The 57,671-nt window shown below is 49.3% G+C and carries 59 protein-coding genes and 1 riboswitch (1 of these 60 running past the window's edge); of the genes, 57 read left to right on the top strand and 2 right to left on the bottom strand.

Features of this window, described 5'->3' with window-relative positions:
* The 8 genes from tmk to rsmI form a co-directional block, all read left to right on the top strand.
* Window positions 1-421, top strand: partial view of a dTMP kinase gene (gene tmk / locus AC0MA3_RS24815; protein ID WP_379164070.1) — the 3' portion only. 221 nt of this gene lie to the left of the window's left edge; the window shows 421 of its 642 coding nt (coding positions 222-642); its start codon lies beyond the left edge, outside the window; its stop codon occupies window positions 419-421.
* A 116-nt stretch (window positions 422-537) separates the two neighbouring features.
* Window positions 538-867 (top strand): cyclic-di-AMP receptor, encoded by a 330-nt coding sequence (locus AC0MA3_RS24810; protein ID WP_020427905.1) that lies wholly within the window; start codon window positions 538-540, stop codon window positions 865-867.
* A 41-nt stretch (window positions 868-908) separates the two neighbouring features.
* On the top strand, window positions 909-1,349 hold the full coding sequence (locus AC0MA3_RS24805) for a YaaR family protein (protein ID WP_379164067.1): 441 nt from the start codon (window positions 909-911) through the stop codon (window positions 1,347-1,349).
* A gap of 17 nt (window positions 1,350-1,366) precedes the next feature.
* Window positions 1,367-2,341, top strand: a complete 975-nt coding sequence (gene holB / locus AC0MA3_RS24800) for a DNA polymerase III subunit delta' (protein WP_379164064.1) — start codon at window positions 1,367-1,369, stop codon at window positions 2,339-2,341.
* Window positions 2,342-2,481: 140 nt separating this feature from the next.
* Window positions 2,482-3,282, top strand: coding sequence for a PSP1 domain-containing protein (locus AC0MA3_RS24795; RefSeq protein ID WP_379164061.1), 801 nt, complete (start codon window positions 2,482-2,484; stop codon window positions 3,280-3,282).
* A 30-nt stretch (window positions 3,283-3,312) separates the two neighbouring features.
* A complete protein-coding gene (locus AC0MA3_RS24790; protein ID WP_379164058.1) occupies window positions 3,313-3,678 on the top strand; it encodes an initiation-control protein YabA in 366 nt (121 codons plus the stop codon).
* A gap of 98 nt (window positions 3,679-3,776) precedes the next feature.
* Window positions 3,777-4,550: a tRNA1(Val) (adenine(37)-N6)-methyltransferase gene (locus AC0MA3_RS24785; protein WP_474658153.1), complete on the top strand. Its 774-nt coding sequence runs from the start codon at window positions 3,777-3,779 to the stop codon at window positions 4,548-4,550.
* Window positions 4,547-5,449 carry a 16S rRNA (cytidine(1402)-2'-O)-methyltransferase gene (rsmI, locus tag AC0MA3_RS24780; protein WP_474658152.1) on the top strand — a complete coding sequence of 301 codons (903 nt, stop codon included), beginning with the start codon at window positions 4,547-4,549 and terminating at the stop codon, window positions 5,447-5,449. Before AC0MA3_RS24785 ends, rsmI begins: the two co-directional genes overlap by 4 nt.
* A gap of 364 nt (window positions 5,450-5,813) precedes the next feature.
* Here rsmI and AC0MA3_RS24775 read toward each other — a convergent pair whose 3' ends face one another.
* Entirely contained in the window at window positions 5,814-6,068 is a 255-nt protein-coding gene (locus AC0MA3_RS24775; protein ID WP_019914502.1) for an AbrB/MazE/SpoVT family DNA-binding domain-containing protein, read from the bottom strand.
* A gap of 306 nt (window positions 6,069-6,374) precedes the next feature.
* Here AC0MA3_RS24775 and AC0MA3_RS24770 point away from each other — a divergent pair, with 306 nt between their 5' ends.
* From AC0MA3_RS24770 to AC0MA3_RS24710, 13 genes are all read left to right on the top strand, one after another.
* Window positions 6,375-7,658: an HD domain-containing protein gene (locus tag AC0MA3_RS24770; protein WP_474658151.1), complete on the top strand. Its 1,284-nt coding sequence runs from the start codon at window positions 6,375-6,377 to the stop codon at window positions 7,656-7,658.
* Window positions 7,659-7,712: 54 nt separating this feature from the next.
* Window positions 7,713-8,483: a TatD family hydrolase gene (locus AC0MA3_RS24765; RefSeq protein ID WP_379164046.1), complete on the top strand. Its 771-nt coding sequence runs from the start codon at window positions 7,713-7,715 to the stop codon at window positions 8,481-8,483.
* Window positions 8,484-8,681: 198 nt separating this feature from the next.
* Window positions 8,682-8,910, top strand: a riboswitch (cyclic di-AMP (ydaO/yuaA leader).
* Window positions 8,911-9,201: 291 nt separating this feature from the next.
* On the top strand, window positions 9,202-10,362 hold the full coding sequence (locus AC0MA3_RS24760) for a ubiquitin-like domain-containing protein (RefSeq protein WP_379164043.1): 1,161 nt from the start codon (window positions 9,202-9,204) through the stop codon (window positions 10,360-10,362).
* Between the two features lie 165 nt (window positions 10,363-10,527).
* Entirely contained in the window at window positions 10,528-11,079 is a 552-nt protein-coding gene (gene rnmV, locus AC0MA3_RS24755) for a ribonuclease M5 (protein ID WP_474658150.1), read from the top strand.
* Window positions 11,076-11,960: a 16S rRNA (adenine(1518)-N(6)/adenine(1519)-N(6))-dimethyltransferase RsmA gene (gene rsmA / locus AC0MA3_RS24750; RefSeq protein WP_379164037.1), complete on the top strand. Its 885-nt coding sequence runs from the start codon at window positions 11,076-11,078 to the stop codon at window positions 11,958-11,960. Before rnmV ends, rsmA begins: the two co-directional genes overlap by 4 nt.
* A gap of 102 nt (window positions 11,961-12,062) precedes the next feature.
* Window positions 12,063-12,965, top strand: a complete 903-nt coding sequence (gene yabG / locus AC0MA3_RS24745; protein ID WP_379164034.1) for a sporulation peptidase YabG — start codon at window positions 12,063-12,065, stop codon at window positions 12,963-12,965.
* 247 nt (window positions 12,966-13,212) lie between these two features.
* Window positions 13,213-13,488, top strand: a complete 276-nt coding sequence (gene veg, locus AC0MA3_RS24740) for a biofilm formation stimulator Veg (protein WP_019914493.1) — start codon at window positions 13,213-13,215, stop codon at window positions 13,486-13,488.
* A gap of 126 nt (window positions 13,489-13,614) precedes the next feature.
* Window positions 13,615-13,791: a small, acid-soluble spore protein, alpha/beta type gene (locus AC0MA3_RS24735; protein WP_379164031.1), complete on the top strand. Its 177-nt coding sequence runs from the start codon at window positions 13,615-13,617 to the stop codon at window positions 13,789-13,791.
* Window positions 13,792-14,047: 256 nt separating this feature from the next.
* Complete coding sequence (ispE, locus tag AC0MA3_RS24730; RefSeq protein ID WP_379164027.1) at window positions 14,048-14,902, top strand: 4-(cytidine 5'-diphospho)-2-C-methyl-D-erythritol kinase; 855 nt, start codon at window positions 14,048-14,050, stop codon at window positions 14,900-14,902.
* 103 nt (window positions 14,903-15,005) lie between these two features.
* Window positions 15,006-15,833, top strand: coding sequence for a pur operon repressor (purR, locus tag AC0MA3_RS24725; protein ID WP_474658149.1), 828 nt, complete (start codon window positions 15,006-15,008; stop codon window positions 15,831-15,833).
* Between the two features lie 185 nt (window positions 15,834-16,018).
* Window positions 16,019-16,306: a septation regulator SpoVG gene (gene spoVG, locus AC0MA3_RS24720; protein ID WP_020425826.1), complete on the top strand. Its 288-nt coding sequence runs from the start codon at window positions 16,019-16,021 to the stop codon at window positions 16,304-16,306.
* Window positions 16,307-16,478: 172 nt separating this feature from the next.
* The gene (gene glmU, locus AC0MA3_RS24715) at window positions 16,479-17,882 is read left to right on the top strand and encodes a bifunctional UDP-N-acetylglucosamine diphosphorylase/glucosamine-1-phosphate N-acetyltransferase GlmU (protein ID WP_474658148.1); all 1,404 of its coding nucleotides are present in this window, start codon (window positions 16,479-16,481) and stop codon (window positions 17,880-17,882) included.
* 89 nt (window positions 17,883-17,971) lie between these two features.
* On the top strand, window positions 17,972-18,925 hold the full coding sequence (locus AC0MA3_RS24710; RefSeq protein ID WP_019914487.1) for a ribose-phosphate diphosphokinase: 954 nt from the start codon (window positions 17,972-17,974) through the stop codon (window positions 18,923-18,925).
* A 79-nt stretch (window positions 18,926-19,004) separates the two neighbouring features.
* Here AC0MA3_RS24710 and AC0MA3_RS24705 read toward each other — a convergent pair whose 3' ends face one another.
* Window positions 19,005-19,205, bottom strand: a complete 201-nt coding sequence (locus tag AC0MA3_RS24705; RefSeq protein WP_440837992.1) for a hypothetical protein — start codon at window positions 19,203-19,205, stop codon at window positions 19,005-19,007.
* 92 nt (window positions 19,206-19,297) lie between these two features.
* On the opposite strand from AC0MA3_RS24705, the gene pth reads away from it, so the two are divergent.
* The 36 genes from pth (at window position 19,298) to lysS (ending at window position 57,485) form a co-directional block, all read left to right on the top strand.
* Window positions 19,298-19,858 carry an aminoacyl-tRNA hydrolase gene (pth, locus tag AC0MA3_RS24700; protein WP_474658147.1) on the top strand — a complete coding sequence of 187 codons (561 nt, stop codon included), beginning with the start codon at window positions 19,298-19,300 and terminating at the stop codon, window positions 19,856-19,858.
* Window positions 19,859-19,947: 89 nt separating this feature from the next.
* The gene (locus AC0MA3_RS24695; protein WP_379164013.1) at window positions 19,948-20,178 is read left to right on the top strand and encodes an anti-sigma-F factor Fin; all 231 of its coding nucleotides are present in this window, start codon (window positions 19,948-19,950) and stop codon (window positions 20,176-20,178) included.
* 133 nt (window positions 20,179-20,311) lie between these two features.
* A complete protein-coding gene (gene mfd, locus AC0MA3_RS24690; protein WP_474658146.1) occupies window positions 20,312-23,836 on the top strand; it encodes a transcription-repair coupling factor in 3,525 nt (1,174 codons plus the stop codon).
* Entirely contained in the window at window positions 23,823-24,887 is a 1,065-nt protein-coding gene (locus AC0MA3_RS24685; protein ID WP_379164007.1) for a peptidylprolyl isomerase, read from the top strand. Before mfd ends, AC0MA3_RS24685 begins: the two co-directional genes overlap by 14 nt.
* A 205-nt stretch (window positions 24,888-25,092) precedes the next feature.
* Window positions 25,093-25,635 carry a stage V sporulation protein T gene (gene spoVT, locus AC0MA3_RS24680; protein WP_379164004.1) on the top strand — a complete coding sequence of 181 codons (543 nt, stop codon included), beginning with the start codon at window positions 25,093-25,095 and terminating at the stop codon, window positions 25,633-25,635.
* Window positions 25,636-25,780: 145 nt separating this feature from the next.
* On the top strand, window positions 25,781-27,454 hold the full coding sequence (locus tag AC0MA3_RS24675; RefSeq protein WP_474658145.1) for a putative polysaccharide biosynthesis protein: 1,674 nt from the start codon (window positions 25,781-25,783) through the stop codon (window positions 27,452-27,454).
* A 118-nt stretch (window positions 27,455-27,572) separates the two neighbouring features.
* Entirely contained in the window at window positions 27,573-29,072 is a 1,500-nt protein-coding gene (gene yabN, locus AC0MA3_RS24670) for a bifunctional methyltransferase/pyrophosphohydrolase YabN (protein ID WP_474658144.1), read from the top strand.
* Between the two features lie 341 nt (window positions 29,073-29,413).
* The gene (locus AC0MA3_RS24665; protein ID WP_379163995.1) at window positions 29,414-29,686 is read left to right on the top strand and encodes an HU family DNA-binding protein; all 273 of its coding nucleotides are present in this window, start codon (window positions 29,414-29,416) and stop codon (window positions 29,684-29,686) included.
* Complete coding sequence (locus AC0MA3_RS24660) at window positions 29,686-29,964, top strand: RNA-binding S4 domain-containing protein (RefSeq protein ID WP_038584395.1); 279 nt, start codon at window positions 29,686-29,688, stop codon at window positions 29,962-29,964. The genes AC0MA3_RS24665 and AC0MA3_RS24660 overlap by 1 nt, the downstream gene beginning before the upstream one ends.
* A 186-nt stretch (window positions 29,965-30,150) precedes the next feature.
* The gene (gene yabP, locus AC0MA3_RS24655; protein WP_379163992.1) at window positions 30,151-30,435 is read left to right on the top strand and encodes a sporulation protein YabP; all 285 of its coding nucleotides are present in this window, start codon (window positions 30,151-30,153) and stop codon (window positions 30,433-30,435) included.
* On the top strand, window positions 30,432-30,995 hold the full coding sequence (yabQ, locus tag AC0MA3_RS24650) for a spore cortex biosynthesis protein YabQ (RefSeq protein ID WP_474658143.1): 564 nt from the start codon (window positions 30,432-30,434) through the stop codon (window positions 30,993-30,995). Before yabP ends, yabQ begins: the two co-directional genes overlap by 4 nt.
* Window positions 30,996-31,017: 22 nt before the next feature.
* Window positions 31,018-31,353, top strand: coding sequence for an FtsB family cell division protein (locus AC0MA3_RS24645; protein ID WP_474658142.1), 336 nt, complete (start codon window positions 31,018-31,020; stop codon window positions 31,351-31,353).
* 124 nt (window positions 31,354-31,477) lie between these two features.
* Complete coding sequence (locus AC0MA3_RS24640) at window positions 31,478-31,981, top strand: S1 domain-containing RNA-binding protein (RefSeq protein ID WP_042132690.1); 504 nt, start codon at window positions 31,478-31,480, stop codon at window positions 31,979-31,981.
* Between the two features lie 421 nt (window positions 31,982-32,402).
* A complete protein-coding gene (gene spoIIE, locus AC0MA3_RS24635) occupies window positions 32,403-34,910 on the top strand; it encodes a stage II sporulation protein E (RefSeq protein ID WP_474658141.1) in 2,508 nt (835 codons plus the stop codon).
* A 128-nt stretch (window positions 34,911-35,038) separates the two neighbouring features.
* Window positions 35,039-35,785: a vWA domain-containing protein gene (locus tag AC0MA3_RS24630; RefSeq protein ID WP_379163980.1), complete on the top strand. Its 747-nt coding sequence runs from the start codon at window positions 35,039-35,041 to the stop codon at window positions 35,783-35,785.
* The gene (locus AC0MA3_RS24625) at window positions 35,775-36,713 is read left to right on the top strand and encodes a serine/threonine protein kinase (RefSeq protein WP_379163977.1); all 939 of its coding nucleotides are present in this window, start codon (window positions 35,775-35,777) and stop codon (window positions 36,711-36,713) included. Before AC0MA3_RS24630 ends, AC0MA3_RS24625 begins: the two co-directional genes overlap by 11 nt.
* Before the next feature lie 70 nt (window positions 36,714-36,783).
* Window positions 36,784-38,226 carry a tRNA lysidine(34) synthetase TilS gene (gene tilS / locus AC0MA3_RS24620; RefSeq protein WP_474658140.1) on the top strand — a complete coding sequence of 481 codons (1,443 nt, stop codon included), beginning with the start codon at window positions 36,784-36,786 and terminating at the stop codon, window positions 38,224-38,226.
* A 45-nt stretch (window positions 38,227-38,271) separates the two neighbouring features.
* The gene (gene hpt, locus AC0MA3_RS24615; protein WP_379163972.1) at window positions 38,272-38,811 is read left to right on the top strand and encodes a hypoxanthine phosphoribosyltransferase; all 540 of its coding nucleotides are present in this window, start codon (window positions 38,272-38,274) and stop codon (window positions 38,809-38,811) included.
* Window positions 38,812-38,918: 107 nt separating this feature from the next.
* On the top strand, window positions 38,919-40,973 hold the full coding sequence (gene ftsH / locus AC0MA3_RS24610) for an ATP-dependent zinc metalloprotease FtsH (protein WP_379163969.1): 2,055 nt from the start codon (window positions 38,919-38,921) through the stop codon (window positions 40,971-40,973).
* Between the two features lie 273 nt (window positions 40,974-41,246).
* The gene (gene nadA / locus AC0MA3_RS24605) at window positions 41,247-42,185 is read left to right on the top strand and encodes a quinolinate synthase NadA (protein WP_379163966.1); all 939 of its coding nucleotides are present in this window, start codon (window positions 41,247-41,249) and stop codon (window positions 42,183-42,185) included.
* Window positions 42,186-42,224: 39 nt separating this feature from the next.
* Window positions 42,225-43,841, top strand: a complete 1,617-nt coding sequence (nadB, locus tag AC0MA3_RS24600) for an L-aspartate oxidase (protein ID WP_474658139.1) — start codon at window positions 42,225-42,227, stop codon at window positions 43,839-43,841.
* Window positions 43,831-44,706, top strand: coding sequence for a carboxylating nicotinate-nucleotide diphosphorylase (nadC, locus tag AC0MA3_RS24595; protein ID WP_379164087.1), 876 nt, complete (start codon window positions 43,831-43,833; stop codon window positions 44,704-44,706). The genes nadB and nadC overlap by 11 nt, the downstream gene beginning before the upstream one ends.
* Complete coding sequence (locus AC0MA3_RS24590; protein WP_379163960.1) at window positions 44,703-45,470, top strand: type III pantothenate kinase; 768 nt, start codon at window positions 44,703-44,705, stop codon at window positions 45,468-45,470. Before nadC ends, AC0MA3_RS24590 begins: the two co-directional genes overlap by 4 nt.
* Window positions 45,471-45,517: 47 nt before the next feature.
* A complete protein-coding gene (gene hslO / locus AC0MA3_RS24585) occupies window positions 45,518-46,402 on the top strand; it encodes an Hsp33 family molecular chaperone HslO (protein ID WP_474658138.1) in 885 nt (294 codons plus the stop codon).
* Between the two features lie 9 nt (window positions 46,403-46,411).
* Window positions 46,412-47,356 carry a peptidylprolyl isomerase gene (locus AC0MA3_RS24580; RefSeq protein WP_379163954.1) on the top strand — a complete coding sequence of 315 codons (945 nt, stop codon included), beginning with the start codon at window positions 46,412-46,414 and terminating at the stop codon, window positions 47,354-47,356.
* A gap of 217 nt (window positions 47,357-47,573) precedes the next feature.
* Complete coding sequence (gene cysK / locus AC0MA3_RS24575; RefSeq protein ID WP_379163952.1) at window positions 47,574-48,512, top strand: cysteine synthase A; 939 nt, start codon at window positions 47,574-47,576, stop codon at window positions 48,510-48,512.
* Between the two features lie 361 nt (window positions 48,513-48,873).
* Window positions 48,874-50,502, top strand: coding sequence for an anthranilate synthase component I family protein (locus AC0MA3_RS24570; protein ID WP_474658137.1), 1,629 nt, complete (start codon window positions 48,874-48,876; stop codon window positions 50,500-50,502).
* Window positions 50,499-51,080 carry an aminodeoxychorismate/anthranilate synthase component II gene (gene pabA, locus AC0MA3_RS24565; RefSeq protein ID WP_379163946.1) on the top strand — a complete coding sequence of 194 codons (582 nt, stop codon included), beginning with the start codon at window positions 50,499-50,501 and terminating at the stop codon, window positions 51,078-51,080. Before AC0MA3_RS24570 ends, pabA begins: the two co-directional genes overlap by 4 nt.
* Window positions 51,077-51,958, top strand: coding sequence for an aminotransferase class IV (locus tag AC0MA3_RS24560; protein WP_474658136.1), 882 nt, complete (start codon window positions 51,077-51,079; stop codon window positions 51,956-51,958). The genes pabA and AC0MA3_RS24560 overlap by 4 nt, the downstream gene beginning before the upstream one ends.
* Window positions 51,955-52,812 (top strand): dihydropteroate synthase, encoded by an 858-nt coding sequence (gene folP, locus AC0MA3_RS24555; protein ID WP_474658135.1) that lies wholly within the window; start codon window positions 51,955-51,957, stop codon window positions 52,810-52,812. Before AC0MA3_RS24560 ends, folP begins: the two co-directional genes overlap by 4 nt.
* A gap of 56 nt (window positions 52,813-52,868) precedes the next feature.
* Window positions 52,869-53,231, top strand: coding sequence for a dihydroneopterin aldolase (gene folB, locus AC0MA3_RS24550; protein WP_379163938.1), 363 nt, complete (start codon window positions 52,869-52,871; stop codon window positions 53,229-53,231).
* A gap of 10 nt (window positions 53,232-53,241) precedes the next feature.
* A complete protein-coding gene (gene folK, locus AC0MA3_RS24545; RefSeq protein ID WP_474658134.1) occupies window positions 53,242-53,793 on the top strand; it encodes a 2-amino-4-hydroxy-6-hydroxymethyldihydropteridine diphosphokinase in 552 nt (183 codons plus the stop codon).
* Window positions 53,760-53,954, top strand: a complete 195-nt coding sequence (locus AC0MA3_RS24540; protein WP_379164085.1) for a helix-turn-helix domain-containing protein — start codon at window positions 53,760-53,762, stop codon at window positions 53,952-53,954. The genes folK and AC0MA3_RS24540 overlap by 34 nt, the downstream gene beginning before the upstream one ends.
* Window positions 53,955-54,003: 49 nt before the next feature.
* On the top strand, window positions 54,004-55,020 hold the full coding sequence (gene dusB / locus AC0MA3_RS24535) for a tRNA dihydrouridine synthase DusB (RefSeq protein WP_474658133.1): 1,017 nt from the start codon (window positions 54,004-54,006) through the stop codon (window positions 55,018-55,020).
* 255 nt (window positions 55,021-55,275) lie between these two features.
* Entirely contained in the window at window positions 55,276-55,755 is a 480-nt protein-coding gene (gene greA, locus AC0MA3_RS24530) for a transcription elongation factor GreA (RefSeq protein WP_074086951.1), read from the top strand.
* Window positions 55,756-55,964: 209 nt separating this feature from the next.
* Window positions 55,965-57,485 carry a lysine--tRNA ligase gene (gene lysS / locus AC0MA3_RS24525; RefSeq protein WP_474658132.1) on the top strand — a complete coding sequence of 507 codons (1,521 nt, stop codon included), beginning with the start codon at window positions 55,965-55,967 and terminating at the stop codon, window positions 57,483-57,485.
* Window positions 57,486-57,671: the final 186 nt, after the last annotated feature.

Raw genomic sequence — 57,671 nt, 5'->3', positions numbered from 1 at the left:
ATCCCGAAGCCAGCATTTGGCAGAGGTGGTTGAGCCCGCGCTCAAAGAAGGACTTACCGTGTTATGCGACCGTTTTGTCGACAGCAGCCTGGTTTATCAGGGCTATGCTAGAGGACTGGGTATCGAAGAGGTAAGGAAAATCAATCAGTTTGCTACCAGCGGACGAACCCCCGATCTTACATTTTATCTGGATGTGGACCCGGAAGTAGGGTTATCACGGATTGCCGCCAATGAGGAACGGGAAGTGAACCGTCTCGACTTGGAGAGCCTGGCTTTTCACCAAAAGGTTAGAGAGGGTTACCGCCAGGTCATAATGTCTGACCCGGAGCGGATTGTGGTGCTTGATGCCAACCGTCCTATTCACATGGTGGAGCAGGATATAGTCCGTATACTGAAAGAACGTATATTAAAGGATTTTTAGAACGTTTTGTCTAATTAAACTAAGTGTACAAGATTAAATGCACGTTTTTGAAGAATGTCTTGTACAAAGGGAATATATGAAGTGAACTCACAAAACTTTTAGGAGGGAAAGCGAAGATGAATCTGATCATTGCAATTATCCAGGATAAAGACAGCAACCGATTGTCGAGTGAACTAGTCAAAGCAAACTTTCGTGCAACCAAACTAGCCAGTACAGGCGGATTTCTACGGGCAGGTAACACTACATTTATGATTGGTGTTGACGACTCTCAGGTGGAAGCTGTATTAACTGTCATTCGCAACAGTTGCAAGGTACGTGAGCAGCTTGTCACCCCGGTGACTCCAATGAGCGGTACGACGGATTCCTATTTACCGCTTCCCGTAGAGGTTCAAGTAGGCGGAGCGACCGTATTTGTGCTTCCTGTCGATCGTTTTGAGCATTATTGAGTATAATATAGATAAATTCTCACTAAAGGGCGGTGGAACCTTTGAAAATCAATCCCGGCTACAGGCCATTGAAAAGTGAGCTGCCGACTGCAGGAGCGGGAAGGCCCGTTCAGCAGAAAACCTTTACTGATATATTTCAGCAGCAAGGTGAACAAAAGACGATAGATGAGCTGAACCAGAAGATCAAGGATATTCAGCAACAGGGAGACCGTCTTTCCAAATCTATGACGGTCCGTGAACTGTCCATCTACCGGAATATGATCAAAAAATTCCTGGAAGAAACTGCCCGCCGGGGTGTTGTTCTGAAGGAAACCAAGGGCTGGGACCGCCGGGGGCGGGGGAAACGCTACAAACTGCTAGAAGAAATAGATGCAGCTCTGCTAAATATGGCTGATGAACTGCTGGAAAGTGAGCAGGGCCGTATTGATTTGCTGGGGCGTGTTGGAGAAATCCGTGGAATGCTGATTAACCTTTCTTTTTAAAAGACTTGGAGGAATGTATGTCTTTTCATGATATATTAGGCCAGGAGGATGCTAAGCGTCTGCTTCAAAACGCTCTGCGTAAAGATGCAGTGAGCCATGCCTATCTGTTCACAGGACCATCAGGAAGTGGTCAAATGAAGACGGCGCTTATGTTCGCCCAAGCTATATTTTGTACCACCAGTGAAGATGATGCCTGCGGTGAATGTCTGGAATGCCGCAAAGTAGAGCATGGCAACCATCCGGATTTGTCTCTGCTTAAGCCTGATGGTGCAAGTATCAAAATCGACCAGATCCGCGAACTGCAACGCATGTTCTCTTACCGCTCAGAGGGTGTTAACCCTAAAGTGTATATTATAGAAGGAGCGGACAAAATGACGGTTCAGGCCGCAAACAGTCTGCTTAAGTTTTTAGAGGAGCCCCCTGCACCTGCGGTGGGCATTCTGATATCCGACAACAGCAGTTCCCTGCTGCCGACAATACAGTCCAGAACACAGCGCATTCCATTTAGTCCTCTACATCCGGACATGATGCTTCAGGCACTGGCTAGTGAAGGGGTTCCGGTACCACTTGCGCGATGTGCGGTATCATTAACTTCAGGACTTGATGGCTGCAGGGAACTTTTGGCACAGAATTGGTTTGCAGAAATGAGAAATCTAGTGTTACAATTAGCAAAGGAGTCTTTGGGCAAGGGCAGCTCCGCAGTAGCAACTGCCGGGCAGAAGCTGTTCAAGACGGGACTCAGTGAACATTTGGATATCCTGTTCAGCATGTTCCACTTATGGTTCAAAGATATGCTTTACTTCCTGTACCGAAAGCACGAAAGTATCGTTTTCATAGATCAGTTAGACTTTATCTCCAGACATGCCCGTCAGCGGAGTACCGAACAATGGGTGGCCTACATGGAATTTGCTGCAGAGAGTGAGCGCAAGCTGCGTTCCAATGCCAATGCCCAATTGTGTCTGGAGCAGTTCCTAATCCGATTGGAAAGTTAATGGGTTAGTTTTGATATATCCTCCGGATCAACGCTTCAGCCTGGAAAAATGGTTTAACGGATGAGGAAGGACAAGCATGAATCACCAGGGAGCGGACTTGCTTTAGGGTTCCTTTTACCGGCAAACAAGGGGGTTAATTTTTGTACAGCGTAGTAGGTGTCCGCTTTAAAAAGGCGGGTAAAATATATTATTTTGATCCGCTCGATTTTCCGATTGAACGGGATCAATGCGTGATTGTGGAGACAGCAAGAGGTGTCGAGTACGGTAAGGTTGTCGTAGGGAAAAAAGAGGTGCAGGAAGCCGATGTAGTATTACCTCTCAAAAAAGTCATGCGGATTGCCGGTGAAACGGATGCACGCGTGGTGGAAGAGAATAAAGGTGCTGCTAAGGATGCTTTTACTACCTGTTTAAATAAAATTCGCGATCATGGCCTCAAAATGAAGCTTGTGGATGTGGAATTTACGTTTGACCGCAATAAGATTATTTTCTATTTTACTGCTGAAGGCCGTGTAGATTTTCGTGAGTTAGTCAAGGATCTGGCCAGCATCTTCCGTACCCGTATTGAGCTCCGACAGATTGGGGTGCGTGATGAAGCCAAGATGCTCGGTGGGTTAGGGCCTTGTGGCCGGGTGCTCTGCTGCTCTTCCTGGCTTGGAGATTTCGAACCGGTATCCATAAAGATGGCAAAGGACCAGAATCTCTCACTGAACCCTACAAAGATCTCGGGTCTTTGTGGAAGACTTATGTGTTGCCTGAAATTTGAGCATGATAATTACGAAAGTACAAAGGAAGAAATGCCAGGTGTGGGCAAGCTAGTCGTAACCTCACTGGGTGATGGTAAGGTCGTAGGCATTAATGCTGGAAGCCGTACAGTTCATGTGCAATTGTTTGAAGTGGGCAAAGTTAAGGAACTTCCAATGGATGATGTTGTCGTCAAGTAAACCATATAAGGTTACTTTCGGGGTGGAAACTTGGAGAAGCTAAATATATTTGCACAAATGCAGGAGATGGAAGCGCAGATGGAAAACATGCGCTCAAGTCTTGGAGATTGGAAGTTGGCGGTTAAGGAATTAATGGAAGCCAATCAAAGGCTAAGTCTGGAGAATGAACAGCTTCGTAAAATATTGAAGCGGGAAGCGCCCTTGGACCCTGCTGCCCATTCTGCTGAGGCGGAGGCTCTGTTGGCCGCTAGCGAGGGAGCCGGAGAGGTTGTCGGGGAAGGTTATGACAATCTGGCGCGGCTCTATCATGAAGGCTTTCATATCTGTAATGTCTATTTTGGGCATTTGCGTACAGAAGGTGACTGCTTGTTCTGTCTTTCGTTTCTTAATAAATGAGCAAATCCAGCCGTAGGAGATTTACGCCTACGGTTTTTTTTGAATTTACAGACGTTTAGGTTTCGAAGTCAGTATGGTTTCGAGAAATGGAGAACACTATGACAAATTCTTTTAACGATAACCCAGTTCCTTTACATAATGGGGAGCGGGTAGATGATTTACTCACACATGATTTACGGATTATTCAAAGCGACGAGGTATTCAGTTTTTCAATGGATGCTGTGTTGCTTGCACGATTCGCCAGTGTACCACCGCGGGGTAAAGTGCTCGATCTGTGTACTGGAAATGGCGTAATTCCGATGCTTCTTACCACCCGTACCAAAGCTTCCATAGAAGGTATTGAAATTCAGCCCCGTCTGGCAGATATGGCCCGTCGAAGTGTAGCGATGAACGGTCTGGAGGATCGGGTAATTATCCATGAAGGCGATTTGCGTGAGCTGCATCATACGGCAGGATATGGGGTGTATGATGCGATAACGGTTAACCCGCCCTACATGCCGCTAAATGGGAGTGACCTTAAAATGAATACTCATCAGGCTATGGCCCGCCACGAGCTGGGCTGCACCCTCGAGGAAGTCATTCAGGCCTGTGTTAGGCTTGTCCGTACCGGAGGGAAGGTAAGTATGATTCATAAGCCACAGCGTCTGGTGGATATCATCAGTCTGATGAGACAATATCGACTGGAGCCGAAGCTGATTCGTTTTGTTCATCCCCGTGCCCATTTGGAGGCCAATATGGTACTAATCGAGGCAGCACGCGACGGCAAGCCTGAGGTGCGTTTACAACCTCCACTGATCGTATATAATGAGGACAATCAATACTGTCCGGAAATTCTGGATATCTACTACGGAGCTAAAGAGGGTAAATCATGATGATCTCGTGCCAAAGCAGCTTTCAAAACAGGAATGAAGAACAACAAAAAGGGACAGGCTCACTGTATCTGGTGGGCACACCCATTGGTAATTTGGAAGACATGACATATCGTGCTGTTCGCACTTTGCAGGAATGCGACATTATTGCCGCGGAGGATACGAGACAGACCCGTAAATTGCTCAGCCACTTCGAAATCACGCCTTCGATGCTATTCAGTTATCACGAGCATAATAAGGCAGCGAGTGGACCAGAGCTTATCCGATATATAATAGAAGGTAAAAATCTGGCATTGGTTAGCGATGCTGGTCTGCCTGCCATTTCTGACCCTGGAGCTGATCTCGTAGCGCTTGCGATCAGCCATGGGATCCCCGTGATTCCGATTCCCGGTGCTAATGCGGCACTGTCTGCTTTGATTGCTTCTGGCCTGCCCACAACCACCTTCACCTTCATCGGGTTCTTGCCAAGGGAGCGTAAGGATATTCGTAACGTGCTGTCAGGTCTTCGTTCGGCACAAGGCACCCTGCTGTTCTATGAATCACCGCATCGTGTAGCAAAAACTTTGGCCCATCTGCAGGAGACTTTTGGTAACCGCAAGATTGTACTCGCCCGTGAATTGACAAAACGGTACGAGGAGTTCCTGCGTGGCAGCATTGAAGAGTGTCTGGTATGGTTGTCAGAGCATCCACCGATGGGTGAGTACGTGATTGTGCTGGAGGGTGAGAGCAAAGAAGAGGCCGAGCTTGCCGAATCTTCCTGGTGGCGTGAACTCAGTATCGAAGAGCATGTAACGCATTATGAAACTTCCGGGCTGTCACGTAAGGATGCTATGAAAAAGGCAGCTTCAGACCGCGGGTTGGCAAAACGGGATATTTATAATGCACTATTGGAGAGAGAATAAGGAAATATCAACGAGGAAATATCTGCACTCTACCTATATATTGGCAGAAAGTTATTCCTTATATTAGTTGTAAATGTAGTTTCTACATTTATATATATGGTAAAGGGTTAATTTCGAGTATAAATCTGGGTATAAGTGTAGCCAAGCGATTCCCGTAGGGAGAGCCAGCATCACAGTTAGACTAGCTTCTGAGTGTCCAGAGGACGGGAGCCCTTAGGGCCCTCCCTGTAGGGAGGGTTTGGGAGGGTAAACCTCAGGAGGGTAGAATTACATAAAAAATACCTCCCGCAATAACGGGAGGCCAAGGAGATATAAAAAGGTTAGAATTAACAATTTGATTAGTTCTTATTATAACCTATTTGCTTTAATTTGTCACAGGGGTAGGGATAGCAGAAATGCATTCGTGACAAACAATTTTACCTTTGAAATAGGTTACATTTTCCGCATTGCCACAGAATATGCAAGCAGGCTCATATTTTTTAAGCATAATGCGCTCACCGTCCACGTAAATTTCGAGCGCATCCTTTTCACCGATGCCCAGTGTACGGCGCAATTCAATTGGAATAACAACCCGTCCTAGCTCGTCTACTTTTCTAACGATACCTGTTGATTTCATCATTGTAATCGTTGCTCCTCTCAATGTTCAAAAGCGTCATTATTCGACAATGTTCACCGTTTTATGATACTTATAATACCAACCATTCCCAAAACAGTCAACCTTTTTTACTGTCGAGTTCAAGCTGAATTCGAAAAAAACTTTTGTAAGGCTTATAAATAAAGAAAATCTTACGAAAACTGCAATAAAGTAATTTGTCGATTTGTAAATTGAAAAAGTGTCATTATTCGACAAAGTGCGACATTATCTACTATTATAACCTTAATTTCAACTGATTTCTATTCTTATTATCTAAAGGAGTTGAACTTAATGATGCAACCGCTGACAGAAGAAAAGGTTTTTAAAGATCCGGTACACAATTATATTCATGTTCAGGACACGATTATCTGGAGATTGATCAATACCAGCGAATTTCAGCGCTTGCGTCGAATCCGCCAGCTTGGCACCTCCTATCTAACCTTCCACGGGGCTGAACATAGCCGCTTTTCCCACTCTCTTGGAGTTTATGAAATTACACGGCGGATCATCTCCCAGTTTGAACGAAGCGGGTACAAGGATTGGATGCCGGAGGAGAGCCTGCTCACTTTATGTGCTGCACTCCTGCATGATTTGGGACATGGACCGTTCTCCCATTCTATAGAAGAAGCTTTTGAAATGAATCACGAAGACTGGACATGCAGAATTATACAGGAGAACACAGAAGTCACTGCCATACTGCGAGAAGTGAGTGAAGATTTTCCGCGCAAGGTTGCATCTGTGATTGCCAAAACGTATGAGCATGAAATCGTGGTCAACCTGGTGTCGGGTCCTCTGGATGCAGACCGTATGGATTATTTGCTGCGTGATGCCTATTATACGGGGGTGAATTATGGGACAATCGACATTGATCGTATTCTGAGAATGCTGCGTCCTTATAATGGACGGGTTGTCGTAAAGGAATCAGGTATGCATGCCATCGAGGATTATCTGATGTCACGTTACCAGATGTATTGGCAGGTATATTTTCATCCGGTTACACGCAGCTCGGAGATTATTTTGCGCCAGATATTCCGCAGGGCGAAAGAGCTTCTACAGGAGGGGTATAATTTCCGTTTTATGATCAATCCGCTCAGTGATTTATTTGGTGGAGAGATTAATGTGGAACAGTATTTACTGCTGGATGAAGCCTTGGTACAGACTGCATTTATGCAGTGGACTCTGGAATCCGATGAAACATTAGCTGACTTGTGCAGCCGATTTATTCATCGTAAACTGTATAAATATGTAGAAATGGATCACCTAGACTCGGAGACGATTGATGAAATCCGCCTCAGTTTTGCGGGGGCCGGGCTGCATCCTGATTACGATCTGGAGATTGATTATCCGACAGATCTTCCTTATGATGTTTTTCGTCCAGGGGAGGGTTTTGACAGCAAACAAATTTTGCTGCTGGACCGTCATGATAAACTGCGGGAGATCTCTGAGGTATCCGATATAGTCCGTTCGATCAGCGGTATTCACCGCGGCCGGTATCATCTTTATTTTCCGCAGGATAAGCTACAGAATGTGCTTACACAGCTGCCTGTTTCCATTGCTGAGATCTTTGCAAAATAATACAAAAATTTCTGGAATTCATCATAGAAAACAATACTGAAAGGATGATTCAGCATGCGCTTATTCGACACACATACTCATCTGGATGCACCGCAATTCGACGAGGACCGCGAGGAGGTTATTGCACGCGCTTTAGAGGCTGGAGTCAGCAAGATGATTAATATTGGATTTAATCGGGAAACGATTCCAACGACAATGAAATTAGCAGAAACGTATGATTATATTTATGCAGCAGTAGGCTGGCACCCCGTGGACGCGATTGACATGAAGGAGGGGGATATGGACTGGATTGCCTCTCTGTGCAGCCATAAAAAGGTGGTGGCTATCGGAGAAATCGGGCTCGATTATTATTGGGATACTTCCCCCAAAGAAATACAGCAGGAGGTATTCCGCAAACAGATTGGTATGGCACGGGAACTAAAAATGCCTATCTGTATACATAATCGTGATGCGCACGAGGATGTGGTACGGATTTTGAGGGAAGAGAAGGCAAATGAGATTGGCGGTGTCATGCACTCCTTTTCGGGGAGCTGGGAAACGGCTAAAATGTGCCTTGATCTAGGGTTTCATTTGTCCTTTGGTGGACCTGTAACTTTTAAGAATGCCAGAGTGCCGAAAGAGGTGCTTGCGCAGACTCCAATGGACCGGCTTTTGATCGAAACGGACTCTCCATATCTCACGCCCCATCCCTTCCGTGGGAAGCGAAATGAGAGTGCATATGTGAAGCTTGTCGCCGAGGCAGCTGCGGAAATAAAAGGAATTGATTTACAGGAATTAGCTGAAATAACGTATGCGAACGCACTGGAACGATTTGGGATTGTCTGAAAACGGGAGTAAATCCGGTGAAAAAAGAAGTATAGCCGATATATTAAACTTTTTTAATAAAAAAACGGCCGATTATTACAATATTTTAATGATTTTTTTGCGTAAACGTGGTTGAATCGTGCTTTACAACATGCATCAAAACAGGATATCATCTTTTCAGTGAAGTGAGCTGTTGTTACTGTGACAGTCACATTTTCATGGATCGTCTCGCTGAGTCTCCGTATGGAGAACGGGGGAACCAATAATGATCTGCCGCATGTCCGTACATAGGGTACAACACAGAAATGCCGCAGACTTTATTTGATTTCTTCACGTGGTCTTTGGGGTGAATTTGAGGGCAACCGCCGTGAGCGGGTGACCTGAGATAGGGCGTCTCTCTTATGCCCGAACCCGACAGCTAACCCCGTAAGCGCAAGTAAGAGAGGAAACCTCGTGCATAAACATTCCCGCGTATTCTGACACCCGGAGAGCCACGAAAGAGTCCTCTGTGAACTCTTTTTAGGCTTTTTTTGTTTTTTGAATAATGCGAATGTTTCCAGCATACTGTTGTATAACAGATGTCTGGAGTAGCTATGCCGAGCAGGCGATCCATGAGCAGGAAACGCTAAAGCAATGCGGGCGTATCCTGTGCAATCTCAAACCTAGTTTCGTCAGAAGTGATACAGTCACCTTTGCTATACAACTTGGACGACGGGGCTATGTAAGGAGGATGGAGAGAATGGGCGTATTCCAACCAGAAGTATCCCATGATTCGCAATCATCCAGCAGGTCTTTCGCATTACGGTGGAAGCAAGTGAATCCTCGCGTACTTTCACTTGCAGGCGCGGCATCAATCGTTATCGCGCTAGTAATTCTGCTGTACGTACACGGTCAAAGCTTTAAAGAAATAACTTTAGTAATAGATGGAAAGGTACAGACGCTGGAGACGCGGGATACGCTGCTCAGTGATGTGCTGGCAAAAGAACAAATTTCGCTGCAGCCGCAAGATGCATTATCTATTGGCCTTAGTGATGAAATAAAAGACGGCGACCGTGTCGTAATCAACCATGCGCAGGCTTTTAAGCTAACAGCGGATGGAACAACCAAAACGCTCTACACAACCGAAGACACCATCGGTCAGGCGATTGACAAACTGGGCATCAGCCTGGAGAGCTATGACAAGATTTACCCTTCTCTCAACACCGCAGTTTCTGCCGACATGGAAATCAAAATTGTCCGGATTAACAAGCAAGTGGTACAGCGGACAACAAATTTGCCTTTCCGGGTTATTAAAACCGCAGACCCCTCCCTGACAAAGGGAACTGTAAGAGTTGCGCAAGCGGGCAAACCGGGCGTTATGGTCCAGCATATCGAGAAAATCTATCAAGATGGCGAGCTGGCATCTATGCGCATGGTGGGCAAGGAAGTACAGACGGTTACCAAAGACAAAATCATTGCTATTGGTACCAAAGCACTTCCCAAGGCTGCTGTAGCCACTACTGCAACTTCCAATTCAACCACTACCACAAAAACATCTAAAGTCAGCACAAACAGCAACAATGTTGCGAGCAAAGCAGGTATAGATTTTGAGTACAAAAAAATAATCAAAAATGTATCCATGACGGCTTATTCTTCTGAAGAGCCAGGGATTGGTACACGTACGGCCTCCGGCACACGCGTAACGGAAGGTCGGACCATTGCTGTGGATCCAAACGTAATACCTATCGGCTGGTGGGTGTATATTGAGGGTCTTGGGTTTCGCCGTGCAGAGGATACCGGCGGTGCCATTAAAGGCAACAAGGTGGATGTCTACTATGATTCCCTGAGCAATGCCCGTAACTTTGGGCGTAAATCACGTACAATTTATGTGATCGGGCCTGTGAAGCCAGAGCTGAATTAAGCAGCAGTTTTTTGCAAATTAACAGTTAATAAGATATAGTGAGGGTAGCAATTAAGACTGTTACGGAATTTCAGAGCCTACCGCTCATCACTTATACATTCTTTAGCCAATAAGAAGGGGAGCGAATCCTCTTCTTTTTGCGTTGCAGAGTAAGGAGTTTAGAAAATGATCAAGGAATTAATCGTTGTGGAAGGTAAAAGCGATACAGTTGCCATTAAACGAGCTGTAGAGGCGGATACCATTGAAACAGGAGGTTCAGCAGTGGACCGCAAAGTGATCGCAAAGATTGCACTGGCTATGGAACGCAGAGGGGTCATTATTCTAACAGATCCTGATCATGCCGGTGAACGCATCCGGAAGATTGTGTCTTCCAAGGTGCCAGGCTGCAAGCATGCGTTCATACCTGAAAAAGACGCTACCCGTAAAGGTGACATAGGAGTGGAAAACGCTTCTCCGGAGGCCATTCGTCACGCTCTTAAGCATGTTCATACTTCCTTTGAAGGTGCCCCGGCTCTGATTGGGCTCGAGGATCTGATGGCTGCAGGAATGATGGTGCATCCGCAGGCAGCGGAACGGAGAATGGTGCTGGGTAATCTGCTGGGGATTGGATACTGTAACGGTAAGCAGTTGTATAAGCGGCTGGCGATGTTTGGCATAACACGAGAGGAATTTTCAAATGCTCTCGCGCAAATTGATCAGGGAGGCATTACCTCATGAGTGGCAACAATCATATTTCATCGCCGGTACGCACTAAGGAAATCATTCAGCGTTACGGATTCTCCTTTAAAAAAAGCTTGGGTCAGAATTTTCTGATTGACCAGAATATCCTGGACAAAATTGTGGATGCTGCGGGTCTGGATCAGGCAGCCGGTGCACTGGAGATTGGGCCAGGGATTGGCGCTTTGACTGAAAGGCTGGCGCTATCCGCTGGAGCGGTAACGGCAGTTGAGATTGACCGGCGGCTAATCCCGATACTGCGGGATGTCCTCTCCGCTTACCCGCATGTCAAAATCCGGAACGATGACGTGCTGAAGGTGAATTTGCAGGAATTGTTTGCTGAGGATTTTGCGGCTGTGGAAAGAGTGAGTGTGGTCGCCAATCTGCCGTATTACGTAACCACTCCAATCCTCATGAAGCTGCTGGAAGAAAAACTGCCGCTCGATAATATCGTCGTGATGATCCAAAAGGAGGTTGCTGAACGCATGGCAGCCTCACCTGGCGGGAAAGAATATGGTAGCCTTAGTATAGCTGTGCAGTATTATAGTGAACCTGAACTGGTCTGTATGGTGCCACGCACGGTGTTCATTCCACAGCCAAATGTGGAGTCTGCGGTGATCCGTCTTAAAGTGAGGGAGCGTCCGCCGGTAGAGGTTGCTGATGAGAAGCATTTTTTCGAGGTGGTACAAGCTTCTTTTACACAGCGGCGTAAAACCATTGCTAATAATCTCAAAGCCCGGTTTTTTCCGGAAGAGGGACGTGAACGTTTGGAGTCTCTGCTAGCCGAGGCAGGAATCGAACCAAGCCGCCGCGGGGAGACGCTCAGTCTTGAGGAGTACGCCCGGCTAAGCGCCGTGCTGCTTACTGCTGGAATCGGGTAGATAAGAAAAACGACCTTAGGCCTTTCATATCGTTCAAATCAGTACCAATGAAGAACCAACCGGGGACTTTGCCCATACGATGGGGTAGGGGTGGTGTTGGAAATGAATTTAGGAGACTTGGTCGTTCGCAAATCTTACGGTGGCGATGTAACGTTTCGGGTGGAGAATATTGTGCATAACGGGGCAGTTATCAAAGGCACTGAATTCCGCTTGTTGGCGGATGCGCCTTTGGAAGACTTGGTGCAGGTGCCACCTACCGGTATTACCGAGCGGGGACAACAGGCGCAGATTAAGGCTACGGAGTCGCTAACCCGGCTGCGCAAAGACCGGCAGGAGCAGAGTCAGCGGAGCGGAGCGTCTATCTTCGGGGGGAGGCCCCAGTCTCCCCAGGAGCTGGCCTACTTTGAAGTACCGGGTAAGGTGCTTCACCTGGACGGTGATGCACTGTATTTGAAGAAGAGTCTCAGTCTGTACGAGCAGCTGAGGATCCCTGCCGAGGGACATCATATCCATGAGTCCAAGATGGCGGAAACGCTGTACCGGCTGTTGCCGCGTGTACGTCCGGATATAGTAGTCATTACCGGACATGATGGGGTACTCAAGCAGCAGCATACTTATGATCTATACAGCCTTAATAGTTATAAAAATTCTCAAAACTTCGTTGCAGCGATTGGGGTCGCGCGCGAATATGAGCGGAATTTTGACACACTGACGATTGTAGCAGGAGCCTGCCAGTCGCATTTCGAAGCACTGCTCGGCGCAGGTGCCAACTTTGCCAGCTCGCCTGGAAGAATACTGATTCATGCCTTGGATCCAGTCTATATAGCAGCAAAAGCATCCTTTACTTCCATCAGGGAGTCCGTCAGTCTGGGGGATGTGCTGAACAATACGATCAGCGGAAGCCAAGGGATGGGCGGAATCGAGACCCGTGGCAGCTTCCGAATTGGAATGCCCCGCCTGCAGAATCTGTCTACCCTAAAGGTGGCACCTTCGGTGATCATGTAGCTGATACTATGCAAATAGACCCTTCAGAAAGGCCTCGTGCGAGCGGGGCTTTTTTTGGTTATGCTGTTTCTTGCTTTTAAAATCAAAACTCTGATATTACTGCTAACAAGGATTTAATGTCAGCCTTGCTAGATCCCAAAAAAATTCCGTTGACAACGTTTTTGTCATCATCTATAATTGTTTATTTGATTTGACAATCATTACAGAAAGTTGTATAATGGACAAGGAAAGAGGTGGTCGTCAGGCAATGGCTAATAACGCGCTGTTGGAAATTAAACGCAGTCTCGAAGCTCACGTCGGTCATAAGATCACGTTGCGTGCAAACGGTGGCCGTCGTAAAACCGTTGAACGCACCGGTGTCCTGGAAGAAACGTACCCTTCTGTATTTATTGTCAAACTGGATCAGGAGCAGCAAACCTTCAAGCGAGTCTCCTACAGCTACGCCGACATACTTACCGAATCTGTGGAAATCACAGTTTGCGAAGATGATGGGCAGATGCGGATTATGTATATTAAAGCTTAACGATTTATGGCAGTCTCCTGCAGGGAGGCTGTTTTTTGTTATCCATCTGAATGGCCTTCCCGCCTTGGCAGCATACTAAAGCAGCAACAATCTTGTCATCCACCATTTTTAGGAGGGATTTCGGATATGAGCCGTAGAAGGCGGGGAATGATGTCTGAGGAATTGAAGACGGAGCTGGCCAAGGAATTGGGTTTTTACGAGACGGTAGAACGCGATGGTTGGGGTGGAATCAGAGCCCAGGATGCCGGTAATATGGTCAAAAGAGCAATTCAGCTGGCTGAGCAGGCCGCACGCAAATCTTAATTAAGTACGTGCAGTGACTGCGTAGCGAGGGGCGCTGCCATCATGGCAGTGCCTTTTTTGTTATGTGCTGAACTTTTGATAAAATATAAGGATTTATATGTTTCACATCATCAATCATCCTTATATTTCCCGCTGAAATGGTACCGTCCTTAAAAAAAGGACGATAAACCTTTTCTACTTGATGGACTTCGTTACGAGTTTCTCATATAATATGTTAAGTTGTTTTTACGGGAAAAGCTGAGGGTGGGTGAACGCCTTGAAAATGTATGAAAAAGCGCCAGCAAAAATCAATCTGATGCTGGATGTGCTGCATAAACGCGCGGATGGCTTTCATGAAGTGGAAATGATTATGACCATGGTCGATTTGGCGGACCGCTTGGAACTGTCTGAGCTGAAACGGGACTCTATTATTATCTCAAGCCAGGCTGGATATATTCCACTCGACGAGAAGAACCTTGCCTTTCAGGCGGCGAGGCTTATTAAAGACCGTTATAACGTGAGGAGCGGCGTGCATATTCATCTGGATAAAAGAATCCCGGTGGCTGCCGGCCTTGCTGGCGGCAGCAGTGACGCCGCAGCAACGCTGCGCGGCCTGAACCGGCTCTGGCGCCTTGGCATTCCGGCACAGGAGCTACAGGAACTGGGCGCCGAGCTGGGCTCGGACGTCCCGTTCTGCGTTACAGGCGGCACTGCCCTAGCAACGGGCAGAGGCGAGCGGCTGACTCCTATCCCGAGTCCGCCGCAGTGCTGGGTCGTCCTGGCCAAGCCGCCGATTAATGTATCGACGGCTGAGGTGTACGGACGCGTACGCGCGAACAGCATCGCTGTGCATCCATCAGCATCCCGTATGCAGGAGGCAATCGCCGCAGGCGATTTCGAGGCCGTCTGCGCTGGACTCGGCAACGTGCTGGAGGATGTCACGCTGAAGCTGCATCCGGAAGTGCAGCAGTTGAAGGAAGCTATGATCAAGCTGGGTGCTGAGGGCGTACTCATGTCCGGCAGCGGGCCTACGGTATTTGGCCTGGTGTCGAAGCAATCGAAGGTAGCCAGAATTTACAACGGGCTGCGGGGATTCTGCAAAGAAGTATACGCCGTGCGTTCGCTGCACTAAGTACACGCTATTGACGGCAATCCAGTGGATCTCCATGCTTGTGTAAATCCGTACAAAAGTGATATTATTTTTAATAATATTCGGTTTTGGCGAGGAGCATTCCGTGAAAAAACTTAAAAGAAGCCAACGTTTGGTAGACATGACCCAATTTTTACTTGAAAAACCGCATGTTCTTCTCCCGCTCTCTACATTTGCAGACCGGTACGGGGCGGCGAAGTCATCTGTTAGTGAAGATTTGGCTATTATAAAAGAGGTATTTGAAGGGGAAGGCATGGGCGAATTGCAGACACTGGCTGGGGCGGCTGGAGGTGTGCGCTATATTCCGCGGATGCCTACAGACATGGCGCTGGCTTTTGTAGACGATCTGTGTGGGCAGCTTGAACATAGTGACCGTATACTCCCGGGCGGCTATTTGTATATGTCTGATCTGCTTGGGCTTCCGTCGCTAATGGAGCAGGCTGGTAAGATCATTGCTACAGCCTTCTATGGCGTTGAGATCGATGTCGTTATGACCGTGGAGACCAAAGGCATTCCTCTGGCCTATGCCACGGCAGCGCAGCTGGGATTGCCTGTAGTACTGGTACGCCGCGACCATCAGGTGACGGAGGGTTCAGCCGTAAGCATCAATTATGTCTCGGGATCGCATAAAAGCATACATACGATGTCGCTGTCCAGACGGGCGTTACGGGAAAAGTCCAGAGTGCTGATTGTGGATGACTTCATGAAGGCAGGCGGAACTGTACGCGGTATGGTCGATCTTCTGGGTGAATTCAATGCCGAGGTTGCCGGGGTAGGTGTACTGGTTGAATCCGGAGCGGTTGAAACCGAGGAGCGTCTGCTCCATGACTACGTTTCCCTGGTGAAGTTAAGCGAAGTGGACTCTAAGGAACGGCGGATCTCTGCACATCCGGGGAATTATTTTTCCGCTTGATCGTTGGCTAAAATGTCGAATTCGTGAGGAAAACACAGAGAAGTTCACGAAATCTGTCGAAAACGGTGGGTAGGCAAAAATAATCTTCTTAATCAGGTATTTTATGGAATCGAAAAGAAGGAATTCGCATTGCTGTGTGGAATTATACACCAAGTCTCTGATGGAAAAAGGTGGTGAACACACACATGCAAATTACGGATGTCAGACTCCGCCGCGTTAACTCTGAGGGGAGAATGAAAGCAATCGCATCCATTACAATCGATAACGAGTTTGTTGTTCATGACATTCGCGTCATCGACGGTAATAACGGGATGTTCGTTGCTATGCCCAGCAAGCGTACACCGGATGGTGAATTCCGCGATATCGCACACCCGATTTCTTCGGGAACACGCGAGAAGATTCAATCCGCGGTTCTGGCCGAGTATGATCGCGCCGCTACTGAAGAAGAAGAGGTCATTGAAGAGGGAGCATAAGCTAGGCGCTAACTCTGAAAGGACGGCTGCCCTTACTTGGGTGGCTTAAGGCCATACCGTTTTTTTATTGGGGTTCGAAGAAAAGGGAACCATGCCTTCATGGTTCTCTTTTCTTTTTGCCTGGAATGCGATATATTCAGTAGTGAGCTAAAGAAGTAGGAGGTTGGCATTCTTGAAAAGAATGGCTGTTGTACTTGCTGCAGGTCAAGGCAAGCGCATGAAATCTAAATTATACAAAGTGCTGCACCCCGTCTGCGGCAAACCGATGGTAGGGCATGTACTGGATACAGTAAAAGCGACCGGATGCCAGCGCACCGTTGTAGTTGTCGGACACGGCGCGGAGAAAGTTAAAGCCTACGTGGGCGAGAATGCGGAATATGTGCTTCAGGAAACGCAGCTGGGTACAGGCCATGCTGTAAAGCAGGCTAAAGACCTTCTCGGTGGCGAAACAGGCACAACTGTTGTAATCTGCGGAGATACACCGCTTGTGACAGCGGAGACGCTGGAGGGGCTTATGGCTCTGCATGAGGGCCAGAATGCGGCTGCAACCGTACTTACAGCTGTCATGGAGCAGCCTGCAGGCTATGGAAGAATTATTCGCGGTGAAGATGGCGGCGTGTTGAAGATCGTAGAGCAGAAGGATTGCTCTCCGGAGGAAGCTGCTGTGAATGAGATCAACACGGGAACCTATTGTTTTGATAATGCCAAGCTGTTTGCAGCTTTGGAGAAGGTTACGAATAGCAACAACCAGCAGGAATATTATTTAACCGATGTTATCGGCATACTCCGGGCACAGGGGGATATCGTTCTGGGATATCAGGCTCATGATGCTGCGGAGTCTATTGGCGTTAATGACCGTTTGGCCTTGTCGGAGGCTGAGGGATTAATGCGCCAGCGCATCAACCGTCAGCACATGCTGAATGGGGTAACCATTATTGATCCTTCTTCAACCTATATCGCAGCAGATGTGACCATTGGTGCAGATACGACAATTTATCCAGGAACCATCCTGAAAGGAAAGACTGTCATTGGTGCAGACTGCAGCATCGGGCCGTCCAGTGAGATTGAGGATTGTATAATCATGGAGGGTGCTCAGGTGAAGCATTCCGTGCTCAATCAGGCTCAGGTTGGCGCAAGAACCTCTGTTGGACCTTTTGCTTATTTGCGTCCAGGCGCTGTGCTGGGGGAAGAGGTTAAAATCGGTGATTTTGTGGAGATTAAGAATGCTAGCATTGGGGATGGCTCCAAAGTGTCGCATTTAAGCTATGTTGGTGATGCGACAGTTGGCAAGAATGTAAATATGGGCTGCGGTGCAATTACCGTTAACTATGACGGCTACAATAAAGCAAGAACCGAGATTGGCGATGATGCCTTTATTGGCAGTAATGTGAACCTTGTAGCTCCGGTTACAGTGGGTAAAGGTGCGTTTGTTGTTGCCGGGTCTACCATTACACGTTCGGTTCCAGAGAATGATCTGGCTATTGCCAGAGTAAGGCAGGAGAACAAGCCAGGGTACGCCGAGAAGATCCGTGCCAAGGCCAAAGCTAAGAAAAAAGGCCAGTCGAGTCCATCGTAGAGTGCTAGAAGCCAAAGCGCCGGACGGACCCGCAAATCCGCGCCGGCGCCACTTGGAAGTTAAATTCCGTCACGGAGGGTTTATATTTTATGACTTATTGCGATTCCAAACTAAAGATTTTTACCTGTAATTCCAATCCTAAGCTGGCCAGTCAAATTGCCGATTATATCGGCATTCCGATGGGGGAATCCCACACGACAAGCTTCAGCGATGGAGAGATTCAGGTTAAGCTGTCAGAGAGCGTTCGCGGCTGTCATGTATATATTGTACAGTCCACATGTGGTCCGGTTAATGATAATCTCATGGAGCTTCTGGTTATGGTAGACGCACTCAAGCGCGCCTCCGCGAAGAGCATCAATGTGGTTATTCCATACTATGGCTACGCGCGTCAAGATCGTAAAGCCCGTTCCCGTGATCCGATAACGGCCAAGCTGGTGGCGAACCTGATTGAAAAAGCAGGGGCACACCGTGTCATTACCATGGACCTTCACGCAATGCAGATTCAAGGCTTTTTCGATATTCCTGTGGATCATCTCCTCGGTGTTCCAATTCTTGCCCAATATTTCCGTTCCAAGCAGATTCAGAATCCTGTTGTAGTGTCTCCTGACCATGGCGGTGTAGTACGGGCAAGAAAGCTTGCTGATTTCCTGAACGCGCCACTGGCGATCATCGACAAGCGCCGTCCAGAGCCAAATGTCAGTGAAGTTATGAACATCATCGGTAATATCGAGGGCAAGACGGCAATTCTGATTGATGATATTATCGACACGGCCGGAACCATTGTACTGGGGGCCAATGCTCTGATGGAGGGCGGCGTGAAGGAAGTATATGCCTGCTGCACCCACCCAGTATTGTCAGGCCCTGCGCACGAACGCTTGGAAAACTCTCCAATTAAAGAAATTATCGTGACGGATACGATTCCAATTCGGAGCAGCAATCCGACCTCAAAGCTAAAAGTGCTGTCCGTTGCTCCACTGATGGGCGAGGCTATCATCCGCGTTCATGAAGAACTGTCGATCAGTAAATTGTTTGAAATAGAGTAGAATGCACAGGGTACAGAAAAAGGGTTACACCTTTCGCGAGGAAGATGTAACCCTTGTCGGCGTAATGCGAATGCCGCTTCTAGTATCCCGGACGTGAGATGAAGGTAAACAGGGTGCGGTTATAAAGGGTACCCTGCAGCTCCACAAAACCTTCATCCACAGCGGTTACCATTCCGATGTCAACGTGCACGTTGCCTCTATATACCTCGACAGGCACAGCATGTTGGATGTGATACTGGAAATGGCGCTGAAGCGTTAAGATATCGCCTTGATGTAGCATGTTTCATCACCTGTCTTTGGAATATACGCTTATTGTACCAAAAATGGAGCGCCTCTGCCGAGGAGCGTCAAGAACGAAAGGATAGCCTCATCATGAAATGGATTGTTGGACTTGGAAATCCCGGACCGCAGTACGCCAAGACGAGACATAATGTCGGCTTTATGGCTTTGGACGAGTTGGCGGGTAGACACGGCATAGTTTTTAACCAGAACAAATGTAAATCCGTTATCGGGGAAGGTGTGATTGACGGAGTCAAAACCGTTCTGATCAAACCGATGACCTTTATGAATCTTTCCGGTGAAGCGGTCCGTGCCTATATGGATTATTACAAAGTACAGCTTGAAGATATGATTGTTGTATACGATGATCTGGATACGGAAATCGGTAAAGTAAGGTTACGCTATCAGGGAAGCGCAGGCGGTCATAACGGGATTAAATCCATCATTCAGCATACCGGTACCCAAAGCTTTAACCGTGTGCGGATGGGGATATCCCGGCCTGAGCCCGGATTTGCCATTGTTGACTATGTGTTATCTACCTTCCCAAAGAAAGACGGAGGCAAGCTGGACACGATGATTCAGGACACTTGTGCTGCGCTGGAGTTCAGTGTGAAGCATACCTTTGAGCAAACCATGGCCAAATTTAATGGCTGATTAGCAAGAGTAGGTAATTCCCTCTAAGGCTAAAGGTAAGACAGGTAGGGCATACTGAAGGTAATATACAACCTTCAGGAGGCATATAGATGGCAATAAACTATGTATGCAGGCACTGCCGGACATTTCTGGGAAGCATCCAGAGAGGTGACACAACAGAAATGCAGCTAGGCCTACATTCTTTAACCCCTGCGGAACGCAGAGATATCATAGCGTATGATGCAGAAGGCGAGATAACGGTAAAGGTGACTTGCGACTACTGCAAGGAAGCCTTGGACAATAACCCCGAGCTCAGTCTGCTGGCCAGTCCGCTTCAGTAAGTGGCAGCGGCTGTCTCTATCGTCATCCGCAAGCCTTGGCCTTATGCTAAGGCTTGTTTTCGATTCTAATTATAATAGGTGGCACCTGCCCGTCAGGGCAGTGCCGACCTGTTTAGTAAGAGAGGTGCGCCTGTTGTTACAAGGTCTTATAGAAGCTTTTTCCAAAGATACCGATTTTCAGTCCGTTGCCCGAGGTGTAGCTGCAGGCATGAAGGAGCAGCTCATATCGGGTTTGTCCGGTTCGGCCAGACAAATCATGCTGGCGGCATTACATGAAGAAACTTCGCGTCCGCTGCTTGTAGTTACTCATAATATGTTTTCAGCCCAGAAGATGGCTGAGGATTTGCAGGAAGCGCTTTCTCCGGATCGCGTCCTGCTCTACCCTGCCAACGAATTGGTTGCCGCTGAGGCTGCAGTCTCAAGTCCTGAGACGCTGGCCCAGCGGATTGATGTGTTAACAAGATGCGCCCAGGGCTTCCGTGGAGTTGTTGTTGTTCCCTATTCGGGTGTCCGCCGCTTGCTTCCCTCGCCACATGTGATGGCAGCCGCGGAGGTGACGATCTCCCAGGATGGGACGCTTGTGCTTGATGAGTTCCTGATGTCGATGATAGAGATGGGCTATGAACGGGTGGAGCGGGTAGAAAACCGCGGCGAGCTTAGTGTCCGGGGCGGCATTATTGATTTCTATCCGATGACTTCTCCCTTGGCCTACCGGGTGGAGCTGTTTGATGATGAGGTTGACTCTATCCGAACCTTCGATCCGCAGGATCAGCGTTCGATTGACAAGGTGCGCAGCGTGAAAATCACACCTGCCAAAGAAATTATCGCGGATAAGCTGCGCCAGGATGCGGCTTCTATGGAAGCTGCGGCTATGCTGGAACGGCAGCTCGAAAAGATGGCCGACCGCCAGGCGAAGCTGCGTCTGCGCGAGGAAATGGGCCGGGAGCTGGAAATGCTCCGCGAAGGTACTTATTTTCCGGAAATCTATAAATATATCAGTCTCTTATATCCTGAACGTACCCATCTGTACGATTACATGGCGAAGGATACACTTCTGGTGCTGGATGAACCCGCCAGATTGCTGGAAACGGCGAAGCAGCTTGAACGGGATGAATCGGAATGGAACCTGCATCTGCTGCAGAACGGAAAGACGTTGCCTGATCTGCAGCTTTCTGTAGAGAGCGATGTTGTTATGTATCAGCGGCCGTTCCAAAGCCTGTTCATGTCGATTTTTCTGCGCCAGGTTCCTCATATCCAGCCGCAGAATATTCTGGGCTTCATCAGCCGCGGCATGCAGGACTTCCATGGCCAGATGAATGTGCTGAAATCGGAAATGGAGCGGTGGCATAAATCCGGCGTGAAAGTGATTATGCTGGCAAATGGTGAAGAACGGATGGAACGTGTCCGTAGAGTCCTGTATGACTATGGCATTGAGGAACCTACAATCCTTCAGGGAAATTTGGGTTCTGGTTTTGAACTGCCTTCCATTCATCTTGCGGTCATTACCGAAGGTGAAATGTTCTCCCAGAAGCAGCGCAAGGCGCGCAAGGTATCCAAGGGGATCGATAATGCTGAGCGGATCAAGAGCTACACCGAGCTCAAGATTGGTGACTATGTTGTTCATCAAAATCACGGGATCGGGAAATATATGGGGATCGGAACGCTTGAAGTCAGCGGAATTCACCGGGACTATATGCATATCATGTATGCCGGTGGAGATAAGCTCTCCGTACCGATTGAACAAATTGATCTGATTCAGAAGTATGTGGGCTCGGAAGATAAGGAGCCCAAGGTTTACAAGCTTGGCGGCAATGAATGGACGAGGGTTACAAGCAAGGTGCGGTCTTCCGTCCAGGATATCGCCGATGATCTGATTAAGCTCTACGCTGAACGCCAGAGTGCATTGGGCTATGGCTTCGAGAAGGATACCCAGGAGCAGCGTGAATTCGAAGAGATGTTCCCTTATGAAGAGACACGCGATCAGCTGCGGGCCATAGAAGAGATCAAGAAGGATATGGAGCAGAACCGCCCCATGGACCGTTTGCTGTGCGGTGACGTAGGTTACGGGAAGACGGAGGTAGCGATACGTGCTGCTTTTAAGTCTGCGATTGAAGGCAAGCAGGTTGCGGTGCTGGTACCAACGACGATTCTTGCCCAGCAGCATTATGAGACCTTCCGCGAGCGTTTTGCCAACTATCCGCTTAATATCCAGGTGCTCAGCCGATTCCGCAGCCGCAAGGAGCAGAATGAGACGATCAAGGGCGTACGGCAGGGAACGGTAGATGTGGTTATTGGCACGCATCGTCTGTTGTCGCAGGATATGGTCTTTAAGGACTTGGGTCTCCTGATTGTGGATGAGGAGCAGCGTTTCGGGGTTACACATAAGGAAAAGCTCAAGAAACTGAAGACCAATGTCGATGTACTTACTCTTACCGCAACACCTATTCCCCGTACTCTTCATATGTCAATGCTTGGTGTGCGGGACTTGTCTGTAATTGAGACACCGCCGGAGAACCGCTTCCCTGTCCAGACGTACGTGGTGGAGCATAGCCAGACGCTTACCCGTGAGGCCGTAGAGCGTGAGCTGGCCCGGGGGGGACAGGTTTATTATCTCTATAACCGCGTTCAGGGTATTCAGGAAATGGCTGCGCAAATCTCCATGCTCGTTCCGGAAGCCCGGGTCGGTATCGGTCATGGTCAAATGTCGGAGTCTGAGCTGGAGAAGACCATTCTTGACTTTTTGGATGGGGAATACGATGTACTGGTCAGCACAAGCATCATCGAGACAGGAGTGGATATTCCGAACGTCAATACTCTGATTGTGCATGATGCTGACAAAATGGGGCTGTCCCAGCTGTACCAGCTTCGTGGACGGGTGGGGCGGTCCAACCGCATAGCCTATGCCTATTTCACGTACCAGCGTGACAAGGTGCTTACTGAGGTAGCAGAGAAGCGACTGCAATCGATTAAGGAGTTCACAGAGCTGGGATCCGGCTTCAAAATCGCCATGCGCGACCTTTCCATTCGCGGAGCGGGCAATTTGCTTGGCGCCGAACAGCATGGTTTCATTGCGTCTGTCGGTTTTGACCTCTACTCGCAGATGCTTGCAGAAGAGATTCGTAAACGCAAAGTCAGCGTGTTGGGTGAAGAGGATACCTCACTTAAGCAAGGAAATACGGTCATTGACTTGTCGATTGATGCTTATCTGCCATCCGAGTATATCTATGACAGTATTCAAAAAATAGAAATATATAAAAAAGTTGCTGCAGTGGCTTCCCTGGAGGATGCTGCAGAACTTGAAGACGAGCTGCTCGACCGCTTCGGTGAGCTGCCTGAGGCTGTCGTCAATTTGTTATCTGTAGCCCGGTTGAAGGTATATGGCAAGCTTTATGGGTTGGAATCGATGGTCCGTCGCGGAGATGAGGTCTCTCTCAACTTCCATGAAGGCAGCACTGGGGCTTTTGATACGGCAAAGCTCGCTAAAGTTGGAAATAACTTTGAAAGACGTGTACAATTTGATAGGGACGCCAAAGCAACTATCCGCGTGAAATCGAAGGATCTGGGGGATAAGGAGCTGCTTGATTTGCTGGAACAGTTCCTGGCGGCGGCTAAACAGTCTTTAAAATCGAAGGGAGAACTACATGATGTCATCAAATAAAACAAAATCCTGGAAAGTGCTGCTGGTTTCACTAGCGGCGGCAATTTCCTTCTCCATGCTGGCAGCCTGCAGCAGTAATAATAACAGTAATGCCGATAAGGATAACAGCACTGCGGTAGCTACCTACAAAGGGGGTACCATTACCCAAAAAGAATTTGATATGGACACACGTGTCATGAAGCTCCTGTCGCCACAGCAAGCGCAGTACCTGGAGATTGACGCCTTCAAAGAGTCTATCCTGAAGCAGGAAGTGGCGTTTGAATATCTGTCTGGCAAGGCTACAGATGCTGCCAAGAAAGAAGCGGAGAAGGAAGCAGATCAACAAGTGACCTCCATCAAGACAGGTCTGGGAGACACCTATGAGAGTACGCTGAAGGAAGCCAATCTGACGGAAGCGGATATCCGCTCTTATATGTTGCGTGTGCTGACCGTGTATCAGGACATGCTTCTGAAGGTTACGGATGACCAGGTAAAGGCTGAGTTTGAAAAAACTAAAGGCGACTTCACCGTAGCAACACTTCGCCATGTGCTGATCGGTCTAAAGGATGCTGCAGGAAAGGAACGTACTGATGCAGACGCGCTGAAGCTGGCCAAGGAAGTGAAAGCCAAGCTTGACGGCGGTGCGGATTTTGCTGCTACAGCCAAACAGTACTCTGACGATACCGGTTCTAAAGAAAACGGCGGTGAAATTAAAGATACTGCTCTGGGTACTTATGTGGAAGAATTTAAGAAGGCGGCTCAAACCCTGCCGCTGAACACAATTAGCGAACCGGTCAAGACAACCTATGGCTATCATGTGATGGAAGTGGAATCCCGTACAGAAACCACCTTTGACAAGTTGACCAATGAACAGAAAGAGACCATCAAGGGTTCACTGGCATCTCAAGGGTTGGAATCCTTCCTTGAGAAGGATCTGGAGTCACTGGATGTCAAGATTAATCTGCCGAAGAGCTCTGCAGCTGCGGATAAATCGGGAACAACCAATGGCGGAACTGAGCCAACAGCCGCACCAAGCGCTGAAGCTCCGGCTGCAACCGAAGCAGCCAAATAATACGCTACAGCTATCATTAGGACGGCCTCCTCACTTTGTGTGAGGAGGCCGTTCCGGTTTATATAATACATACGGGAGGATGTATAAGGAACTGGGAAGAGATGAATACTATGGTCAGATATTTCGATAAATCACTAGGATTATCCATTCCCATAATGGACAGTAGTTGAACCATACTTCTTAAGAAAGCGGGGCAACATGTGAAATGAAAGCTACTGGAATTGTTCGCCGTATTGATGACCTCGGACGAGTTGTTATCCCCAAAGAAATTAGACGTACTCTACGTATCCGTGAAGGTGATCCACTGGAAATCTTCGTCGACCGTGACGGTGAAGTCATACTGAAAAAGTATTCTCCGATTGGCGAGTTGGGTGATTTTGCCAAGGAATATGCAGAATCGCTTTTTGAAGGAACAGGCCATATTACCATGATCACTGACCGGGACACTTTTATCGCTTTGGCTGGAGGTTCCAAAAAAGACTATCTTGAGAAGCAGGTTGGGGTGTTGCTTGAGAAAGTAATGGAGAGCCGGAAGACCGTGCTTGAAACGAATGCAGGCAGCTATGACATCGGTAAAGACCATCCGGAGTCCGTCTCTTCCTATGTGGTTGCACCCATAATTTCCGGCGGAGACCCGATTGGCTGTGTTGTGTTGCTGAATAAGGACGACTCCGTCAAAATGGCGCAGATGGAAGTGAAAATGGCCGAGACCGCTGCTGCCTTCCTGGGCAAACAAATGGAACAGTAAGGGTTTCGGTACGAAAGGCCCCGCTTCCCCTTTGGTGAATTAAGCCAAGCGGGCGGCGGGGTTTTTGTCGTGCGGTTCCCGATGGGTTATAATATTAGAAATTCATCCCATCATAGCAGTTATAGCTGTAGAAGCAGGTACATGTATGAAACATTCGCAGGGCTCCAGATTATTGCAAGGAGCATTTATTCTTAGTGCGGCAGCCATCCTCTCGAAGCTGATTGGCACTCTGCAGAAAATTCCACTGCAAAATTTGGGCGGAGATGCCGTATTCGGCATCTATAATACGGTTAATCCACTGTACACCATGCTGGTAACGGTGGCGATGCTGGGCCTGCCGTCCGCCGTCTCCAAATTCGTGGCTGAGACCTCTGCGGGGAGGGAGGAGCAGGAGGGGCGCCGGATCCTGAAGCTGTCTGCCCTCCTTACCGGAGTTAGCGGGATAGTGATTGGAATACTAGTCTATATAGGTGCGCCTCTTCTCTCGTCTTGGGTTGGAAATTCGCATATTATCCCTGCACTTCGATCCAGTGCTTGGGGACTGGCCGTTGTTCCGCTAATGGCTGCCCTACGGGGATATTTCCAGGGTCTGCATAATATGGTGCCAACTGCTGTCTCCCAGGTAGCGGAGCAGTCGGTGCGCGTCGTCGTAATGATCGCACTGCTGGTGTATCTGACTTCGATCCATGCAGATGCGTCAGGCATTGCCGCAGGGGCGCTGCTGGGTTCAGCCGGAGGAGGTGCGGCAGGTCTGCTAATCATGCTGCTGTATCTGCGGAGGCACCGTCGCCGTCAAGCAGAGCAGGAGCTCGCTGCCGCATCGGAAATAGCGGCTGAGGCCTCATGGGCACAAGAGCAGAGAGCGGCTGCTCCCGCCAATCTGAAGTCGGGTGCGCGAGTCCGGCAGCTGCTGGGTTATGGGCTCCCGGTCATGCTGGGAGCACTCGCTGTGCCGCTCATCGGGCTGGTGGATGTATTCACAGTCCCCCGCCTATTGTCCTCAGGCGGGAACCAGGTGTCAGCGATGGCGCAGTTCGGGATCTACAACCGCGGCCTGCCGCTGGTGCAGATCGTCACGATGCTCGCCACATCGCTGTCTGTAGTCTTCATCCCGGCATTGGCTGAGGCCAAGTACCGGGGAGATCTAGGGCTAATCCAGACCCGCTGCAGCCTGTCGCTGCGCTGGTTCTGGCTGCTTGGCCTGGCCGCCTCTATAGGCCTGGCGGTGCTTGCGGAGCCGATCAACGTGGCGCTCTACGACGACGCTTCCGGCAGCAGCACGATGGCCTGGCTGGCCTTCACCGCCGCCGGCGGTACGATCAGCATCATCTCGGCCGCGCTGCTGCAGGGCCTCGGCGCCGTGCGCGCGCCGGCGCTGCACCTCCTGGCCGCCGCGCTGCTCAAGGCGGCCCTGAACCTGCTGCTCGTGCCGCAGCAGGGCATTACCGGCGCGGCTATCGCAAGCGTCGCCGCGTATTTGTTCGCAGCAGCGCTGAACGTGCTGCTGCTGCACCGCCAGGGCCATCTGCGGCTGCGCCTGGCAGATGCCCTGCTGCGGCCCGCGCTGCTGCTGGCGGGCCTGGCCCTGGCCGCTGCCGCCGTGAGCGGCGCTACCGGCGCTGCGGCAGAAGCCGCGGGCCTTGGCGGCAGCCGCACCGCGGCCCTGGCGCAGAGCCTGCTCGGTGTGCTCGCAGGCTGCGTCGTCTTTGCCATCGGCGCGATCACCCTGCGCCTGCTGAGTGAAAGTGAATTGCGCCAGCTGCCGGGCTTCGGCCCGGGACTGGCGGACAAGCTGAAGAAGCTGCGCCTGCTCCCCTAAGAAGCATACCAGCCCTGAGCTTTGATGAGATCATCACTCGGGTTTTCCTTTAATACCAGCAGTACATAGAGCGGTCATCTGCAAAAAGGCAGCGACCGCCTGGAAGGAGTAAAATCGTATGAGTGCAATACTTACAGTGGTTGGGCTTGGCTCAGGGAATCCGGACCGGCTGACGCTGGGCATTATCAAGAAGCTGAAGGCGGCATCTGTGGTGTACGTGCGGACTGCTGAGCATCCGGTTATGGCAGCTCTGGCAGAGCTCGGGATTGCTTCACAGTCGTTTGATGGCCTGTATGAATCCTTGTCTTCTTTTCCTGAGGTATATGAAGCCATTACGGCAAAGTTGATAGAGGAAGCGGGACTGGCTCCGTCTGGTACAGAAATTGTCTATGCCGTTCCTGGGCATCCCATGGTTGCTGAGTCGGCAGTTTCTTTGCTCCGGCAGCGTTGTCCGGAGGCGGGAATTAAGCTGGACATTCTCGGCGGAGAAAGCTTCCTGGACGAGGCCTTTGTGCGTTTGGGTTTTGACCCGATTGAGGGCTTTCAACTTTTGGACGCCTCAGGCATCCGCAGCTCACAGCTTCAGCCTGAGCTGCATACGTTGATCGGCCAGGTGTACGACAGCTTTACGGCTTCGGAGACCAAGCTGTGCCTGATGGAGCTGTACCCGCCGGAGTATGAGGTTATTGTAGGCCATGCGCTTGGAGTGGAAGGTGAAGAGCGGATAGACCGCGTGCCGCTTTATGAGCTTGACCGCCTTACAGGCTATGGCAATCTGTCGCTAGTCTACATTCCGGCGAATCGTGAGGAGACGGCTAGACGGCGCAGCTTCGCCCGCCTGCATGAGATTGTTGATATTTTGCGCAGTCCGGAGGGCTGTCCTTGGGACCGGGAACAGACGCATGATTCGCTGCGGAAGAATCTGATTGAGGAAACCTACGAAGTGCTCGAAACCATTGACGAAGATGACCCGGACCATATGAAGGAAGAGCTGGGAGATCTGCTGCTGCAGATTATGCTGCATGCCCAGATGGAAGAGGAGCTCGGTACCTTTAACGTATATGACGTTATTGAAGGCCTCAATGATAAGCTGATCTTCCGGCATCCGCATGTATTCGGGGATACCGAAGCAGGCAATGCCGAGGAGGCGCTGAAGAACTGGGAGGGCATGAAGGCTGAGGAGAAACGGCGTAAGGGCCTGAAGCCCGAAGCGGATTCTGCACTCAGTGGGGTTCCCCGTGATCTTCCGGCGCTGATGAAAGCCTATAAGCTGCAGAAGAAAGCCTCCAAGGTGGGTTTCGACTGGGACAACGTGCAGGACGTTCTGGCCAAAATCCGCGAGGAGGCAGACGAACTGCAGGAGGCCATTGAGAATGGTGCTTCAGCGGAGGAGCAAATGCTTGAGCTGGGCGATCTGCTGTTTGCGGCAGCCAATGCCGCCCGTTTTATCGATGCGGATCCCGAAGAGGCGCTGACCCGCACTAACCGCAAATTTGTCTCCCGGTTTCATTATATTGAACAACAGTTGCTTAGCCAGGGAACAACCGTGCAGGAGAGCAGTCTGGAACAGATGGAGGCACTCTGGCAGGCTGCCAAAAAGGAAGAACGAAAGCTGTAATATCAGCTGCAATTCACCAGGGAACCTTATATAAGATCCGCTAGAATAGAGGAAATAGTATATAGAGTTGCCTTAAGGCCGGTATAGCCCTCTGATAAAGCGGCAATGCTGTGAATGCGCCCCAATCTCTGATTTGAAATACAAAGAGTAGTTTATAATGTTATAGTGCTATACGTTCTGGATTTCCAAGGGAAGCTGATTTCTAAAAAAATTGGCGGTTCATGGCAGGAATTCGGGTTAGCATCAAGAATATCATAAAGACGAAATGGTGGTTTGCGGCTTTGCCTGTCGCATAATCGCGTTTCATTTATTTTTTTGTATCCTAGGAGGAACTTCAAATTATGAACAAGACAGATTTGGTTAACAACATTTCCGAAAAAAGCGGACTTTCAAAAAAAGATGTTGAAGCTGTATTGAATGGAGTACTGGGCGAAATTACTGAAGCACTTGCACAAGGCGACAAAGTGCAACTGATCGGATTCGGTACCTTTGAAACCCGCAAACGTTCCGGACGTTCCGGACGTAACCCGCAAACGGGCACACCTATTGAAATTCCAGAATCCACTGTACCGGCCTTCAAGGCTGGCAACAAGCTTAAAGAAGCCGTCAACTAATGCGTCTCGATAAATTCCTGAAAGTCTCCCGTTTGATCAAGCGCCGCACAGTGGCTAAGGATGTGTCCGAACAAGGCCGGGTGCTGATCAATGGGAAGGAATCCAAGCCGAGCAGTACAGTGAAGATCGGGGACGAGATCACTGTGCAATTCGGTCAAAAACTTGTGACGGTCAAAGTGGAAAAGCTGGTTGAAACGACCCGCAAGGACGAGGCTGCAGGTATGTATACTCTGCTTCGTGAAGAGCCTGTTGCCAAAAGCAGCGGCCTTGACTGGTAAGCAGCTTCAGAAGAGTCCCGAGAAAGCGCAGCTCTGCATTATTGTAGAGTATGCGCTTTTTTTTATATATTTTAGAGGTTTCATGCCGCAAATAAACCTAATATTTCTCGTTTCCACTTTTGCAGTTTCTGTTCTATAACCTCCCCTCTCCCCATAGATTAGAATCAAGAAGGAGGGGTACATGCTATGATCGAACCAGCAAAAGTGAATAAGCAGCATGATCTCCACATGCATAGCCGCAAACAGCTTGAACTTACCGGTGTGCAAAATGTGGAAAGCTTCGACAGCGAGGAGTTTCTGCTGCGTACGGAACTTGGCCATCTCACCATACGCGGGAATCATTTACATATCAAAAATTTAAGTCTGGAGAATGGCATATTGTCTCTGGAGGGCAATGTGCAATCCCTGATTTATCTGGATCCCGGAGCGCAGGGCAAAAATAAAGGATTGCTCGGTAAGCTGTTTAAATGAATCCTGCCGTTCAGTGGATGACCCTGTTCTATATGATGCTGGCTGGCACAGCTATGGGACTGGCCTATGACAGCTACCGGGTGCTGTCGCTGAAATTAAGCTTTCCCAAGTGGCTCAATGCGCTTCTCGATCTCCTATATTGGCTATGGGCGGCGCTGCTGGTCTTTCGCATGCTTTATGCCGGAAATCAGGGACAATTGCGGTTTTATGTCTTTCTGGGCCTGTTCATAGGCGTATGGATCTATTTTTTGATCTTCAGTGTTACGATGCGCCGTTTTGTGGTAATGTTAATTCAGTCGGTTCAGTATACGTCCAGACTGCTATGGAGAGTTATAGAAGTGTTAATAGGTGTACCGCTGCGGTTGTTGTGGCGCCTCTTGAGAGGCATTTTGCAGCTGCTGGGCACAATCCTGTTATTTATTCTAAAGCTGCTGCTGCGTCTAACGAAACCCATTTGGGTATTTCCTGTAAGGTGGATCTCTCCACATGTTTCCCGGATCCGCAACAGCGCCTGGGTCATGAGATGCACAGCATGGATACACACCAAAAGGAAACACTGACCCTGAACTGGAGGAACGCTGCATGAACAGAATCTCTGCGGAAGAGAAGGGAAATAGCCATAACGCTTTGGCCGCAGGCGCGAAGAGAAGAAAATTCATATGGATGCTCGTCGTTGCTGTGTTTTTCGGCTGGGCCGGTTTTATTTTCTTTGCCCAGAGTGCGGCTATTGCAGATAAGAGTGAACTGCTCGCCAAGAAGCAAGAGAGCAATGCAACGGTGACAGCTTCCCTTAATCAACTGAAATATGAAGTATCCCGCTTGAATAATGACGAGTATGTCGGACAATTGGCGCGGAAATGGTACAATATGTATCCAAAAGGAGAAACACCTATTCGTACCGAGCAATCAGGGGAATAAAGCATGCCAAAAGGGGCTTTCGCTGTGTTGCCTTGATTTGTTCTTTACTGTATAATCAAATCACCGCAGACAGGATGGACTTTATATTCGTCTGTATATTTTTAAGGGAGGATCATTTTATTCTATGGCAATTGAAGTGGGCACCAAGTTAGAGGGCAAGGTGACAGGCATCACGCATTTCGGAGCATTTGTGGATCTGTCAGGAGGTGTCACAGGTCTCGTTCACATCTCGGAAATCGCCGATAATTACGTCAAAGATGTTAATGATCATTTGAAGATTGCTGATGTGGTGACCGTCAAAGTGATTAACGTTGACAAGGACGGTAAGATCGGACTTTCCATCAAGCAGGCCGTAGATAAACCTGCATCGGAAGTACGTCCCCCCAGAGCTCCAAGACCTGAACGTCCAAGCGGTGGAGACCGTTTCGGCGGCGGTGGCGGCAGTGGTGGAGGCGGCGGTGGTGGATTCAATCGTGAACGGGGAGGGCGTCCATTCAAGCCTGCAGCCGGTAAACCTTCATTCGAGGATAAAATGTCACGCTTCCTGAAAGACAGCGAAGAACGGATATCTTCGATCAAGAAGAACACAGAAGGAAAGCGCGGAGGCCGTGGGGCTAAGCGCGTATAGTTTTATACATGCACACCATTAATAACCGCCTGGGGCGTAATGCCCTTTGCGGTTTTTTTGTATGCCGGTAATGAATAGGTTTTCGATTCAGTAAGGAAATAGAATAGGAGCGAGGTTACCCTGTGGGGCTATTTTGTCGGCAGAAAACTAATTGCCGACAGTATCCTTGCCATTCTCACATAACTCCAAAGCAATCGCTGACGAATGATTGCATCCCCATGCACGTCAAAGTTGGAAGAGGTTTCCATAATTTCCTTCAAACTATTGTCCCGCAAGGGATACGCAAGCTTTTCCACAGAATGTCGGCACAGGCTTTTTTGTCGGAAATTTCTTACGGGCTGCTCTCTGTTTCTGACAAACTTTCTAAAGACCCCCGCTATATAATGAGACTCATAAATTCTTATACGGGTGGTGCAGAGGAATGGGTAAAAGCAACGTGGTGAATTTGCCGGAGTGGACGAGAGCTGGAAGCAATGACAAGGGTCAGAGGGATAGCTGGGGAGAACGGGCAAAAACGTGGAGTCTGAAGCAGCCTGTAATCCAGCTTTTCATAGTGAAAAAGTGGATGCTGCTTCTGAGTCTTATGGGCTTTTTGCTCGGCCGTGCGATGATTCTGGACGAGCTATCTCCCTTTGCTGTAGCTTATTTTGCCGTAATTGTATTTATGCGCAAAGATTCCATCCTGCCTGTAGCCGGTGCAATTATCCTTGGAAGCCTCTTCACTCCCTTCCCAGGTGCTGTGAGGGTAGCTGCTGAACTGATCATCTTTTTTCTGATCTATAAAGGCTTGGATAACTTTCAGAAGATAGAGATATCCTATGCGCCGCTGATGGTTTTCGTCTCTTCGTTCATGGTGGGCTTGTTTCAAATCGTTATTGGACCCTCGATTACCTGGTATTCGCTGTTGATGGTCACACTGGATGCCCTGCTGGGATTTGTGCTTACTCTGGTATTCTTGCAGGCGCTTCCGATCTTTACGTATAAGCAAAAAAGCAGGGTGCTTCGTAACGAAGAAGTCCTTTGCCTTATTATACTGCTGGCCTCAGTGATGACTGGCCTTGTCGGCTGGAGTGTGGGCGGGTTATCGCTTGAGCATATTCTATCCCGTTACCTAATTCTGCTGTTTGCCTTGGCTGGGGGCGCTCCGCTCGGTGCTGCGGTCGGTGTAGTTACCGGATTGATCCTTAGTCTAGCTGATATCGGTGCCATCTATCAGATGAGCCTCCTCGCCTTTTCGGGGATGCTGGCAGGGATGATGCAATCCGGGCGCAAAGGCGCGGTCTCCATCGGAATGCTGCTGGGCTCAACCATTCTGTCCGTCTACTTCCTGGGTCCGGGTGATGTCATGGCCTCTACTTGGGAGACTAGCGTAGCGGTAGTGTTGTTTCTTCTCACACCAAAAGGGATGATTTCTGCCATTGCCAAGTACGTACCAGGTACACCAGACCATAGCCGTTCCCAGCATGAGTATGCGAGAAGAGTAAGAGATATTACAGCCGACCGGGTAACCCAGTTCTCGCAGGTATTCCGCCAATTATCAAGCAGTTTTGGACAGATTCCCCGTGCAGGAGAGGCAGGTAAATCGGATCGTGAAATGGAAGATTTCATGAATACCGTGACCGAGGGGGCCTGCTCGGGCTGCATCCGCCGTACTCATTGCTGGGATGCCAAATTTTATCAGACCTATCGCTATATGACCGATATGATGACAACCGTAGAGGAATGCCCTGACATTACAGCTGCCCAGCTTCCGCCGGAATGGGCCCGGATCTGCGGCAAAACTGCTGAGGTACTGGATGTGATGAAAGGTCAATATGATCTATACCAGCATGATATGCGCTGGAAAAGACAAATATACGATAGTCGCCAATTTGTTGCTGAGCAGCTGTCAGGCGTCTCCCAGGTGATGGAGGATCTGGCCAAAGAGATCAAACGTGAAGGGCAGGCGATGTACCGTCAGGAAAGCCAGATCCGTGAGGCACTGGAAAAGCTGGGTTTGTCCATCCACAGTATTGAGATTCTGAGTCTGGACCCGGGGCGGGTAGAGATCGAAGTAGTACATGCCTATACTCGCGGTTTTGATGAATGCCGGAAGATGATTGCTCCGCTGCTCTCTGACATTCTCGAGGAGAATATTGCAGTCATGAATGAAACAGCGGTTCATCCCCGTGAGGGGTTGTCGATGGTGACCTTTGGATCGGCCAAAGCCTATGAGGTCAATACAGGTGTAGCCGGAGCCGCCAAAGGCGGTGATATGCTGTCGGGAGACAGCTTCAGTACTGTGGAGCTTGGTAATGGAACCTTTGCTGTCTCGATCAGTGATGGTATGGGAAATGGAGAACGGGCCCGCATGGAGAGCAGTGCCGCACTCGGGATGCTGGAAAAGCTGCTGCAGTCCGGGATGGATGAGAAACTGGCGGTGAAATCCGTTAATTCCATTCTACTCTTGCGTTCGCCCGATGAATTCTATGCTACTGTGGATATGGCACTGATTGATCAGTATTCAGCACAGACTACATTTATGAAAATCGCATCGGCTCCCAGCTTTATCCGGCGGGGAAGTGAGGTTATTCCGGTTACTGCCAGCAATTTGCCGATAGGTATCATTAAGGATATTGACGTTGATCTAGTCAGTATGCAGCTGCGTCCGGGGGATATTCTAATTATGATGACCGATGGTATTTATGATGCACCCGGATATGCCGTTAATAAAGAAATATGGATGAAACGCCTAATTCAGGAGCTTGAGGGAGATGATCCCCAGGAGCTAGCCGATGATTTGCTCGAAAAGGTTATCCGTTACCAGGGTAATGAAATCCATGATGATATGACGATCGTCGTCAGTCGTCTGGATCACTTCCATCCGGAATGGTCCAGCCTGCATATGCCCGGTATCGGCCGGATGGAGCGTCCGCGCACCGTAAGCTAATCTATCATTTAACTGGCTGTTCTCCTTATTCACAGTTGGTTTTTATCTAGAATCCCACTAGTCGGTGTTTGAAATCTCTCTACCTTGGATATGCTAGAAACATATACAAGGAAGGGGAGTGATCGGTCATGAAGCAGATCCTGCTCATTACTGATGGTTGTTCAAACGTTGGGGAGAGTCCGGTGATGGCTGCGGCCCATGCCCGTCAGGAAGGCATCACCGTTAATGTGGTCGGTGTAGTCGATTATGGCACTATCGGAGAGCTAGGCAGCCGGGAGATTGCCGATATTGCCAAAGCCGGTGGCGGAATCAGCCGGATTGTAGGAACGCCGCAGCTTGCACAGACCATTCAGATGATGACCCGCAAGACGGTGGTTCAGACGATTCAACAGGCGGTTAATAAAGAGGTAAAAAAAATACTTGGTGAAGGCTCGCTGGAAGAGTTGCCGCCGCTGCAACGCTCACAGGTGGTTACTGTGGTGGATGAACTGACCGAAACCTCACCACTGCGTATCGCGCTTTTGATAGATGCAAGTGCGAGTATGAAGCCGAAGTTGGGTGCGGTAGAAGATGCGATCCGTGATCTGGCGCTAAGTCTGGAGGCCCGGGAGGGCAAGAGCGAAATAGCTGTTTTCCATTTTCCCGGACGCTCCAGCAATGAGGATGCCGTTCTGGATATGGACTGGACACCTAACGTGTCAGAGGTCCGCTCCCTGTTCTCTAAGCTAAAGATGCGTGGGGCTACGCCTACCGGACCGGCCATTTTCAAGGTGCTTGAGCATTACCATTATGATACACTGGATGGACACCGTGAACGCCTAACCGATGGCGGTTACGATGAAAAAGAAGGGATGATTGGTGGGTATGTCGTCTAATCCGCCCTATCCTGCCGGCACGGTAATCAGCGGTAAATGGCGGGGGAACCGTTATGTCGTTGAGCGGATGCTGGGAAGGGGAGCGAACGGAACCGTATATCTTGTGCAGCGTGAAGGAAGACGGGAGTACTATGCCCTCAAGATTGGTAACGATACCCTTGAGCTGCAATCGGAGATCAATGTTCTGACCAGCCTGCAATCCAACAGGAAGCGGAAAGAGCATCGTGCACACCGTGAATCTCCCTTGTCTTCCTACCTGCTCGAATCGGATGATTTTAAGGACGGCGATAGCGTGCCGTTTTATGTGATGCGTTATATGGAAGGCCGTCCGCTACATCATTTCTTAGCCAAGAACGGCGCTTCCTGGCTTGGGCTGGTTGGCCTTAAGCTGTTGGAGAAGTTGCAGAATCTGCATGAGTGCGGCTTTGTGTTTGGGGATTTGAAGCCGGAGAATGTAATGGTGTCCAATTACGGAGATGCTGAGCTGATTGATTATGGCGGCGCCATCCCGCTGGGCCGAAGTGTGAAGCAATTTACTGAATGGCATGACCGGGGGTACTGGAATGCGGGCAGCCGTATGGGTGATGAGAATTATGATCTATTCGCCTTTGCTGTGCTGTGTCTTCGTTTACTGGATGAAGAAGGGTTGAAGACAGCTGCTTCTCAGCTGCCACAGACCAGAAGTGCTGACGAGCTGATGAGGCTGGCCAGAACTTTACCTGATAAGAAGCTCGCTTCTTGGCTGTGTCTGGCACTTAAAGGCGGGTTCCCGGGAACGGAGGCCGCAACTGAGGCCTGGAAGACCCATATTTACAATTCAAGAAAACCGGGGAAAGAATCAATGGCGACACCCGGCTGGTTAAAAAGTGCCTTTGCTCTATCCCTATTTTTGCTGGTATTTACGATTTACTATGTTGTACGATTTTGAAATTATACATATTATCGGGAGAGCCTGACATCTCAGGCCCGGCCCGTGACCGGGTTAGAAAGGGAACCGTATGGAGCAAATGAAAGAACTGGTGGAATCCGTATTGGAGTCTGCAGCCGAGCATCAGCTGTGGTCACCTAATGACACTATTGTAGTCGCAGTTTCCGGAGGGCCGGACTCTGTGGCTCTTTTGCATATTATGCACGAAATTTCACTGAACCGGATGCCACTAACTTTAATCTGTGCTCATGTGAATCATGGCTTTAGGGCAGAATCGGCCGATGAAGCGGATACTGTCCGTACCATGGCCCGGGAGCTCGGAATTCCCTTTGAGCTGGCAGAGTTTGATATACCGTCTCTCGTCAAGGCGAGCGGTCTTGGACCGGAGGGCGCAGCACGGAAGATGCGGTATCAGTTTCTCATCGATACGGCGCACCGCTATGGTGCCCGTTCGGTTGCGCTTGCCCATCATGCAGATGATCAGGCAGAGACTGTACTGATGCGTCTGCTTCGGGGAAGCGGTTCTTCGGGCCTCGCAGGTATGCGCTGGAAACGTACTGAAAAAAAGGTGGAACTGATCCGGCCCTTCCTGCGTATTAACAAAACAGCACTTGTCGGCTTGTGCCGGCAGGAGGGACTTTCCTATGCTGAGGATGCCAGTAATTTACTGACGGAGTATAGACGCAATGCCGTAAGGCTGGAGCTGATTCCAAAGCTTGAAGAGTACAATCCTAAAGTGAAGCAATCACTTCTTCAATTGTCCGAAATTGTTCAGGCAGAGGATGAATTCATGGAAACGGCTACTCAAAAATGCTTTGACGAGCTGGTTGTGGTCGATTCTGGCAAATGTACACTGAAGAGAGCTTCATTTGTGGCCCTGGCCTCCGCTTTACAACGGCGTTTGATTAAACTAATATTAAATTATCTGTCGGCGGAAACATCAAGCTTGGATTTTCCCAAGATTGAAGCAATACGCCGGGGAACGCTGCAGGAGCATCCCACTGTATGGACTTTGAATTTGGGATACGGACTGACCTGTATGCGGCAATACGATACTATAGTGTTCTTGTCCAAGCCTCCGAAGCAGCAATTAAGCTATACATATCGGCTTTCTTTGCCTGATCCCCGTATTGAAATTAAGGAGATAGGAAAAGTATTGACGATGTCGGTGCTGGAGAGAGAAAATTTTTCTGTACTGGGGGAGGACTTTGGGGAAAAGTTGGCGTGGTTTGACAGCAGAGAGCTGGTCCTGCCACTCACCATCCGTTCCCGTTTGCCTGGAGATACCATAAGGGTTATGGGATTAAACGGAAGCAAAAAGGTAAAAGATATTTACATTGATGATAAAATACCTTCTTCCGAACGCTCTGCGATTCCCCTGGTTTGTGATGGTTTGGGCAATATCGTCTGGATTCCGGGCGTTAGACGCTCGATGCATGCCGCAGTAGGGCGGCACACGGCCTCGGTTCTTTTATTGTCTCTGGAGGATCTGGAGAAGGGCGAAGAGGCGTAATGGTCAAAGTAAGTCTTTCATAGTATAACTTAGGAGGTTCGCAAGTTGCAGAACGATATTCAGGAAATCTTGATCAGCGAAGAGGAAATTCAACAAAGAATCAGGGAACTCGGCGCCCAGCTGAGTACGGAATATGCAGGACGCACGCCACTCGTCATTTGTGTGCTAAAAGGCGCGTTCATCTTTATGGCAGATTTGGTTAAAGTTATTACAGTGCCGGTTGAAATGGATTTCATGGCTGTATCCAGCTATGGCGCATCCACCAAATCCTCAGGCGTTGTCAAAATCATCAAGGATTTGGACGCTTCCGTTGAGGGACGTGATGTCCTGATTGTGGAGGACATTATTGATAGCGGGCTTACGCTCAGCTATTTGATTGAAATGCTCCAAGGCCGTAATGCTGCGTCAGTGACAGTGGTCACTTTGTTCGATAAACCCGCAGGACGCACAGTTAACCTGGAAGCCGCGTATACGGGATTTGTGATTCCGGACGAATTCGTAGTAGGTTATGGACTCGATTATGCCGAGCAGTATCGGAACCTCCCTTACGTCGGTGTACTGAAGCCTGAAGTTTATTCCAAATGAGCTAATCGCAGCCTTAGATCTACGGATCGTTCCATGAACTCTGACAATTTGAGGAGTCTGGGCAGGCTATGGTACAATAACTTGAGCGTTGTGAGAGGAGGTAGGGGATGAATCGGTTCATCCGGAATTCTGGTTTTTATTTGATTTTATTTTTAGTCGTGGTGGGCATTGTCCAGTTTGTAAGCAATGGAAATGAATCCGCCGATTTCCCTAGATATGATGAGTTAAGACAGGAGATCAAGAATAACAATGTGAAGAGCATGACGATTCAGTTTGAAGGCAATGCTTTTGCCGTAACCGGCGAATATAAGCAGCAGCCTGAAGGTGCTAAGTCGAAGAACTTCTCCACATTTGTTCCTCCTACAGATCAAGCTATCAATGAACTCATAGCTGCCAGTGATGATAATGGCGTAGAGTTAACGCAGAAGAAAATGGAGGGTGACAGCATTTGGCTGACGTTCCTTTCTTCCATTATTCCGCTGGTTATCATGTTCATCCTGTTCTTCTTCCTGTTCAATCAGGCACAGGGTGGCGGCGGCAAGGTAATGAATTTCGGTAAGAGCAAGGCCCGCTTGTATAATGAAGAGAAGAAGAAAGTTAGTTTCGAGGATGTTGCAGGGGCCGATGAAGAGAAGCAGGAGCTTGTCGAAGTCGTGGAATTCCTGAAAGATCCGCGTAAATTTGCTGCAGTAGGTGCCCGCATTCCTAAGGGTGTACTTCTCGTAGGTCCTCCAGGTACAGGTAAAACCCTGTTGGCCCGTGCGGTAGCCGGGGAAGCCGGGGTTCCTTTCTTCAGTATCTCTGGTTCTGACTTCGTCGAAATGTTCGTCGGTGTCGGTGCATCCCGTGTGCGTGATTTGTTTGAGAATGCGAAGAAAAATGCACCTTGTATCATCTTTATCGATGAAATTGATGCGGTTGGACGTCAGCGTGGCGCAGGACTTGGCGGCGGACATGATGAACGTGAACAAACCCTCAACCAATTGCTCGTAGAAATGGACGGTTTTGGCGGCAATGAAGGAATTATTATCGTGGCGGCTACCAACCGTGCAGATATCCTTGACCCCGCGCTGCTTCGTCCGGGACGGTTTGACCGTCAGATTACAGTAGATCGTCCGGATGTGAAAGGACGCGAAGCTGTACTCAAGGTTCATTCCCGTAATAAGCCATTGACGAAGGATGTTAGACTTGACGTTATCGCTAAGCGTACTACAGGTTTCACTGGGGCTGATTTGGAGAACCTGCTAAATGAGGCAGCCCTCCTGGCCGCACGCCGTAACCGTAAGGATATTTCTATGAATGAAGTAGATGAAGCGATTGACCGGGTAATCGTAGGTACCGAGAAACGCAGCCGTGTCATTAGCGATCGTGAGAAGCGTATTGTAGCTTACCACGAAGCAGGTCATACAATTGTCGGTTATTTCCTGGAACATGCAGATATGGTTCACAAGGTTACGATCATCCCGCGCGGCCGTGCAGGAGGTTACGTAATTATGCTTCCAAAAGAAGACCGGATGCTTGTCACTAAGCAGGAATTGCTTGATAAGGTAACCGGACTCCTTGGCGGACGTGTTGCTGAAGAGTTATTCATCGGCGAGATTGGTACTGGCGCGTACAGTGACTTCCAGCAGGCTACACGAATTGTTCGCAGCATGATTATGGAATACGGTATGAGTGATAAGCTGGGACCTATGCAGTTCGGTACATCTCAGGGCCAGGTATTCCTGGGCCGTGACATCGGGCATGAGCAGAATTACAGTGACTCCATTGCATACGAAATCGATCAGGAAATGCAGAACTTTATCCGCAGCAGTTATGAACGCTGCAAAGAGCTGCTGACCAAATATTCCAAAGAGATGCACCTGATTGCCAACACACTTCTCGAAAAAGAAACGCTGGAGCTGGATCAGATCAAAGAATTGATCGAGCAAGGTTATCTGACAGAAGACGGCAAACCGGTAGAAACTGCTGGCGTTACTCACGAAGAAGGCGAGCCTGTCATTGATTCGATCGGTGATGTGCGTGTCCGCATTCAAGGTAAAGCTGATGATACATCCACTACCATCGGGGACTTGTCCAAGGATATTCCGAACAACCCGGATACTCAGAGTGGAAACGGCTCGAATGATGGCAATAAAGACGGCGGCGGAAGTCTCGTCTAGATTGTACCCTGACTGAATGTCTGTAAAATGATCCGGAGAACCCTAGGGTACTCCGGATTTTTTGGTCTTCCCAGTAGCTTGGAGGGCCTGTTTTGCCAGCCGGGTTACATTGACAGTGGGTGGAACGTTGTGTACATTAGTGATTAAATATTAAATAATATATGGTTAAGCACCTGCAGGGCTGAATGGCTGCTGCGACCCCGCTTACTGTGGGGGAATTGGATAAGTATGTGACGGCTGAAAGCCGTGAAGACATAAGGGGGAGAACAGACCGTGGAAGCTCTGGCGCTTGAGCGCAAGCAGGAACAGAACCGTGAACTTCGTGTGCGCCTTGAACAGCTTAAGAAAGAACGGAACGCAATTATTTTGGCTCATTATTATCAGCGTGATGAAATTCAGGAAGTTGCAGATTTTCGGGGAGACTCTTTTTTACTTGCTCAAAAGGCAGCAGAAACTGATGCCGATGTGATCGTATTCTGTGGTGTCCACTTCATGGGAGAGAGTGCCAAAATTCTGGCACCGAATAAAACGGTCCTTATTCCCGATGAACGCGCCGGCTGTCCGATGGCCGACATGGTGAATGTGGATGGCTTGCGTAAGCTGAAGGCTCAGCACCCGAATGCCAAAGTCGTTACCTACATCAATTCTTCGGCGGAAATCAAGGCGGAAACGGACATTTGCTGTACATCTGCTAATGCGGTGAAGGTCATTGAATCGCTGGATGCCGAAGAAATTATCTGGGTACCTGACAAGAATCTGGGTCAATATGTTCAGGATCAGACCGGCAAGAAGCTGATCATCTGGGAGGGCTATTGCAATACCCATGACATGCTTACCGTCAAAGATGTAATAGAAATGAGAGCGAAATACCCGGAAGCTGAATTTGTGGTTCATCCGGAATGCCGTCCCGAGGTAGTGGCCATGGGCGACTATGTCGGCAGCACTACATCCATTATTGATTATTGCAAGAAATCCGAACGTAAGCAGTTTATTGTCGGAACAGAGGATGGCACCGGCTATCAGCTTCGCAAAGACAGTCCGGATAAAGAGTTTCATTTTGCCACCAAGTTCTTGGTTTGCCCGAATATGAAAGTCAATAATCTCAAAAAACTGGTCAAATGCCTGGAGACGATGAAGCCGCAGATTTATGTACCGCCTGTTGTCGCCGACAAAGCCAGAACCTCCTTAGAGCGCATGCTACAAGTCCGGTAGCATGCGCTACTCTTTCGTTGAAACAGGTGAAACGTGGTCATGATTCCACAATATTTGGTTGATTTCAATCTTAGCGAGCTTCCAACAGTCCAGACGGATTGTATCGTTATCGGTTCGGGCATCGCCGGCTTGTTCACAGCAATCAAAGCAAGTGAAGACCGGAAAGTGATTCTTATAACCAAAAAGACACTGATGGAGAGCAATACCCGGTATGCTCAGGGCGGTATAGCTGCTGTGTTTGCCGAAGATGATTCTCCAGTATATCATCGCCAGGATACACTGATGGCGGGAGCGGGACTTAACTCTTCCACTGCTGTTGATGTGCTTGTAAATGAAGGGCCTGAAGGGGTACGTGAGTTAATCCGTTTAGGTACCCTTTTTGATAAAGAGAACGGCGTGATTGCCCTCACCCAGGAAGGGGCCCATAGCCACCGGCGCATCTTGCATGCCAATGGGGATGCTACCGGATATGAAATTGTACGCGCTTTGTCAGAACAGATAACGGAGCATGAAAACATCGAGGTATGGGATGATCATTTTGTGATCGATCTTATCACTAACGAAGGAGAATGTGTAGGTGCCCTGGTCCAGCGCCCTGGTGGCGGACGCTTGTTTCTACAAGCGGATGCGACCGTACTGTGCTCCGGGGGAGCCGGACAATTGTATCGTTATACCACTAACCCTGAGGTGGCAACTGGAGATGGTGTGGCGATAGCGTACCGGGCCGGAGCGCATATTCGCGACATGGAGTTTATTCAGTTCCATCCCACAGCACTCAGCTATCCGGGGGCACCGCGTTTTCTGATCTCCGAGGCGGTCCGCGGTGAAGGAGCGGTGTTGCGTAATATCAATGGTGAACGTTTCATGGAGCGCTATCATGAACTGCTGGAGCTGGCGCCCCGGGATATCGTCGCCCGTGCCATCATCAGTGAGATGGAGCTGACCAAATCCACCTTTGTGTACCTGGATATAACCCACGAATCGGCAGAGATGGTCAGACACCGTTTTCCTACTATTTATGGAACCTGTATGAGCTATGGGCTGGATATTACAAGTGATTGGATTCCAGTGGCTCCGGCAGCGCATTATATGATGGGGGGCATTAAGACCAATCTCAATGGTGAGAGCAATATCTCACGGTTGTTTGCCTGTGGGGAGGTATCCTCTACCGGAGTGCAGGGAGCCAATCGTCTGGCCAGTAATTCACTGTCCGAGGCTGTCGTCTTCGGACGGAGAATTGTTGAACGTATCCGTCAGCTGCCGCCGCTTAACCGCAATGTTATAACAGCAGGATGCGATGAAGGAAGAGTGGAGTCCCCAACCCAGGCTATTGTAGAGCGCCGTCTGAAGGTACAGAAGGTTATGGTGCGATATGCAGGTCTGCGGCGGAACGAAGAGATGCTGCTTAAAGGATTAGATGAATTGAAGCGTCAACTGCCTATTTTCCATTCGGCTTTGACCAAACGCGAAGAATACGAGTTCGCGAATATGCTGACCTGTAGCCTGCTGATTACTGAAGCAGCTTTAGCACGTCATGAGAGCAGAGGGGCCCATTACCGTGAGGATTATCCGCAGCGTGATGATGCCCACTGGCAGAAGCATCTGCTTCAGATTCGTGAACTGGGAATAGTGGAGGAATTAAGTGATGATGTTTAATGGCTACAATGAAGAACTGTTGCAAATAATCAAGGGCTGGCTGCATGAGGATGTCGGCTCCGGCGATATCACAACCCGCACAACGATTCCCATGGGACATGAATCTAAGGGGATTATCCACGCCAAAGAAGATGGTATTATCTGCGGTGTTCCTGTGGCGGAGCTGGTATTTGAGGTGGTAGACCCTTCCCTTGTGTTCACTGCCCTGGTACAAGAAGGTCAGGCTATAACCAAAGGGACAGTGATCGCTGAGGTGGAAGGCAGTACGCATTCGATTCTCACCGGAGAGCGTTTGGCACTTAATTTAATGCAGCGTTTATCGGGTGTGGCTTCCCGTACCCACTCTTTTGTGCAGAAGCTTGAGGGATTGCCTTCCCGGCTGGTGGATACACGCAAAACAACTCCTGGGCACCGGATGCTGGAGAAATATGCTGTTCGTATTGGGGGTGGCGCCAATCACCGGTTCGGCCTCTACGATGCCGTAATGATTAAGGATAACCACATCAAAGGAGCCGGGGGTATTCGTCAGGCTATCGGACGGGCACGGGCCAATATTCCACACACGATGACCATTGAAGTGGAGACGGAAAGCCTGGAGCAGGTAGAAGAAGCGATCGCGGCAGGGGCTGATATCATTATGCTGGATAATATGTCCCCTGAATTGATGACTGAAGCGGTAAGAAGGATTAAGACCAAGGCGCCGCATGTCAAGACTGAAGCCTCCGGCAACGTGTCCTTAGAGACGGTCCGCCGCATTGCTGAGACCGGGGTGGATGTGATTTCTGTTGGCAGGCTCACCTATTCCTTCTCCAGTCTGGATATCAGTCTGGATTTGAATGCGAAGAAGGAGGAGCTCTTCTCATGATGCTTGCTGTAGATATCGGTAATACGAACATTGTTCTTGGGGTATACCGGGGTCGTGAACTGCTCCATCATTTCCGACTTAGCACTGCCCGTCAATCGACATCGGACGAATATGGTATTTTGATTCATAATTTGTTCCATATGTCGAATATATCATTCAAAGATGTAGAAGGAGTCATCATTTCCTCGGTTGTTCCGCCACTTGTACAGGTTATTGTGGAGATGTGCGTGAAATATATTGGCAAGGAACCGCTGCTTGTTGGCCCGGGCATTAAGACCGGGCTTAATCTACGATATGAGAATCCGCGCGAAGTTGGCGCTGACCGGATTGTAAATGCGGTTGCTGCCATAGAACAATATAAGTGTCCGCTGGTTGTCGTTGATTTTGGAACAGCGACTACGTTTGATTGCATTGATGCCGGTGCAAACTATCTTGGCGGTGCAATTGTACCTGGGCTGGGTATTTCTACGGAAGCATTATATCAGCGGGCATCCAAGCTGCCACGGATTGAGCTGGAGAAGCCGAAGAAAGTAATTGGACGCAATACCGTACATGCTATGCAGGCAGGGATTATTTTTGGCTATGCAGGTCAGGTTGAAGGTATTGTGAGACGCATTAAGCTGGAGATGAATGCACCGGTGCTGAAAGTAATTGCTACCGGAGGTCTAGCGACACTCATTGCCGGTGAAACGGAATGTATTGATGAAGTTAATCCCATGCTGACGCTGGAAGGCTTGCGTATTATTTACGATCGTAACAAATAAAGATATAGAGCCTTTATGTGGCACAAGACAGGAGGAGTATGCAACCAATGAATGAAAAGAAGGATCGGCTGGTTCGGGGAACGGCGATGAACGGTAAAGTAAGAGCCTTTGCAGTCCGTACCACAGACCTTGTCGACGAGCTTCGGCGCAGACATGATACGTATCCGACAGCAACAGCAGCACTGGGACGCACAGTAACAGCCGCTGCTATGATGGGTGCAATGCTCAAGGGCGAGGAAAAACTGGCAATTATGGTTAAAGGGAACGGACCGCTTGGACAGATTGTAGCAGAATCGAATGCTCTTGGGGAAGTACGTGGTTATGTACAGAATCCTCATTTCCATCTGCCAAGCAACAGTCTCGGCAAACTGGATGTTGCAGGGGCAGTAGGAACGGAAGGGTTCATTGATATCAGTAAGGACCTGGGTATGAAGGAGCCTTACCGGGGGAGTGTTCCTATTGTTTCGGGAGAGCTTGGTGAGGATTTCACCTATTATTTTGCTATATCCGAGCAAACCCCCGCTGCAGTCGGGCTTGGGGTGCTGGTTGAGACGGATAACTCTGTGAAAGTGGCTGGTGGATTTATTATACAGCTCCTGCCGGGTCTCAGCGATGAGGAGATAACAGAGATTGAGCAGGCTGTAGGTTCGATGCCTTCAGTTACCGCTGTCCTGGAGCAGGGACTCGAGCCGGAAGAGATGCTTCGAGGGCTGCTATCTGATGTGATTATCATGGATGAACTCGATATTCATTTTGTCTGCCAATGCTCCCGTGAGCGTGTAGAACAAACATTGGTCAGTCTAGGCCAGCACGAGCTGGAACGGTTAATCGAAGAAGATGATCAAGCGGAAGTGGTATGCCATTATTGTAACGAGGCCTATGTATTTAATAAGGATGAACTGCAGGTTATCCTGGATCAAGCGAAATCGTAGGGCTATGGGATGATGACAAGACAAGAGCGCGTGCTGCGCAATGCCGTTATTCTTCTGGCGATCGCAACATTAATGCTCGGAGGTTTATTGTTCTGGAGTCTGCGGGCTATGGCTATACTCAAAGGAGAAGCCGCAGAAGGAGAGCCCTCGGACATTGCAAGAGCGGGAGATCAGCCGGTTACGGACCAGCAATGGATAGATGAGCTCAAAAAAAAATATGGAGATGAAGTTCTCCTTGGATTGCTAAATCACATTGTAGTCAACAAAGAGGCAAAGGCATTGAAGCTTACCATCACTGATAATGAGATCGAGAAGGAGCTTCAGCGCAGTATGGCTGGTTATAGCTCCGAACAACAATATTATGAACAGATGGAATCAGAGCTGGGGCTCTCTCGTGAAGAAGTACGGGAAGAGGCAGCTTACCGCCTTACTCTCCAAGCGGTGGCAACAGCTGGGATTACCATCACCGAGAGCGAAATCGATGATTATTTAGCGCAAAATGCCGAGCGGTTCACCCCCAAGAAGGAAATGAAGCTCTCCATGATAAAAGTATCGACTTACCAAGAGGCAGAGAAAGTAATGGATCGTCTGGAGCAGGGAGAGGATTTTGCCGAGCTGGCCAGGGAACTGTCCATCGATGAGGAAAGCCGTCTCCATGGAGGAAGTATTGGTATGGTTGAGGAGGATGACCCTTTCTGGCCGGAGGATCTCTTGAAAACGGCTGCGGGTCTGGAGGCAGGTGATATTGCAGGTCCGCTACAGACAGGGGAAACTTATGCGGTAATCCGGCTGGAGCAGGCTATTGTGCCCAGAGAGCAGAATCAAGCCGAAATCAGGCAGCAGGTTCGGGATGAGCTTGCGCTCGAGAAGGCCCCACCACTTCAGAAGGTTGAAAGTGATCTGCGCGCTAAATATGATACAGCGATATATATTGACAACAGCCTGCAAGATTGATAATATGAACTTAAATGTAAAACCTACTGATTTAGTCGGAAATAACAAACGGCGGACTGTCCAATTCCGCTGTCCAGCGCTATAACTTGGCGCTGCGGTGTTGAATATCCTGGTGCAGACCTACCCGTTTTTTCATACACCCGGAAATCTATGCTGAAGACTATGGTCACAAGTTGCGCACCCATTCATTTTATTATTCTCAAGGAGGTCTTTACTCATGGCTAAAGTCGTCAATAGTATAACAGATTTGATCGGAGGCACACCGCTCGTTCGTCTTAACCGGGTGGTTCCCGAAGGTTCTGCCGAAATCTATCTGAAGCTGGAATATCAAAACCCGGGTTCCAGTGTGAAAGACCGTATTGCGATCAGCATCGTTGAAGAAGCTGAGAAGGAAGGCCTTCTGAAGCCAGGCGGCACCATTGTGGAAGCTACCAGCGGTAACACAGGTATTGGCCTGGCACTTGTTGCTGCAGCCAAAGGCTATAAGGCAGTTATTGTTATGCCGGAAACCATGAGCCTTGAACGGCGCAATCTGCTGCGTGCTTACGGTGCAGAGCTCGTGCTTACTCCGGGATCAGAAGGAATGAACGGTGCAGTTAAGAAGGCTGAACAGATCCTTAGCGAGAATCCTGATTATTTCCTGGCTGAGCAATTCAAAAATAAGGCGAATGTGAAAATTCACCGTGAGACTACAGGTCCAGAAATTGTTGAAGCGATCGAGTCCATCGGTGGACCGCTGGATGCTTTCATTGCCGGAGTAGGTACTGGCGGAACTATCACTGGTGCTGGTGAGATTCTGAAGAATAAATATCCTGATGTGAAGATCTATGCTGTAGAACCTGCGGCATCGCCAATTCTGGCCGGCGGCAAACCGGGTCCGCACAAGATCCAAGGGATCGGCGCGAACTTCATTCCCGATATCCTGAATCAGGATGTGTATGATGAGATCATTCATGTTGAGAACGATGAAGCGTTCGAAACCGCACGCCGTGTAGCTAAGGAAGAAGGCGTGTTGTCCGGTATTTCTTCCGGTGCTGCTGTATTCGCTGCTCTCAAAGTGGCCAAAGAGCTGGGAGCCGGCAAAAAGGTTGTTGTAATTATCCCAAGTAACGGCGAACGTTACCTGAGCACTCCACTTTACAATTTCGAAGTGTAATTGTAATTAGTCTATTCCAAGAGCCTTCACATCCGCTGTTATAGGGAGGGTGAAGGCTTATTTTTTGGGAAATCACTCATTCAGGCTTTTCAAAGCGGTCCAAAGTACAGTATACTGACAGGCAATAAACTAAAGGATAAGGGTATAGGTTTACAACGGGATTGCTGCCGGCAAAGTTTGTATGGAGTAAGTTCGAAGAAGGATATGCTACACACAACTAAGCAGATGCTTCCGAAGCAAGGTTTTGTACGAAGTAAGTTCAAGAAGTATATGCTACACACAACTAAGCAGATGCTTCCGAAGTAAAGTTTTGTACGGAGTAAATTCCAAGAAGTATATGCTACACAAAACTTTTAGGGGGATGGCTTTGGAGATCATAACAGCGTGGCAGGACTGGGAGCAATGGGCGCAGGGAGACTGGAGCCTACTCCCCCTTATTATAAAGTCATCACAGGACAAGGGAGGATTGCCTGCCTCCTGGAAGAAGGCCTGGGAGCTGGCCTCCCCGTATTCAGTTGTGCTGGAGAGCGGAAAAGGTGGCCGCTATACGTACCTTGGCCTAAATCCTCCTTCTATATTACAAGGTAAAGACGGTGTAGCCGAAGTCTACGGCTTATCATCAGAGGCTGCAAGTGCAACTATGCCTTTAATATTCCAGTCAGAAGTGCGGGGCCAACCTCTGGAGATGCTGGAGAACTGGATGAGGGAATTCACTTCACCACGGGTACAGTCTTCCCCGTTGCCTCCCTTTACCGGTGGGTGCATTGGTTTCCTCAGCTACGATGTAGTCCGTTCTCTGGAGAAGCTGCCTATCGCGGCTGATGATGATCCGGGGTTTCCCGATTATCTTTTTATGAGGCTGGAGGAGCTGTGGATCTATGATCATCAAGAGGATGCGCTGTATTGCACTGTACATGTTCCAGTTCCTGCAGCAGTGAACCTATCGGATCCAGCTGAACTGCAAGGCCTGTATCAAGATGCTCTCCGGCGAGCAGAGGAGATGCTTGGGCAATGGCGGCTGATCTCAGCTACTCAAGGGATCTCAGATCGCAGTGCTGAAGAAGCTGCCGAGGCTGTTACAATTGAAGCGCATACCGATAACTCCGGGGAGTGGCCAGGTATGACATCTGCCTTCTCACCAGAGCGGTTTCAGCAGGCGGTCCGGGAGGTTCAGGAATACATCCGCCAAGGGGATGTATTCCAGGTGAACCTGTCGCTGCGTCAGGAAGCGCAGCTGAAATCCTCGCCAGAGGATGTGTATGAATGGCTGCGCAAGCTCAATCCGTCCCCGTACATGGGGCTGCTGCGCTCACCCGGCTTCACGCTTGCCAGCGCTTCGCCTGAGCTGCTCGTCAAGCTGCACGGGGACAAGGTCAGCGCACGCCCCATAGCCGGTACCCGGCGCCGGGGCCTCACTCCCGCGGAGGACGCCGCCATGGAGGCGGAGCTGCGCGGGAGCGAGAAGGAGATCGCCGAGCATATTATGCTTGTCGATCTCGAGCGGAGCGACATCGGCCGTGTCGCTGCATATGGAACGGTCAGCGTGCCGGAGCTGCTGACCGTGGAGCGATACTCGCATGTGATGCATCTCGTCTCGCAAGTGGAGGGCACCGTCGCGCCCGGTAAAGGCGCTTACGATGTCATAGCCGCCTTGTTCCCCGGCGGAACGATCACCGGCGCACCCAAGGTACGCACGATGGAGATCATCGAGGAACTGGAACCCGTTCGGCGCGGTCCATATACTGGATCGATGGGCTGGATTGACTATAACGGCAATATGGAATTAAATATTATTATACGAACACTAGCGGTCAAGGACGGAATAGGTTACATCCAGACAGGTGCGGGTATTGTGATCGACTCTGACCCGTACCGGGAATACCGGGAATGCCACAATAAAGCCAAAGCCGTAGTGAAGGCGGTTCTCTGCAGCGAATACCAGCAGGGATCACGGACCACCGGCGGCGCCGAAGGAGGAGCAATATTATGATCTTGGTTATCGATAATTATGATTCCTTTACGTACAACCTGGTGCAATATCTGGGGGAGCTAGGAGAAGAGGTGAAGGTGTCCCGGAATGATGAAATTACCATTCAGGAGATTGAGGCGCTCGCACCGGATCATATTCTGATTTCTCCGGGGCCCTGCACACCGAATGAAGCGGGTATTAGCCTGGAGTTGCTGCAGCATTTCAAAGGAACGATTCCGATCTTTGGTGTCTGCCTGGGCCATCAGGCCATTGGACAGGCTTTTGGTGGTAATGTGATCCGGGCGGAGAGACTGATGCATGGCAAAACCTCGCCGATCCACCACAAAGGGACCTCGGTCTTTGAGGGAATGGAATCTCCATTTACTGCAACGCGTTATCATTCACTGATTGTGGAACGCGACAGTCTGCCTGACTGCTTGGAGATTACAGCGGAAACAGCCGAAGGTGAAATCATGGGCTTGCGCCATAAGGAATACCCGATAGAGGGGGTACAATTCCATCCTGAATCGATTATTACCGATTATGGACACACCATGCTGCGAAATTTCCTGAAACGTAGAGCCGGGGAACCGGCATGAACTATATTGGATTCAACAACAGGGTAGTTGATGCCAAAGATGCCGTGATTTCCGCTCTGGATCACGGCTTTTTGTACGGCATGGGCCTCTTTGAAACTTTTCGTACATACGGGGGTGAACCCTTTTTGCTGCAGCGGCACATCGACAGACTGGCAGAGGGCTGCAGACAGCTCGGAATTCCTTTTGAAGGAGAAGCTGCCCAGCTGCGGGACTGGATTCATTGTGTAATGGGCAAAAATGGATTACAGGATGCCTATATTCGTTATACCGTAACAGCCGGTGAAGACATTCTGGGTTTGCCTGCGGGGGACTATAGTCGACCCAACCATTTGCTATACATCAAAAAGCTGCCGCAGTTCCCTGACACGCTCTACCTCGACGGCAAAGGCCTGCAATTATTAAAGCTGCCGCGTAATACACCGGAGGGCCCGGTACGCTTGAAGTCGTTGCATTATATGAACAATATACTCGCGAAGCGTGAACTGGCAGGGTATGTTTCAGCCGCAACGGGTGCGGAGGGACTCATGCTGACAGCGCAGGGCGAGATTGCTGAGGGCATTGTCAGTAATGTTTTTTTCGTTACTAATAATGTACTCTACACCCCAAGCATTGCGACCGGGATTTTGCCGGGAATTACCCGGGAAATGGTACTGAAGCTGGCGCATGATGCTGGACTGCAAACAGAAGAAGGTCTGTACAGGTGGGAACAGATTGTAGAAGCGGATGAGATTTTTCTAACCAATTCGGTACAAGAGATAGTTCCGGTTACTACGCTGTGGCGTACTAATGAGCAGATGGCGGTAAGTGGCGGACGCTGCGGGAGAATAACAGCCTTATTGCTGGAATTATACAGGGAAAGGACGGGATTGCGGAAATGAGACCCGTAATATATAAACGGAACTACCGTATAGGTCCAGCGGAACTGATACTGGGTGAACGAACGTTGATTATGGGCATTCTGAACGTCACTCCGGATTCTTTTTCCGATGGCGGGTTGTGGAATGAGCCGGATCGGGCGGTAGAGCACGCGCTGCAAATGGCGGCGGAGGGTGCTGATATTATTGATATTGGCGGTGAATCGACACGGCCAGGCCATCAGCCGGTAAGTCTGGAAGAAGAACTGGCCCGCGTACTGCCTGTCATTGAGAGCATTCACCGGGCGGCCCCCCATCTGCCTTTGTCCATTGATACCTACAAGGCAGAGGTAGCCCGCCGGGCCATTCAAGCAGGAGCTCATATAATAAATGATGTCTGGGGTGCCAAAGCTGACCCGAATATGGCGGCTGTTGCTGCTGAAAGCGGCTGTCCCATCATTCTGATGCATAACCGAAAGGACCGGAATTATCAGGAACTGGTCAGTGATATGTCTGCCGACCTTATGGAGAGCATAAATCTGGCGTTGTCCGCGGGGGTGAAGCCGGAGAATATTATACTTGATCCCGGGATTGGGTTTGCCAAGGATTATACAGAGAATCTTCAGGCCATGATGAACCTGGACCGTGTAAGCGGGCTTGGATATCCTGTACTGCTGGCCACCTCCCGCAAAAAATTCATCCGGACCGTGCTGGATCTCCCGGCAGATGATGTGGTAGAAGGCACTGCGGCCACCGTAGCATTCGGGATTGCTCAAGGCTGCCAGATCGTGCGGGTGCACGATGTTGCCAGAATTAAGCGTACGGTGCAGATGTGCGATGCTATGCTTTACGCTCCGGGCGCACTGGTACGTGACTAATATACGATCAATTACAGATTATTCAGACTATTTGGATGAGAAAGCAGGTAATCCCTATGGATAAAATGACGCTGCACCGCATGGAATACTATGGCTATCATGGAGTGTTTGAAGAGGAGCGCAAGCTGGGCCAGCGATTTTATATTGATCTGGAGCTGGAGCTTGATCTGCATGACGCTGGTCTTAGTGATGATCTCACGCTGACCGTCAATTATGCCGAAGTGCATTTCCTTGTCAAAAAAATTGTCGAAACAAAGTCATTTAAACTGATTGAAGCTCTGGCTGAACATATTGCATCCTCAGTACTGGACACTTATACTGTTATCAATGCAGTTACGGTGAAGGTGACAAAACCGCATCCGCCGTTCGACATTCACTTTCAGGGAGTGACCGTAGAACTGCATAGGACCAGAAAGTGAGAACTCGGTAATGACTATACATTCTACCTCTGAGGCATCAGAGGCTTATATTGCTTTAGGGGCTAATTTGGGCGACCGTGAGGGAACCCTGAAGGCGGCACTGCAAAGACTGAACCAGCATGATCAGATTGAAGTGGTCCGGTGTTCAAGTGTATACGAGACGGAGCCTGTCGGTTACTTGGACCAACCGCAGTTTCTTAACATGGCTGCGGCTCTTCGTACCACGCTTGCTCCCGGGCTGCTGCTCCAGGCGATGCTTAGAATCGAAAGTCAACTGGGCCGTGTCCGGGATGTTCGCTATGGGCCGAGAACAGTAGACTTGGATTTGTTATGGGTGGAGAATCAGCACCTGGATACACCCGAATTAACACTGCCGCATCCGCGGATGCATGAGCGGGCGTTTGTGCTTATTCCACTGAGTGATGTCGTCCCGAACAATGAAGAGTCTTCCGGACTTCGGCAGTTCATTACAGCAGCGCTACAAGACATAGATAGAAGGGAAGGAATTCGCTTGTGGACAACAAACGTATGGGACGGAGGGTCAGAGCATTCCGAAAGCTGAAGGGTTATACCCAGCAGGAGCTTGCGGACTCTGTCGGAATATCATTGGCTGTACTGGGTGCAGTGGAGCGGGGCAATAGACGTTTGGAAGATCAAATTTTAAATAAAATTGCGGATTTTCTTGGAGTGGCTGTCGATGAATTAGCCAATCCCTCTACCTAAGGGACGTTATTATAGATTCCAACAAATCCAATCAAGGAAGTGAAGAAACATGCTAAAGATTGGCGGCATAGAAATGAAGAACCAGGTCGTACTGGCACCTATGGCAGGTGTGTGTAATCCGGCATTTCGATTGATTGCAAAAGAATTCGGGACCGGCCTCGTCTGTGCCGAAATGGTAAGTGACAAGGCGATTTTGCACGGCAACCGGCGCACCCGGGAGATGCTGTTCGTGGATGAGCGGGAGAAACCGCTGAGTCTGCAAATTGTCGGCGGTGACCGGGAATCTCTGGTGGAAGCGGCGAAGGTCGTTGATAAAGAGACAAATGCCGATATTATCGATATTAATATGGGCTGCCCAGTACCCAAAGTGACCAAGTGTGATGCGGGAGCACGCTGGCTTTTGAATCCTGACAAAATCTACGAAATGGTGTCTGCGGTCGTTGACGCCGTGGATAAGCCTGTGACCGTAAAAATGCGCATTGGCTGGGACAGTGAACATATTTTTGTGGAAGAGAATGCGCGTGCTGTTGAACGTGCCGGAGGTCAGGCGGTAAGTGTTCATGGCCGGACTCGTGAGCAGCATTATACAGGGAATGCCGATTGGAAGTACATCCGTATGGCTAAAGAGGCAGTATCCATTCCAGTGATCGGTAACGGTGATGTGAATACACCTGAGGATGCGCGGGCTATGCTGGATCAGACTGGCTGCGACGGAGTAATGATTGGACGCGGAGCTTTAGGCAATCCGTGGATGCTGTACCGTACCATCCAATACCTGAGCACAGGCGAACTTATACCCGAACCCGGAGCAGAAGAAAAGATTAAGGTGGCTATTCTTCATATGGACCGTCTGATCAGTCTGAAAGGTGAGGCGGTGGCGGTCCGGGAAATGCGCAAGCATCTGGCCTGGTACTTGAAGGGGATGAAGGCGGCAGCCCGTGTAAAGGACGTCATTATGGAAGAAACCAAACGTGATGAAATGGTGCGGATTTTGAATGAATTTGTCATGCAGCTTAAGGATGAAGAGGAGCAGGAAGGCTTGAAGTTCTCACTTTCAGCGGTTTAATTGCATCAGCTCCTGTCTTTTTGGAGGGAATAAGGGTTTTTCAGGACATCAATCCCCCCTATATTTCCCGCCTATTGGTTAACACTCGAACATTATATGGGGCGTCATTGACATTTTGTAGCGGTTCCAATATAATTTCACAGTATAAAATCGCCGTTACAGCAGTGGCATTGCAGAAGGAGGGTTCTGATCCCTCCAGATTCGCATATAGTATGGTGTTTTCAATAAATGTATACGACAGGAGAATCGGTTGAGATGAGCGATAAAGAAGTCATCCTTACACCGGACGGACTTAAGCGTCTGGAAGAAGAATTGGAGACCCTCAAATCCGTAAAACGCCGCGAGGTAGCTGAACGGATAAAAGTAGCGATCGGCTACGGAGATATCAGTGAGAACTCGGAGTATGAGGATGCCAAGAACGAGCAGGCTTTCATTGAAGGACGTATTATTACTTTGGAAAAAATGCTCCGTAATGCGCGCATCATCAACAGCGACGAAATCGTTACCGATGTGGTAAGCATTGGGGTTACTGTTAGCGTTGAGGATTTGGAATATGGCGACGTCATGGAGTATTTGATTGTCGGCACCGCCGAATCTGATCCGCTGAATAATAAGATCTCCAATGAAAGTCCGGTAGGCCGGGCCATTATCGGTAAGAAGATTGGTACTGTTGTAGATGTTAGTGTTCCTGCTGGAGTCATTCAATATAAAATTCTTGATATTAGAATGAAGTAATAGGTACCAATAAGGGAAACGTCAAGAAAGCTTCCTTAGGGAAGCTTTTTTCAAAAGATAAGAATTTATATATGTAATCTTATAAATTTCCCTGATTTTTCTGCAGCGCATACAGCTTCTATTTGTACGGGAACGGACTGTCTCTTGCATAGGGATGGAGCCGTTTCTTCTTGTGTATATGACAGAGTGAGTAAGAGAGGATGAAAGACATGACCGAGGAAATGAATACTGCTGAGAATACGGAAAAAGAACTAAGCGAACTGCTGACGATCCGCCGCGGCAAACTGGACGAGCTTCGTGCACTGGGTATCGATCCGTTTGGCAAAAAGTATGAGCGTACGACAGGTGCCGGAGATATTATGTCCAAGTATGATGGACAAACCAAAGAGGAGCTGGACGAGCTCAACCTGGAAGTCAGTATTGCCGGCCGTATTATGGCCAAGCGTGTAATGGGTAAAGCCAGCTTCGCCCACATCCAGGATCTTAGCGGCAAGATTCAAATCTATGTCCGTCAGGATAGTATTTCTGAAGCACAATATGCGGCTTTTAATGTTCTCGATTTGGGTGACATCATTGGCGTCCGCGGAACTGTATTCAAAACCAGAACCGGAGAAACCTCTATTAAAGTGCATAACCTTGAGGTACTATCCAAATCGCTTCTTCCGCTTCCCGAGAAATATCATGGTCTGAAAGATGTGGAGCTGCGTTACCGCCAGCGTTATGTGGATCTGATTATCAATCCTGAAGTTCAGCAGACATTCATTACCCGTTCACGGATCATCCAGTCGATGCGCCGTTACTTGGATTCGCTTGGTTATCTGGAGGTAGAAACTCCAACGCTGCATGCCATCGCCGGCGGAGCTGCGGCCCGTCCGTTCATCACTCACCACAATACACTCGATATGCAGCTGTATATGCGTATTGCCATTGAACTGCATCTGAAGCGTCTAATCGTAGGCGGTTTGGAAAAAGTATACGAAATCGGCCGCGTGTACCGGAACGAAGGGATTTCAACGCGCCACAACCCGGAATTTACAATGATCGAGCTGTACGAAGCTTATGCGGACTACAAAGACATTATGCACTTAACCGAGAGCATGATCGCTCATATCGCCCAGGAAGTGTTGGGTACCCAAAAGATTAATTATCAAGGCCAGGAAGTAGATCTGACGCCGCAGTGGCGCCGTGTGACCATGGTGGATGCTGTTAAAGAAGTGACAGGTGTCGACTTTGGCGTTCATATGTCGGATGAGGAAGCACAGCGTCTGGCGAAGGAGCACCGTGTGCCAGTTGAAAAGCACATGACTTTTGGCCATATCCTAAATGCCTTCTTTGAGCAATTTGTAGAAGAAACACTGATTCAGCCGACCTTTGTTACAGGCCATCCGGTTGAGATCTCTCCACTCGCCAAAAAGAACGATCAAGACCCGCGCTTTACCGACCGTTTTGAGCTGTTTATCGTGGCCCGGGAGCATGCGAATGCATTCAGCGAGCTGAATGACCCTATCGACCAGCGTCAGCGCTTTGAAGCACAGATTCAGGAAAAAGAAAAAGGTAATGATGAAGCTCATGAAATGGATGATGATTTCATCCGTGCTCTTGAGTACGGCATGCCGCCTACAGGCGGACTTGGAATTGGTGTGGACAGGCTGATTATGTTGCTCACCAATGCTGCATCGATCCGTGATGTGCTGTTGTTCCCGCATATGCGTAACGTACAGAATAACTGATTGAGATAATTAATCCTGATTCCGAAGTGGGATGCGAGTAAGCATTCTGCCTCGGAATCATTTTTTTGAAATAAAGCTTGCAATCAAAACCTGTACATGGTATATTCTCATTCCGGCCAAGAAATAGTAACGCCGAGCTCGAAATGAAGTTGAAAAAAAGAGCTTGCATTCATCGGTCGGACATGA

It is taken from the genome of Paenibacillus sp. LS-5 (assembly GCF_056121505.1).
Note: the sequence above shows the minus strand (reverse complement) of the source record. Positions and strands in the feature narration are given on the sequence as shown.

Coding starts and splice junctions, on each gene's coding strand:
- AC0MA3_RS24810 (WP_020427905.1), top strand. CDS start 538: ATGAATCTGATCATTGCAATTATCCAGGATAAAGACAGCAACCGATTG.
- holB (WP_379164064.1), top strand. CDS start 1,367: ATGTCTTTTCATGATATATTAGGCCAGGAGGATGCTAAGCGTCTGCTT.
- AC0MA3_RS24785 (WP_474658153.1), top strand. CDS start 3,777: ATGACAAATTCTTTTAACGATAACCCAGTTCCTTTACATAATGGGGAG.
- rsmI (WP_474658152.1), top strand. CDS start 4,547: ATGATGATCTCGTGCCAAAGCAGCTTTCAAAACAGGAATGAAGAACAA.
- AC0MA3_RS24775 (WP_019914502.1), bottom strand. CDS start 6,068: ATGATGAAATCAACAGGTATCGTTAGAAAAGTAGACGAGCTAGGACGG.
- AC0MA3_RS24770 (WP_474658151.1), top strand. CDS start 6,375: ATGATGCAACCGCTGACAGAAGAAAAGGTTTTTAAAGATCCGGTACAC.
- AC0MA3_RS24765 (WP_379164046.1), top strand. CDS start 7,713: ATGCGCTTATTCGACACACATACTCATCTGGATGCACCGCAATTCGAC.
- AC0MA3_RS24760 (WP_379164043.1), top strand. CDS start 9,202: ATGGGCGTATTCCAACCAGAAGTATCCCATGATTCGCAATCATCCAGC.
- rnmV (WP_474658150.1), top strand. CDS start 10,528: ATGATCAAGGAATTAATCGTTGTGGAAGGTAAAAGCGATACAGTTGCC.
- rsmA (WP_379164037.1), top strand. CDS start 11,076: ATGAGTGGCAACAATCATATTTCATCGCCGGTACGCACTAAGGAAATC.
- yabG (WP_379164034.1), top strand. CDS start 12,063: ATGAATTTAGGAGACTTGGTCGTTCGCAAATCTTACGGTGGCGATGTA.
- veg (WP_019914493.1), top strand. CDS start 13,213: ATGGCTAATAACGCGCTGTTGGAAATTAAACGCAGTCTCGAAGCTCAC.
- AC0MA3_RS24735 (WP_379164031.1), top strand. CDS start 13,615: ATGAGCCGTAGAAGGCGGGGAATGATGTCTGAGGAATTGAAGACGGAG.
- spoVG (WP_020425826.1), top strand. CDS start 16,019: ATGCAAATTACGGATGTCAGACTCCGCCGCGTTAACTCTGAGGGGAGA.
- AC0MA3_RS24710 (WP_019914487.1), top strand. CDS start 17,972: ATGACTTATTGCGATTCCAAACTAAAGATTTTTACCTGTAATTCCAAT.
- AC0MA3_RS24705 (WP_440837992.1), bottom strand. CDS start 19,205: ATGCTACATCAAGGCGATATCTTAACGCTTCAGCGCCATTTCCAGTAT.
- pth (WP_474658147.1), top strand. CDS start 19,298: ATGAAATGGATTGTTGGACTTGGAAATCCCGGACCGCAGTACGCCAAG.
- AC0MA3_RS24695 (WP_379164013.1), top strand. CDS start 19,948: ATGGCAATAAACTATGTATGCAGGCACTGCCGGACATTTCTGGGAAGC.
- AC0MA3_RS24685 (WP_379164007.1), top strand. CDS start 23,823: ATGTCATCAAATAAAACAAAATCCTGGAAAGTGCTGCTGGTTTCACTA.
- spoVT (WP_379164004.1), top strand. CDS start 25,093: ATGAAAGCTACTGGAATTGTTCGCCGTATTGATGACCTCGGACGAGTT.
- AC0MA3_RS24675 (WP_474658145.1), top strand. CDS start 25,781: ATGAAACATTCGCAGGGCTCCAGATTATTGCAAGGAGCATTTATTCTT.
- yabN (WP_474658144.1), top strand. CDS start 27,573: ATGAGTGCAATACTTACAGTGGTTGGGCTTGGCTCAGGGAATCCGGAC.
- AC0MA3_RS24665 (WP_379163995.1), top strand. CDS start 29,414: ATGAACAAGACAGATTTGGTTAACAACATTTCCGAAAAAAGCGGACTT.
- AC0MA3_RS24660 (WP_038584395.1), top strand. CDS start 29,686: ATGCGTCTCGATAAATTCCTGAAAGTCTCCCGTTTGATCAAGCGCCGC.
- yabP (WP_379163992.1), top strand. CDS start 30,151: ATGATCGAACCAGCAAAAGTGAATAAGCAGCATGATCTCCACATGCAT.
- yabQ (WP_474658143.1), top strand. CDS start 30,432: ATGAATCCTGCCGTTCAGTGGATGACCCTGTTCTATATGATGCTGGCT.
- AC0MA3_RS24645 (WP_474658142.1), top strand. CDS start 31,018: ATGAACAGAATCTCTGCGGAAGAGAAGGGAAATAGCCATAACGCTTTG.
- AC0MA3_RS24640 (WP_042132690.1), top strand. CDS start 31,478: ATGGCAATTGAAGTGGGCACCAAGTTAGAGGGCAAGGTGACAGGCATC.
- spoIIE (WP_474658141.1), top strand. CDS start 32,403: ATGGGTAAAAGCAACGTGGTGAATTTGCCGGAGTGGACGAGAGCTGGA.
- AC0MA3_RS24630 (WP_379163980.1), top strand. CDS start 35,039: ATGAAGCAGATCCTGCTCATTACTGATGGTTGTTCAAACGTTGGGGAG.
- AC0MA3_RS24625 (WP_379163977.1), top strand. CDS start 35,775: ATGTCGTCTAATCCGCCCTATCCTGCCGGCACGGTAATCAGCGGTAAA.
- tilS (WP_474658140.1), top strand. CDS start 36,784: ATGGAGCAAATGAAAGAACTGGTGGAATCCGTATTGGAGTCTGCAGCC.
- ftsH (WP_379163969.1), top strand. CDS start 38,919: ATGAATCGGTTCATCCGGAATTCTGGTTTTTATTTGATTTTATTTTTA.
- nadB (WP_474658139.1), top strand. CDS start 42,225: ATGATTCCACAATATTTGGTTGATTTCAATCTTAGCGAGCTTCCAACA.
- nadC (WP_379164087.1), top strand. CDS start 43,831: ATGATGTTTAATGGCTACAATGAAGAACTGTTGCAAATAATCAAGGGC.
- AC0MA3_RS24590 (WP_379163960.1), top strand. CDS start 44,703: ATGATGCTTGCTGTAGATATCGGTAATACGAACATTGTTCTTGGGGTA.
- hslO (WP_474658138.1), top strand. CDS start 45,518: ATGAATGAAAAGAAGGATCGGCTGGTTCGGGGAACGGCGATGAACGGT.
- AC0MA3_RS24580 (WP_379163954.1), top strand. CDS start 46,412: ATGATGACAAGACAAGAGCGCGTGCTGCGCAATGCCGTTATTCTTCTG.
- cysK (WP_379163952.1), top strand. CDS start 47,574: ATGGCTAAAGTCGTCAATAGTATAACAGATTTGATCGGAGGCACACCG.
- AC0MA3_RS24570 (WP_474658137.1), top strand. CDS start 48,874: ATGGCTTTGGAGATCATAACAGCGTGGCAGGACTGGGAGCAATGGGCG.
- pabA (WP_379163946.1), top strand. CDS start 50,499: ATGATCTTGGTTATCGATAATTATGATTCCTTTACGTACAACCTGGTG.
- AC0MA3_RS24560 (WP_474658136.1), top strand. CDS start 51,077: ATGAACTATATTGGATTCAACAACAGGGTAGTTGATGCCAAAGATGCC.
- folP (WP_474658135.1), top strand. CDS start 51,955: ATGAGACCCGTAATATATAAACGGAACTACCGTATAGGTCCAGCGGAA.
- folB (WP_379163938.1), top strand. CDS start 52,869: ATGGATAAAATGACGCTGCACCGCATGGAATACTATGGCTATCATGGA.
- folK (WP_474658134.1), top strand. CDS start 53,242: ATGACTATACATTCTACCTCTGAGGCATCAGAGGCTTATATTGCTTTA.
- AC0MA3_RS24540 (WP_379164085.1), top strand. CDS start 53,760: ATGGGACGGAGGGTCAGAGCATTCCGAAAGCTGAAGGGTTATACCCAG.
- dusB (WP_474658133.1), top strand. CDS start 54,004: ATGCTAAAGATTGGCGGCATAGAAATGAAGAACCAGGTCGTACTGGCA.
- greA (WP_074086951.1), top strand. CDS start 55,276: ATGAGCGATAAAGAAGTCATCCTTACACCGGACGGACTTAAGCGTCTG.
- lysS (WP_474658132.1), top strand. CDS start 55,965: ATGACCGAGGAAATGAATACTGCTGAGAATACGGAAAAAGAACTAAGC.